Below are 57,150 nucleotides of genomic sequence, written 5' to 3' on the forward strand. Positions count from 1 at the left end.
CACGCGGCACCAAACTGGAGCGGTGGAGTGCTTGCTGCATGGCGCTGATTCTCCCCAATCAAAGCGCCAGACATCTCTCGAACTGCATCAAAAGTGAGTCAGAGCCAAATTTGAACGCCGATTGACAGTGCCGATCATCGCGCAGCGCGGCGAGGACGTCTTTACGCCTAGTCAAATGGCCGCGCTCGGCGCCGGCGCCAGCGGAGGCCGGCCGCCGCAAGTCACCATCAACAACTATGCGGATGCGACGTCGACCGTCGAGCAGTCGCTGAATGGCGACGTCAGCGTGACGTTGCGCAAGATGGTCGACGGCGCGGTCGGCGACTCGCTGTCGACCGGCACGGGCCGCCGCGTGCTCGGCGACCAGTACGGCGTCAAACCGTTCACGGGGCAGTAAGCCATGGCTTTGCCGGCATTCCCGTTCGCAAACGCCGTCATCCTCAAAGACGGTTTCAATTTGCAGCGGTCGCGCGATCCGATCGCGACCGATATGGAGCAGGGCAACACGCGGCAGCGTCCGCGGCCTGGCGACAATGTCGGCACGGTGACGCAGACGGTTCGCTTCTACGCTGACGATTATGACACTTTCGTCGAGTGGGTTAAGACCACGCTCAATCTCGGAACGGCGCGTTTCACCATCGACGTTTGGCTCGGAACGTCGCTGGCGAACAAGGTCTGCGAGTTTATCAAGCCGGGCTCGACGCTGATCGCCAACTGGCCCAGTCCGGGGCTGGTCGACGTCCGCATGACGCTGCGCGTTTACGACGTCTAGCCCATGCCGACGCACAATGAAGCGCTGCTCGAGGCCCATGCCTCCTGTCCGCCTAGCGCGCGGATCTATTACACGCTCGAGCTCTGGCAGTCGTCATTCGACCAGCCGGCGCGGGTTGTCGCCAATGTCGGCGACGATATGGCCTTTGGCCTCGAGGCCGGCGCGCCGCGCAACGCCGGCGAGACCGTGACATTCATCGCGTGCCCTTTCGAGGCCGGCTATCCGGAGCAAAAGGAAGGGCAGCCGCCGTCGACCACGATCAAGATCGACAACGTCAACGCGAGCTGGTGCCGAAGATCCGCGCGGCGCAGGGCACGCGCGAATATATCCAGGTGCTTTATCGCGAGTACCTCGGCAGCGACCTGACCGAGCCGACCTATGGGCCAATCGAATTCGAGCTGCGCAGCGTCCACATGGCCGCTGCGTCGCTGACCGGGACGGTCACGGTCAAAAACAAGCAGAACAAGCGGTTTCCGCGCCTGACCAAGAATTACGACTATATCCAGTTTCCGTCCCTGTTGCCATAACAGGCTGTTGCAGAACTCAGCCGCGTTCGCAAACGAAGACTGAATCGTCGCCATTGTTTAGTGACCGACGAGTCTGCTCGCGGCGCCGATCATAGCCATCCGCGACCGCGGGCGGGGTCATTCTCGTCGTGCCCTTCCATGAGAACTCCGGGCAGGCCGAATTGTCTCGCGCGCCTTAGCGGACACCGCGCCGGATTGCCAATGGACCGCGAATTAAGCTCCATTAAGTTTGATTAGGGAACGCGATGACTTGACAAGGAGCGATCGTGTCGTCCCACAGAGAATAAATCCCGCCTTTCACCATGCCGAGATCATCCAGTTGCTGTAGACTGAGTTCAGAAAAGGCCACCCCGCCGATACCGCCCCCCGATGAGAATCGGGCGGCGCCGACATCCAGTGAAGCCTTGATGGCTTCGGTGACCTTAGCCACCGCAACCAGGTACGTTACGTGCCGAAGTTGGCCTCTTTCTATGTTGCCAATTGAAACCATCCAACCTGCTGCCATGTGTGCAATCCGATATTGAGACTGCCCCAGCTTACTTTGCGCCACTCAGCGCAAAGCGCACCTACCAATATTAGGAGGCTGAAGGGCTCGCAATCTCAAGAGGAGTGACAGATTTGACGAGCGAGAAGCGGATCAGCGTTGAACGGCTGGTGATCCTGACGCGTCTCCGTCGGGTGCAGGCCTGGCGTAGGGCACGACTTCACCGGACGCTAGACTAGCTGATCCCACATCGCCAGAATGATCTCGCACGATATAAGCCCATCAAAGCCGCGCAGCAGAAGCCCGCCGGCGAACTCGCCGGAGCGTCCGCGAGCTCGTCGCGAGCGGCGCGGCGACGCCGCGCATCAGCCGGTGGCCCTTGCCGGTCTGGTACGGCCGCGTGAAAGACTGTCCGGATTTCGCCGCGACGCCCTGGGGCGAGTTCGTCGCCAACGACATGGGCAGCATGCAATACGAGACCGTCTATATCGACGATACCGTGTTCTGGGATCAGACCAACGGGATCGCGGCGGCGTTCACGGATGCGCAGATCGCCTTTTATGGCCCGGTGATCCGGTGACGCTGTTTCCGACCAACGTCGACCAATCGGCCGAGGTCAGCGGTCAACAGCTGCCATCGGGGACCGGCACGTCAGGCGGCCAGTTTGACGCGAACGGCAACCCGGCGGGGACGCTGGCGCAATCCCTGGCCCTCGATTTCGTGTTTGCGGCCGGCTGCTATACAGTGAACGGCAAGGATGGCTCGATCGGCTTTTCCAATGTCGGCCTGACGGCGGAATATGCGACCTGCGACAACGCCGGCGCGCAGACCGGGCCGTTCACCACGCTGTTTTCAATCGTGCGGCAGTATGCCTCGCAGGCGCCGGTCCGCGACAGCGTCAAGGTCGACGTCGCGCCTGGCCGCTACCTCGTCCGCTTTCGCCGCGAGGACGCCGAGCTTGCTGGGACCGGCGGCAGCAACTCGGTGCTCTCGGCGGGCCTCCGGTCGTTTCTGCAGGGGAACAATTCGTTTGCGGACGTCTCGACGATCGCGATCCGGACGGATCTGGCCTGTCGATCGGCAAGGTCGATTTCAATGCCATCGTGAGCCATGCCGCCGGCTGCGATGCGCGCGGCGACACGTTCGATTATCGCTTTACGACGGCCGTCGCCGTGCCGGATGCGCTGAACAAGATCCTGGCGCCGTCGCGCGCGCAGCATTTCTGGCTCGGCGACACCGTCTCGATCGTGCGCGACGAGTGGCGCGACGTGCCGACCATGCTGCTGATCGATCGCGAGATCGTGCGGGATTCGATGCAGGTCAGTTTGACCATGCTCGGCGCGCTGTCGTGGTCGAGTATGTCGACGAGAGCACATGGCGGCCGGCACAAGTGCAGTATCCGCCGGACAGCGACACGTTCAAGTCGGTCAACGCCGAGGCGAAGCGCGTCGACGACATCGTCAACCGGGACCAGGCGTTCCGGGAATGCGCGTTCTATTACCTGCAGTAGATCTATCGGCGCGAGAATGTCGCGCTCGGCTCGCACTGTCGTCAGGGTGCAATCGGACCTGGGAAAACTATGGTTACGCCGGCGCGGTCTGGGATAGCGGACCGTTCTATATCCGCTTGCGGAAACTCAACGGGAAAATTCTTTGGCCCAGTGCTGTGTGGACGCGGCGTCGACGATTGGCATGCCGTTCTCGACGCCGTCAGCCTGGCGGCTGCCGAGGCCGCGCAGGAGACCACGCTGCCGGCCGTCCTGGTGCGCGAGGATGGCGCGCAAGATCCGTCCGCAATTGCAGGCCCAATTCGCGATAGATGCGCCGCGTCTTGTTTTGCCCATGACGCCAACAGCGACTGGGTCAAGCAGGGCTTGCCTTATCTCGGCCACGGCTCTCAGTGCCCCGTCTGTCAGCAGGAGGTCAAGATCGAACTTGCGGCGCAGCCCAGACCATGTACAGAGCGCAGTCATAAACATCGCTCAAAAGCGATCCTCCGCAAATTGTCGTTTCAGCATCCGGGAGGACGAGTTCAACAGGATGGACAAATCCCACGCTCGGAGCATGGTACTACTTTGACGTGCCAAAGGACGCCGAACTGCTGTGGGAAGGCGAAAACCTGGCTCGTGTTTGGTCGGAATGAACGCGGCGGGCCGCACGGAAAAGCACTTCACCGGCTTGTCTCAAGTCCGAAGGCGCAATTCCGCGGCGCAATCCGGGCCGGTACCCAAAGTGCTGCTGAAATCCGCCGTGGTCGTTGGATGGACAACGTCTTCATCGAGCGGCTGTGGCGGTCGCTCAAACATGAGGACATCGTGTGCTGTGGAAGTCAGGCTTCGGCATGAAGCCTGACGAAGCTTTGTCAGAGATGGAGGATGGCCCTCCGAAGTCGACCTGCAGGGGTAGACGTCAAACCACTCCGAGCTGCGAGGGTAAAGAGCCCTGGTAGTGAGCGTTGGAGGAAAAGGCGGAGGAAACTCCGTCAGGTGAGATCCGAGGAGACGAACGTAAGTAAACCGCTGATGACGTGTCGTAACGTGTTCTATCGACGTCGAAACCGGGATCAGGATGTCTATCCCGCGAGCAAGGGTTGGGGGGAGCCTGCCGACTGCCCAACCGGCGTCCGGCATGAAGGCGGCGTGACCTCGGATCAGGCTTTGACAAGGAACATAGGAACCTGTCGCTCCGATGTGAAGGGAGGACTCCAAGCGGCTCGTCGCCGCAAGGAGCAGAGTACCGATGCGGAGCACAGGGGCGGAAACGCCCGTATTAGGGACGAAGGCGCTGTAATGGCACTGGACCGAAGGGGCGTTGTCATCGGGCTTTACGCGGTCGACAACCCGAAAGGGGATGATCGGCATGAGTAAGGCCAAGCCGTTTTGTATTGCCAAACGCGATGTGTGGGAGGCGTATAAGCAAGTGAAGGCTAACCAAGGGGCGGCTGGTGTTGACGGGCAGTCGATCGAAGACTTCGACCGAGATCTGAGTAAGAATCTCTATCGGATCTGGAATCGGATGAGTTCGGGCAGCTACTTTCCGCCTCCGGTGCGGCGCGTTGACATACCGAAAGGCGGAGCTGGCAGCACGCGACCGTTGGGAATACCAACGGTCTCGGACAGGATCGCCCAGATGGTGGTCAAGCGTTATCTTGAACCGATCCTGGAGCCCGTGTTCCACATGGATTCCTATGGGTATTGGCCAGGGAAATCAGCACATGATGCACTGGCTGTGGCTCGGCGTCGATGCTGGAGCCACGATTGGGTGCTCGACCTCGACATCAAGAGCTTCTTCGACGAAATCGATTGGAGCCTTCTGATGAAGGCCGTGCGCCGCCACACCGACTGCAAATGGGTCTTGCTCTACCTGCAAAGGTGGCTGGAAGCGCCCGCGAGCATGCCGGATGGAAGCTTGGTCAAGCGCACAAGAGGAACTCCGCAGGGGGCTGTCATCAGCCCGCTGTTGGCGAATCTCTTTCTTCATTATGCGTTCGATTTGTGGATGAGCCGAGAATATCCCGGTGTCCTATTTGAACGATATGCTGATGACGCCATCGGCCATTGCCGAAGCGAAGCGGAGGCGCGTGACTTGTGTCGGGCGCTGGAAGCGAGGTTTGCGGAATGCGGGCTACGGCTGCATCCGGAAAAGACCAAGATCGTGTATTGCAAAGATGCCAATCGCTCCGGCGCTTATCCGGAGCAGTCGTTTGACTTCCTCGGCTACAGCTTTCGGCCGAGGATGGCGAACAATTGACACGGTGAGCGGTTCGTCTCATTCAGCCCGGCCGTCAGCAAGAAGGCTGGGAAAAGGATGCGGCATACCGTGCGCAGGTGGCGGCTGCATCGGCGCAGCGATCTTGAGCTGGTGGAAATCGCCAAATGGGTCCGTCCAGTCCTGACGGGCTGGGTGCGCTACTACGGGCGGTTTTATCCCTCGAAGCTTCAAGAGGAGTTGCGCACGATCGATGCCTACATCGTTCGATGGGCAACACGAAAATACAAACGGTTCCGAGGACACACGTTGGCGGTATGGGAATGGTTGCGATCGCTGAAGCGACGCAATCCAGGCCTGTTCGCTCACTGGGTTGCCGGATCAACGGTTGGATGACGGGAGCCGGATGAATCGCGAGGTTCACGTCCGGTTCTGAGAGAGCGCGGGGCTGCAATGCCCCGCGCCACTCACCTATCTGCGGGCCTATGACAGCGTCAGCGCGGCGCGCACCTCGATCGGCCGATATCTCGACTTTTATAACAGCCGACGTCCCCATTCGAGTCTTGACGGCAGCACGCCGGATCAAGCCTACTTCACCCCGCTGCCACTCCGCCTGGCAGCCTAACCCCGGCAGACGCTCCACTTATCGACGCGGAGATCCTGTTCAGACAATCGGGACCAGCTCTAAGAAGCCCAACCCTAGATCAACTATCATGTGAGCGGTCACGTTCCAGCGGAGACGCCGATCTGCTTCTGCGGTACGAGTCGGACAAGTTGATCCAGGAGATGCGGACCCTGATCACCATCCCGATGTTTGTGCATCCAGATGGTCCGGCCAGATCGAGGATTCTGGTCAGAAAGTACAAGGAGGAGTGCGGTGGCGACGAGGCTATCGATCGAGCCAATCAATTTGTCGCAGTGCGCCGGGAGTTCATCTTCAACGAGATGGTGATCGGCCAATTCCACGCTGCCGTACTTGTAGACCGACACGGCGCGTGATCCGAACGGCTCCCATCGTCGCGTACATGCTCGGCCGGGATCGGCAGCGCGTGCTCTCTTATGCCGAGCCGAGAGATGGCACGCGACGTGGATCGATTGACCCGCGCGAGGCCTGCCAGGGCCATCGATTGCAAAGTTACTTTGGGAAAGCCGAGGCGGCGCGGGATCGCGGTACCGCTCATCTTGCGCATATAAGGCGCTTTCCGTTTCTGCCTTTGATTGCGCTGTGAACGGCTCAGAAATAAACTGGAGTGAATAAGACGGAGCAATGGAACGATATGAGCGAGCTGCATTGGCGTCCCGCGCGCGCGTCTGACCTTGCTGCGATCAGCGCGATCGCGGCGCGCATCCATCCCGCTCTGTTCGAGCGCTCCGAGGTGTTCGCAGAAAAGATGCGGCTTTGTCCTGATGGCTCCCGCGTGCTCGCCGCGGACGTAGCGATCGTCGGCTACGGGCTCGCCCATCCCTGGAAGCAGCATCGGATCCCGCCGCTCGACAGCTTGCTCGAACGATTGCCTGACGATGCAGATTGCCTTTACGTGCATGACGTGGCCGTGCTGCCGACGCCCGCGGTGGTACGGCACGCGCTTATGTCGCGGCGATCGAGAAACTCGCGCGCCTCTCAGGCATTGCGGCTCTCGCGCTGGTCTCGGTTTACGCCACGCGACCGCTATGGGAACGTTTCGGCTTTCGGCCCGTCACGACGAATGCGGAATTGAGCGCAAAGCTCGCGTCCTACGACAAAGGCGCGACCTACATGCTCCGCGATCTCGGTGCGACGTAATGTCCCTCACGCTCGCGGCTCATGCGGCGTTAAGCCACGCGCTCGAACCGGTCTCGGACAGCCTCCGTCGAACAACCGCGTGTACCGTTCCGGTCGCACCTTCGGCCTCACCGAAGAAACGAACCTCTCCCTCCCGCCCTGCGTCCGCAATCGCGACCGCGTTCCTCAGCTTGGCCACATCGATTCCGACAAATACTTCCCTATAATCTGCCACGCTCGTCCTCCTGTGATGAGGATCGGCTTGGTCCGTCCGAGCAACCCTCGGACGCGCAGTGTAGGGCGAGCCACCTCCTCGACAGAGGCGGACATACGGTCTTACCCTTGATCGACGCTGCAGCTATGTATTTAGCGTTGACGCAGAGTTGTCGGTGGATTTGGAGCCGTCGTACACGAGCGCCGACGCCCCTTTATCAGAGTGCACGCAACGAATATCGGAGCTTTCGCGAACAGTTGAGCCGATTCCGCGCGGAAGACTATCGCGGACGCAAAAAAAACGGGCGAGTTCGCGGCCTCGATCGGCTTACCTCTCGCTCGGCGTGCGGCGGGCAACGCCTGAGGTCTATCGTCAGCTCTATGCCGATGGCACGCCAGAGAAGATATGGCATCAGTTTGGATGCGAGCGATTTCGAAAATGCGGAATATGCTGATTTCTTAATTGGTACAGGAGATATTTCGCCGCAACGACTATGGATACGCTCAGCGCGCCTAACTCAGCAGCGCAGCATGTATGCAGGGTAAGACCAATTCCAATGGTTAAGCAGCTGGACCTAGCTAAAAATGGCTGGGGCAAAGAGCGATCATCGTCGTAGACCAAGGGTACTCCGCTGATGGCCGTGCTGGCATCGTAAATCCTGCTCTTCGAGATCACCTCATGCACAAGCCGATCCCGCGGGAGAGGTCGTCTCAGATCGTCTTCGTGGAGTCTTGAGTTGTGCACGCGAACACCTCGGGCGCGATAAGCGGCTCGTCGTTTACTCCAACAAGGACCCGTCGCATCGCTCGAAGAGATGGAGGATCTCGCCCAAATGATCGCGAGGGGTTGGGTAACGAAACGTGTTCGGAGACGCCCTCAAGGGTCTACGTGGTTAACTTAACGATAAAGCCGTGATCCGAGCTGCTATTTTGCATTGGTAATGCCTATTGATAGAAGAGGACGCCATGGCGACCTGCGACGCAAACGTCTCGGGGTCCTTGAAACGCAGCGCGGCGAGACCCTTTCCCGGGTGCAGGGCGAGGCAGGCGCGGTTGCCGCCGTCATTGGTGCAGGTAACCCGTATCCTCAGCTTTGCAAAGCAGTTCCGTGATGCCGTTCTGGAATATGCGACTGGTGCGCCGGCGCTCAAGGCGAAGCAGGACAAGCTCAATCTGCTGGACCGGTGGAAGACGTTTATCCCGCGCGCCGGCCAGAGCTTCGCCGACGCCGAGGTGGCGCTGGCTAACGAGCGGATTGCTGAGATTCAGACCGCCTGCCAGGATCTGTTCGCTCGCTTCGTGCGCGGCTGGCCTGATGTGAAGCCGCCCCTGAGCCGGGCTCAAAACAGCGAAAACGTTGATCTAAAGCTCGCGGATTTTTTCGGCCTTCAGGATCTCAGTGCCCGGGCTCTCCTATCGGAAAGCTATCGCAACCCTGTTGCGGCCGCGATTTTCCTGGCGGCTGCGACCAAGCATAGTGGCGTTCCGCGCTTTACGGTGCTTGATGACGTGACGTCCAGCTTCGACGCTGGTGACCAGTTTGCGCTGATGGATGCTGTTCGGACATTGCTGCGCTATAGCGCCGTGCCGAACGGGCTTCAGTTCATTTTCCTAAGCCATGACACCAGTCTGGAGAAATACTTCGACAAGCTGAATGGCACCGCGGATTGGCATCATCAGAAGTTACAAGGCCTCGGAAATCACCACGTTGATTCTGGCTACCATTGGCGATTTGCACACGGCACCAGTACCAGCGTTGTAGGACGTGGTAAGGAACTGGCCGACTACAGAGAACATGTGCGGCTGAATATCTGAGCAAGGACTCGATGACAAAAATCACGGCAGCCATCAATAGGCTGGGCGATCGACTTGACGGGTTCTTTCTTCAGTTTGTTAAAAGGCCAGATTGAGTCGGCTCTCATCGCCACAGCAAGGGCCCGGTAAATCTTCGTAGACTATCAATCCTGGTAGGTGCGTCGCAATTCGCCTTTCACGATAGTGCCTTATGCAGACTCATTGCGCGATATCGTCACTCATAAGGAAGCAGAATCATGTCCAGACTTCAGGGGACTTATGTGAACGACAACATCGGAGCGAAGCTGGTAATCTCACAGGCCAATGATGCAAACGGCCAGATTACTGCTGCTTCGATCAGCTATAATGGCCATAACTATCCTGCAACCGGCCACTACCACTTCAAGAACAGCGCTGGCCCAACCACGGTAGCGGTTCTAACCGGTTTGAATGATGATATTGGCTATGTCGCCTTGTCCTTAACCGCCGAAAACCAGGAATTCAAACGGCTCAAGAGCTTCGATGGTCTCGTTGATTTCAATGCCGAAAACCATCGGCATCGGTGGCGCCTTCATTCGCCAATAGTGCAATGACTGGGTGTGATCTTAGGATTCGCGCTGCGTTTGGGCTGTGGGGGGCTACTGCCGCGGAACGGATGATCTCGGCTAAACCCTACAGGCGCCGCTCTCTTTCGTCTTTGTCGAAATCACCCGCGAACGTAGAATCGCCAGGTTCGCGGGCATCGTCGCAGCCGATTGTTCAACGAGCTTATTATTTGGTGATGAGCGAAACCTCAGACGGCTGGACGCAAGAGCAGGATGAGATCTTCTGGCATTTGGTAAGGAAGCAAACTCCAGAGGAAGTCATCGCGGCGGAACTGAACAAAAACTGTCAGGATCTCAGACGTCGCGGTTACGCGCTGGGTCTACCAACGAAATGGTTTAAATCCGCTAAGAGAACGACTGCCCCCCCGGTGCCAGAGAACGGGGAGGGTCGCCAGCCCCGTATAGCGGAGAGATTTCCCAAAGCCGACCGCCCCGTTGAACCGATCCAGTTTTCGCGGCCCAATGATGCAATGACCGTTGGGTCTCGCGTGATAGTGGCGTACTCGACAGGTTCAAAGTTAAAATGGCGGCGCGGCCTCATCGTCGGTCTTGGTACGACCAGGACAAGGGTGCGCGTCCTCTTGGACGGAAACATGCGCCCGATGACACTCCACGTTTGCCTTTTGGAGGTGGAGGAGGCGCAACGTTCATAGCCAGCGCCGCGCAGCCAGATGATGTCGGTACCCGGATAGTAACGCCGCCCGCGCCTAAAATATATGTGGACGGCGCTGTCTCTATCCGCAGGAGGGATGACAAAATCCTGACCTGCGTGAAGTATGGAGCGGAGCTTCCGTCTTCGCTATCCGTATGATTCCGGAAAGAACCCCAATGAGCTGTGGAGGCGGCTCGGCGCGCGGGCTGGGTCGGCGGCCGGCTGCCTAGCCGTGCGGGCTGGCGGCCAGGGTGACCCACCCAACTACGAACAAAACCAACGAACTCACAATCGCGATGAGTCCGGCCCGCATATACAGATCTGATGTTCGAATATGGCGTGACTGTAGAGTGTTCTCCCGTTCGCTCTTGTCAACGTATCTTGTGGAAATGAAGGCCAGAACCCACGTGCTAACAGCGGCGACTGTCCCTAGCGCCCAAAGAAGTATCGAGCACCTGGCGCCGGCTGTGATTGCGGGCTTGTTCATCTCAACTAGTTTTGCTGACTGCGTCAGGAGAGCAGCAGCCGCGCCAGCGTTTATGAGAATGCAGGCTTTGATAGCTCCTTGTGCATATTCTTGGGAGATTTCCCGATAGTCGGCCATTGTATATCGCTGTCAATTCTCTACCGCGTCCACCCGCATGTCGCCGTAATCTTCTTGCATCGGCCGCTCGCCGTCGAAATCCGGATGAGCGAGGAGGGCGCCAATGCCAAATAGCACCATGCCGCCAATCCAGACGAGGCAGGTTGCAGTCAAATGAGCTGACGTTTCGACGCCAATATTGCCGGTGAGGCCGAACAACGTGCTCGCGTTGAACAGTAGGCCGGCGATTCCCCAGAGCCAGAATAGCACTGCTAGGATTCCCCTGAAAGCGCCGTAGCGGCTCGTGAGCGGGAAGGTGTGTTCCCAACTCTCGTTGCGTTTAAATAGCCCCATTGAAATCCCCTAAAACCAACCGCAACGTTAGATCGTGGGTACCGTGCGTGACGACTGTTCTTTGGGCTCGTGCATGTTTTCGCCCCAGCATTCCAAGTTCCGTACGGTCCGCGCCGGGACCTGAAACAGGACCTCCGATACACTGTCGCAGGAAGTATGGAGTGCAGTGATCGCGAATGAGCTTGATGATTTGGGTGGTCGGATCGCTGAGATTGAAATCGACGAGTCGGTTGCGATCATAGTTGATCAAGTCGACGACGAGATCACAGTCCGGATCGCGAGCTTTGTGGGCGTTGATTTTCAGGTGACGGGCCGTTGCCGTAGAGAACGCGGCGAAGTTCGGGGCGTCAGTCGCGACGTAGTGGCGGATAGGTGCGAGCCTATTCCTTAGTGTGAAGCTCCTGCATAACACATGCAGCTCGAATACGAGCCCGCTCTAGTGTGGCCTCTTTCTTCTTCAGAATCTCAAGCTCAGATTCTAGCCGTTCGAAGATCGGCAAATAAGCTCTCCCTCTCTGCCCGCGCGGTGCATGTTCCACGCGCCTGCTGCGGACTGGCGCGAGCTAAGCAGGAAAGCTCTGCTGCTACTCGATGAGCTGCCGTACGAGCCTGAATGGCTCGATAGGATCTATGATCGCCTATTCGAGGACAGCGCGCGCCTGAAGCCCTGAAGCTGGCCGAGACTGCAGACGGCCAGACTTTCGAAACGTTGAAGGAGGCGGAAGACTTCCTGGCTGACATCGGATTCCACCTGGTGCCTGACAGCTGCGATTGGTGGATTGCAGCTGGTGATGACGCGGATTGCTACGCTGTCGAAGGTGGTGGATACAGCGTCAAGATCGGGGCGGCCGAATCTACAGCGCGCGCCTGTCGTGCTGAGGCGCTCGCGCAGGCGGCTGAATAGCCGGAAGCTGATCAAGAAAAACGGGGCCTGTGCATATCGTGCAGGCCCCCGTTTTCGACTTTAGGCGCGGCATCGCCGGCCAGTAACAAGGCTGGTTTCCAAGCCTCGGATTATATATCGTGATGCGTGGTGATATCTAGTGCCTGCCGTAGCCGTATATGGTACCAGCGCCGTTGGATCACCGTCCGATGCTGCCAAGGTCGTAGCAAGACCAGGCCCGAGACCTGGCGCTGGGAGTAGCTTTGCTCGCGGCTGCTGCCATACCGGCAACATTGCAGTCTGACATCGTCGCCATGTGACCTTCAAGGATTGTTATTTTGCTATCCTCTTGCTGCAAGTAGGCAACGACACCTAATACGCGCGATGAACCCCGTTTTCGGGTAGTGTCGTGGCAGACATAGGGACGCAGAATAACCGGGCTTCAACGTCGCGGCCTTGATTGCCGACTCTCCAATCCTCCGACACTCATCTAAGGTCTCTGACGGCCGAGCGACGATGTGGATGGTGGCTAAAATGCTGAGGTGCGTCGAAGCGACAATGATGATGAGCGGTGACATGTCGGCTGACCTCGAAATCGTTACTGGGTAATTCCATTAAGCGCATCAAGCCATCGAAGATTGTTGGAGCCGGCCATTGCGCTGGCCCTTCGTTCTTGGCCGATCTCTTTGCCGTTCTGACCCGATCACTCGCGCCTTCTCTGTCGGTCCGCACATACAGCCGCCGCCATGATGCGCAAGCCGTAATAACGACAGACACAGCCGCCTCTGCGATGAGAATGCTATGGCCTCGAGAAGCTGGGGTGACGCTCATGAGCGTCTTTCCTTATGTGCCGCGTCGGAGATGATCTTAAGCAACCTAAAGGGCGTAAGCGGGTGTTTGCGGATGAGTTCTGTGCTCGTCACTGTAAACTCTTCGGGGCCCCGCGCTCGCCGATGGCCACGCGAAGTGTGGCGAGCTTCTCGGGGTCGGCGGAGCGAATAGCTGCTTCGAAGGCAGGCATGAATTTTAGCCTGTCCATTGCAACAGCCTCGTTAGCGATCGTGAGCGGGCGGCCTCGAAGTGCCCTTCCGCTTTGGAGGCCGTCTGGGTGGAGGCCTAGTCACTTCGAGTTTTGCAATCGCGGCAAGCACGACGCTCGTTGCGACCTTTCCTTGAGACCACTGTGTGAGGGCCTCAATCGCGTTCTCCGATGCCTCTTCACGGGTCATGGCATGACTTCCGCGGCATTATGCCAAAAAAAACCGCGCGGGCAGCTGCAGCCACCCGCGCGAGTTGCGCCAACAAAGAGGCTCGGCCATCTCAGGGGGGCGCGAAGTTATGAGTAGCCAAGCCGATAAGCCTCTCAGCAACTTGCGTGCCATTCACAATGCAAGACACGCGGAACAGTGCACGGCACATAAAAGGGGTGCGGGCGGCTGCTGACGGACCGCCCGCACGAGTTGCGATGCGAGTGGCTTGGCCCTCCAGAGGGTCAATCATAAGCGACCAAGCGTATTGCGACATTTCCCCGGGCTCTTGGTTTGATCACATCGAGCCGGATGAACGGGACGCGCTAGAAAGGGCGCGCAAGGCCTCGGCAAATGAACGCAGAGAACAATTTCGCGGCACGGCTGATTGACGCCGGTCGTCTCGCGGCAATAGCACGTACATGCGGTCTGAAAGCTGACGTCTCATATTACGTCAATGAGGCGCTCAAGGAGCTTTGGCGAAGCAGGTCTCCCGAAGAGGCAAAGAAGATCGCCGAGCGCTGGGTCTTGTGGGACGCAGAGGGGAGGCCGTGGCCGCGCATGCCACCGCTGGAAAACGTGGTCCAGTTCCATCGCGCCGGCACGGCGCAGGTACCGGTTCTGAATCGGCCGGTGACGCCGTTGCATGCAATCCGGGCTTGGTTCGAAAAACAGGACGACGGGGTGCAATGCGAGATCGCTGGCATGGCGGCGCTTTTGGTCTTCGAAGGTGCGGACCTTCTCGACCTCAGCAGCCGAGTGTGGTGTGACGACTGTCTTCGGACGTGGCTGAGTGAGGCGGGCTTGCCAGCCCATACGATCATCGGCCGCGCTTTGACGTTCCGGACCTGTTTTGAGTATTTCGCGGAGAGCAGGTTCACCGAGTCGGGGTGGAGGCGGTCCGAAACGACCGCTCTTAAAATTCTCGAAGATGCCAAGTGCGACCCGAACTCGGAAGCCGCGCGCCTTGCACCGATTGCCGAGAAAATGCTCGACACCCTGCCCGCTCGAAAGGGCCGTTGGATGGAGGTGCGGAAGTCCTGGAGAGAACTGGCCAGTGCCAGCCTCACAGCCCGAAGTCTTAGAGTTTGGAGCACCTTGCAGACGAAATGAAGGCTCACGGGCTCTAGGCGAAGAGTGCCTCGCCATCCCGAAAGACTTTAGCGAGGCGGCAAGGACCGCTAGTGCTTGCGCTCGAACTCGACCCGGTCGCTGGCCAAGCACCTTGTAACGTCACCTTGGCATCGTCGTGCTGCAATATGGTCGGGTTCGGCAAAAGCGGCAACCGGAACCAACTCAATTTTCGTCTTGTCCAGTTGCTTTCTTTCTTGTCTGGTTGGCGACGGGTCGGTTGGAAACCCGACATGACGACGCTTGCATTCCGTCTTCAAGAAGGGCCCGCAACTAGCTCCTTGCGCAGCGCACAGCCGCTGCTGGTATGACTTGATCGATCCCGATCAACGCGGCGCTATTGCTGCTTATGGTCAGGCGCCCGACGGCGTCTGCATATGGCTAGTGTACGTCGAAGAGCTTCGGCGCTTGCTGATTATGCAGTCCCGGGAACGGTGGTTCGCGATCATATTTTTAGCACGCGCCGCCATCGGCGCGCCGATTGCATGGAATCTATATTTCCAACCGCTGCATGCCGGAGAACTTTATGTGCTCTGCTTCTCTCGTTTCCCGCCCTGATCCACCGAAGCAGGTAGCTCCTCGCAACGCCTATTTGGTCGGAACAGGCATCGCTGCCTTGGCCGCAGCGGCCTACCTCGTCAAGGAGGGCGGGCTCTCGGGCCCGAATATCGTTCTGTTCGAGCAGATGGAGCAGTTCGGCGGAAGCCTCGACGCGCACGGCAATCCGAAGGATGGATACGTCATGCGCGGCGGCCGCATGTTCGAGGAAAGGTTCAATTGCACCTACGACTTGTTGTCCTTCATCCCCTCAATTGGCGACCCCATGAAATCGGCCAAGGACGAGCTGATGGAGTTCCATCAGGAGTTCTTCTGGAACGACAGGGCGCGTCTGGTTTCGGGCGGTCAGATCGTCGACGTCTCCGATCTGGGTTTCAGGGAGAGGGATCGGCTCGACCTGATCGCGCTTTGCGCGACTCCAGAATCTGTGCTCGACATCAGGACGATCCAGGACTGGTTCGAACCCCACTTTTTCCGCAGCAACTTCTGGTTCATCTGGTCCACGACCTTTGCTTTTGCGCCTTGGCACAGTGCGATCGAGTTCAAGCGCTACTGTCTACGCTTCCTGCATCTGTTCTCGACGATCGACACCATGGCAGGCATTTACCGCACGCAGTTCAACCAGTTCGACGCCATGGTCCGCCCGATCGTTGCATGGTTGAAGGCCCGGGGCGTGCGGCTCGAGATGGGGGCGGAAGTGACCGATATTGATGTTGTGATCGAAGGCGGGCAGAAGACCGCGACGCGTTTGCACTATCGGCAGGGCGGTGAAGATCGCGTCATCGATCTGGCTGAACAGGATTTAGTGTTCGTGACCAACGGATCAATGACATCCGATACCAGCTACGGTTCGATGGACACGGTTCCTGCGCTGAATACGACGCGAAACGGAGGTTCGTGGGAACTGTGGGAACGTCTGGCTGCCAAGAGTCCAGACTTCGGGTGCCCCGCCGTCTTCGTTTCCAGGATCGACCAGTCCAAATGGGAATCGTTCACGGTCACGACGGACGACTCGAGCTTCTTCGACCGGCTAGAAGCCTTCTCTGGCAATAAGGCCGGCAAGGGCGGACTGGTAACAATCAAAGATTCCAGTTGGCTCCTGACCGTTGTCCTTAATCGTCAACCGCACTTTTACGAACAGCCCAAGAATGTCTGGGTGTGGTGGGGCTATGGGCTCTTCCCGGACCGGCCGAGTAACTTCGTGCATAAGCCCATGTCGGAATGCACGGGGCGTGAAATTCTCATCGAATTGCTTTCGCACCTGCGATTCACAGAGAGTATTCCGCACATCCTCGACACTTCGCGCGTCGTAACGGCGATGATGCCTTACATTACCGCCCAGTTCATGCCGCGCGTGAGGACCGACCGGCCGAAGGTCATCCCGAAGGGCTCGCGCAACCTCGCCTTCATCGGCCAGTTCTGCGAGATTCCCGACGACGTTGTCTTTACCGTCGAATATTCCGTGCGCGCGGCGCAGACCGCCGTTTTCGGCTTGCTCGACATCCAGCGTCCGGTTTCGCCCTTTTATAAGGGCCAGCATGATCCCCGCGTCCTCTTCGACGCCTGGAAGACGCTGCACCGCCATTGACCAACGGCACGAGGCAAGGATCATGGGACGTTTGAAGAACAAGGTTATTCTGGTGACCGGCGGGGCTCGCGGGATGGGTGCGGCTCACGCGCGTCTGCTGGTGGCTGAGGGGGCCAGGGTCGTAATCACTGATATTCTTCATATAGAAGGAGAGGCTCTCGCCGCTAAACTGGGCGAATCCACGGTTTATGTCCCTCAGGACGTTACCCAGCCGAAGGAGTGGGCCGAGGCGGTCGCAAGCGCCGAGCGGCGCTTCGGCGCGCTGCATGGGCTGGTCAACAACGCCGGGATCGCCAACATGGCCCCTATCGAGCAGTTCCCGCTCGATCAATGGAACAAGACCCTCGCCGTCAATCTGACCGGTGTATTCCTCGGAATGCAGGCGGCCCTGCCGGCCATCAGGCGCGCCGGCGGAGGTTCGGTCGTCAACATCTCCTCGGTCGAGGGGCTGCGGGGCAGTGCCGGGCTCCACGCCTATGTCGCTTCCAAGTTCGGCGTTCGGGGCATAACAAAATCCGCTGCGCTGGAAGCCGCAGCCTCGGGAGTCCGCATCAACTCGATCCATCCCGGCTTCATTGCCACCCCGATGACCGAGAGCTTCGAGTCCTCCCTTTTCCCCGTTCCACTCGGGCGGGCAGCCGAGCCGCAGGAAGTGTCGCAGGCAGTCTTGTTCCTACTCAGCGACGAGTCCAGCTACCTTACCGGTTCCGAGATCGTGATCGATGGCGGTCTAACGATCGGCGTCCCGCGCAAATGCCTGGCGCCCGAGAACACCTTTTAATGAGCCCAAGGATTGTCGATCCAATCGGACGGAATGTTCCATGTATTACGGTAGCGGAAATTACGAAGCCTTTGCCCGCCCCCGCAAACCCGAAGGTGCGGACAACAAGACGGCGTGGCTGGTCGGTGCGGGCCTGGCGGCGCTTTCCGGTGCGGCCTTCCTGATCCGCGATGGCCATATGCGTGGCGACCGGATCACCATCCTCGAACGGCTGAAGATCCCCGGTGGAGCGCTCGACGGTAACCAAGACCTGGGAAGGGGCTTCGTGATCCGGGGCGGCCGCGAGATGGAGGATCATTTCGAGTGCCTATGGGACTTGTTCCGTTCGATCCCGTCGCTGGAAATCGAAGGTGCCAGCGTGCTCGACGAATTCTACTGGTTGAACAAGGATGATCCGAACTACTCGCTGCAGCGGGCGACGGTGAACCAGGGACAGGATGCGCGTACCGACGGCCTTTTCACTCTGAGCGAAGAAGCGCAGAAGGAATTGATTGCCGTCTTTCTTGCCTCCCGTGAGGAGATGGAGAACAAGCGCATCGACGAAGTGTTTGGGAAAGAGTTTTTCGGCAGCAATTTTTGGCTTTATTGGCGGACGATGTTCGCCTTTGAGGAATGGCATTCCGCCCTGGAGATGAAGCTTTATCTGCATCGGTTCATCCACCATATCGGAGGCCTGCCGGATTTCAGTGCGCTGAAGTTTACCAGGTACAATCAGTATGAATCGCTGGTTCTACCGTTGTGCAAATGGCTGTTGGAGCAGGGCGTCAACTTCCGCTACGACGTCGAAGTCACCGATGTCGATTTCGACTTAAAGGCCGGATGCAAGCAGGCCACGGCCATCCACTGGCTGGAGGATGGCGTCGCCGGCGGTATCGGCCTTGGCGCCGACGATCTTGTACTCATAACGATCGGGTCGCTCACTGAAAACTCGGACAAGGGAGACCATCACACGCCCTCCAGGCTTGACGAAGGCCCGGCGCCAGCTTGGGATCTGTGGCGGCGTATTGCGGTCAAGGACGCGGCTTTCGGCCGCCCGGACGTCTTCGGCGGCAATATCCCTGCAACCAAATGGGAATCGGCGACGATCACGACTCTTGACGCGCGCATTCCGGCCTATATCCGCAAGATCGCCAAACGCGATCCGTTCAGCGGCAAGGTCGTCACGGGAGGGGTCGTCACGGCGAAGGATTCGAACTGGCTGCTCAGTTGGACTGTAAACCGTCAACCGCATTTCAAGCACCAGCCCAGTGATCAGATCGTCGTCTGGCTCTATTCACTTTTCGTCGACAAGCCCGGCGATTACGTGAACAAGCCGATGCAAGATTGCACGGGCGAGGAAATTACGCAGGAATGGTTGTATCACCTCGGCGTGCCGATCGATGAAATACCGGGACTGGCCGCGACGGCCGCAAAAACAGTGCCGGTGATGATGCCCTACGTCACATCTTTCTTCATGCCGCGGCGGGCGGGTGATCGACCAAATGTTGTGCCCGAAGGCGCTGTCAATTTTGCCTTCATCGGCCAGTTTGCTGAGTCGGCGGAGCGCGATTGCATCTTCACGACCGAAAACTCGGTTCGCACTGCGATGGAAGCCGCCTACACGCTCCTCAACGTTGAACGCGGTGTGCCGGAGGTGTTCAATTCGACCTATGATATCCGCAAGCTGCTCGCGGCAATCGGCAGACTGCGCGACGGCAAGGAAGTCCAAATCCCCGGATCGACGCTCTTGCGCGAGCTAATGCTGAAGAATATCGACGCTATGGAGCCCGGCGAAACGGCTCAATGAATATCATCGATCTCCGGGTGAGGGGGCCTTGTGCGGTCCCGCCTGTCTTGTGCAACTGGAGAGCTCTGTTCTTCACTGCTCGTACGAGGGTGAATTGCAAGGGGCGAGTGCTTCGTCGAGGGCCGAAAGCGGCGCACTCATAATATTGCGCATGACGGCGCACGCGAGGCTACCATCCTGTCAAATCGGACATGAAAACCGGTTCTTGAGGCGTCACAGATCGGACGCATGGGCCTCGCTCGGATTGCGCAAACTCGGACATCTAGGCGTCCAGCCAATTTTGAGGAGCCGCTGCCATGGTAGTGACCAAATTCGGCATGACGCTCGGTTCTGAGCGGGAGTGCAGGGACTTTGATTTCTGAGAAGTTTGAGGTTTTTCAGACACCAGCCGATGAGATCGGGAGGACGGAAACGTCCTCCTTCGGGCGCGATGCATAACATGGCGTGGTAATGGAAGCCGCAACCATCGCGCCTTCACATAATGCTGACGCCCGACCGTTGCTTGATAGTCGCGTTCGATGCGCCATCTGAGCTCCATATCGAGCAGGAGGCGGACGGAGGTGCTCTCAGGTCGAGCCGAATGCAGTATCCACAACGTCGCCGACCGCCGACGTGTGGCCCCGGATGAAGCAGAGTACGGTCGGGCCGTTGCTTCAAGCTCGGTGGATTGCTTGGCTTGCCGCAGATGATGGCTGTGGTTTGAGATGATCCAATATCTTCGAGCCTTGGCTGAACGACTTCGACCAGAACTTCTCCGCAAAGTCCAGGTGGCACTTCAGGAGCTCCGAGGGAGTCTTGGAGTCGGAAAGATTTCTCAGAAAGTTGGCCTGGTCGTGCAGAGAGGAAGCGGCGAAACTTAATCCGTCCTTTAGTGCCGTCGCGAACAGGTGCCTTGTCGCTTCGATCGATTTTTCCCATTCCGGAAAAATTAATTGAATGCGTGATGCCGGTGCCGCTGTTGCCGCAGCTTCGGGGCCGCCGCCCGATGCCTGGGCCAGTCCGGGCTCTGGACGTGCCCGCCGTTCGCGTTTCTCGTCTTCGGTTATATTCGCGGTCATTCGACGTCTCCTAGCCTAAAGGGGATTGTAACGAGCTGAGTTGTTCGCTGCTCAGCTTCGATCATCAACCTTGAGAAGCTACCACAACCGCCAACACGTCATACCTACCTCATTTGGTAGCGCGTGATTACACTGCAAATTGCGCACTCTGCGCGCCACTTGCCGGAATGCTCACTCGTCTCCGGCTCAGAGGCTGAGAACCGCGGTAACCTCTGATGGGCGCCGGCTATGCGTAGATCGCTGGCGCTGCCGGAGGCGGTAAGGTCGCACGTCGATACAGGCCAATCAGGCCTTCAATAACGGCTCGCGAGTTCGAAGTCGGCCCTGACGGCGGACAAGATCGCGTCGATAGCGTCCTCGTCGTCCCTCCTAGAATGATCCGATCATCGAACCCAAGAAAATGGCGAGGGCCAAGGCGATGATCGGCCCAACGATGTTGGCCATCACCATATCGAAGTAGCTCTTGCCATGGGTCGAACCGCAGACCGCAAGCAGCGTCACGACGGCACCGTTATGCGGTAGGCTATCGAGGGTGCCGGAACCGATCACGGCAATGCGATGCATGAGCGCCGGGTCAATGTGAGACGTCTGGGCAATCTGCAAATAAGTGTCACCAAGGGCATCGAGCGCAATGGTCAATCCGCCGGAGGCCGATCCGGTCAAGGCAGCAAGAACGTTTATCGCGATGGCGAGAGAGACGATAGGACCGCCGGAGATCGACAGTACCCAGTCGCGCACCGACACAAAGGCCGGTAGCGCAGCGACGACGGCTCCAAAGCCGACGAGGCTCGCCACGCTGAAAATGGGGAGCACCGAGGCGTTTGCGCCGGCGTCCATGCTCGCCCTTAGATCCGTCAGACGGGCTCGATTGAGCGCGATGAGCGTCGCCGCGGCGGCGGCGAGAGCGACTGCGACCGACCACAGCCCGGCGACGCCGGCAAGGGATGTCCCGCCCCAGCGCTCCTGCGCGAGGAACGAGAAATCGAGCCGTGGCAGGATCAGGAGCGACATCAGCAGATTCACGCCCACGACCACGAGAAGCGGGATGATCGCCGTGCCGATCGGTGGCGGCACGTCGCCGCGCTTGCCATGCGTTATTTCGGCCGGATCGAACTCGTGGGACGATGTCGCGCGCTCGCGGATGAACTGATCGTCAGCGACCGCTCCGCTGACGAGCTCTGCGTCTCCGCCATAGCCTTCACCGGTCTTGCGTGCCGATCCCTCGGCGCGGCGGAGCCACCAGAGCCCGAATGCAAGCATGATCGCCGCAGCGACGATGCCCAATCCGGGCGCGGCAAACGGCGTGGTTCCGAAGAACGGCATCGGAATCGTATTTTGAATCGCGGGCGTTCCGGGCATTGCCGACATCGTGAATGTAGAGGTGCCCAGAGCGATGGTGGCCGGCATGAGCCTATGTGGGATGTTCGCGACGCGAAACATTTCCCGTGCCATCGGCGCCAAAACGAAAAAGGCGACGAAAAGGCTTACCCCGCCGTAGGTGACGACCGCGCCGGCAAGCACCACGGCAAGGATCGCGCGACGCGCCCCGAGCTTGGTGCTCATGAAATGGGCGATCGCGTGGACCGATCCGGTGTCGTCCATCAGCTTGCCGAACAGCGCACCGAGCAGAAATATTGGGAAGAATTGCGCGATGAACTGCGCAGCGCCGCCCATGAAAGTCTGCGTCCAATGGGCAAGCAAGGGCTCTTCGGCGAAAGCCGCAGCGACGATCGCGGCAGCCGGCGCCAGCAGGAGCACGCTCCATCCGCGGAACGAGAGCCAGATGAGCAGGCCAAGGGCAACCAGGATCCCGACGAGGCCCATGGTGTCAAACCTGCTGCAAGAGCAAATTCAAATCCATCGAGGAACGCCTGCCGATATTCTGGTCGTTCGCGACGAGGAATGCCTCCGCGGCACGGCGGCCTTCGTCGCGCGGCATGCAGAGAAAGTCCCACTCGGCATTGAGCTTTGACGAGACGCCGAGCCCGGCCAGAACCTTGCTCGCGATCAGATGGATGCGCATCTCGGCCCATTTGCGCCCCTCGGAACTGCCGGCGTCCGCGACCTGCCGCAGCAGCGCGATCATGCGCAACTCCTTGAGCAGCGTGGCGTTGAACGCAATCTCGTTCAACCGATCGAGGATCTCGCGCGCGGAGCGCGGTGTCCCGGGTCGCTCGACCGGATTGACCGCGACGAGAAGCGTGTCATGCGAGTTACACTCGCGTACGAGCGGCGTGATCGTCGGGTTCCCGGAGTAGCCGCCATCCCAATAGGGCTCGCCATCGATCTCTATCGCGCGGAACAGGGTCGGCAAGCAGGCCGAAGCGAGCAGAACGTCGGGCGAAAGCTCGGCGTTGCGAAACACACGCCCGCGGCCGGTATGAACGTTGGTCGCCGTCACGAACAAGCGGATCGGGGAGTTCGCGATTTGTCGAAAATCGACCGACTCGGCGAGGACCTGGTGCAAAGGGTTTGTGCCGGCAAGATTGAGGTCGTACGGCGAGAACACGCGGCGAGAACACGCGGCTCGCCAGATCAAAGGCGAGATAGAAGGGCGACGTATCAAGGGTCCAGCGACCGAGGATGACGTCCAGCGGACTTCGCCGAATGAGACTGAACCGCGCTGAGTCAGCGACCCGCCGCCAGAAGGCCTCCAATGCAGACTTGGCGCCGGCCCGGCCGTTGGTCATAAAACCGCCCGCCAGCACGACGGCGTTCATCGCGCCGGCCGAGGTGCCCGATATCGCCTCGATGCGCAGCCACGGCTCATCCATGAGCCGATCGAGCACCCCCCAGGTAAAAGCGCCGTGCGATCCACCGCCCTGCAGCGCGAGATCGACCAGCACGGCATTGCGCGCTTGGCGCGCGCGTTTTTGCGGCTCCTTCAAGGCCATGGCGGGCTCCGACTGGCGTGCCACGTCGCGGCCGGCGAACGACATACAAAGATGTCGTCAGCTCTGCCAGGGAACGGTTGCGGGAGTGGTCGCGGACGCTCGATTCCTGGCCCACAAGGTCTCGGAGGCCGAGTGACCGGGCGGTGGCCTGGCCGTCGCCGTCCGTGCCATCCCGCTGGACCACCCCAGCCCATGCCGCGCCTCGAAGCAAATCCACACCGATACCAGCCGCCACCGCGCCATCCCCTATTGTACCAACAATAGCGATGGCCCCTCCACGTGAACTGGACAGTCTCCGCGAGACGAAGCTCGTCGGCGGCCTGACGCACGCCCAGCGGCGCCATAAGGCCGGCTTGCGAGCGACCGCTGGTCGCCGTAATCCCTGCCGAAGCAATCCCAAGTGCGAGCCCCCATAGAAGCAATCTTCGCATGATTTTCTCCCGGCTTTTGATAGCGCGGAAGAGAGCCGGCTGAGCGGCCGCGGAGCCGCATGGCTGCAGCCGGCCTCCTTCGCGGGCGATCCCGCCCAGGGACCGATGCCGTTGCGCACCGATCCCTACGCAAAACTGTAGCGTATTCCGCTGCCACAGCGACTGCGGTGACAGCGCAGCGACTACCGTTCTCGGCGACGCTTTGACGCTGGCGCCAGGTTTTGGCTCACTGGCTAGGCAGGCTTGGCCTGAGTTGCGGCTGCGAGAGCATCGCGCAGGTGCTGCTCTCTCTTTTCATCGAGCGAGGTTGTCAGGACAATCCCTCCCGCATCCTTAATCGCATTGAGAACCTTGTCTGACGTCATAGACTGGATCAGCAGGAAGAGGACGGCATCGCCCGATTTTACCTTCGACGCGAGATCCTTCATGAACTGGTCTCTGATCCCGAAATCGATCAGCGCACCGCTCAGTGCGCCTGCGCCGGCTCCGAGAGCCACGCCCAGAAGCGGATTCAGGAAGACCATCCCCAATAGCAATCCCCAGAAGCTGCCACTTGCGGCGCCAGTCATCGTGGTATTCACAAGTTGACTGAGTTTTACAGAGTCCCCAGTTTTGACGGCGATCACGGCATCGCTGATCGTGATCAGATACTCGCTCTGGAGCTTGAATATTTTTTGCCGAACTTCCTCTGCTTTAGCTTCGGATGGGTACACGATCGCAACAAGGTCTGACATTAAAAGCTCCCCTGATGACTTCTAGTGCTCCCCAATTGCCTGCTTGATGCACGGCCGAAGCTTACCCCCCGAAGATCTCTTGTCGACTGGTCAGACAAAGCAGGTTGACAATCTCAAGATGCTTTGATCTGGGGCCGCGCCTAATGGAAGTCCAACCCTCAACGGTCAACGTAACGGAACTCAAACAAACAGTCGCAGCCGAAACCGACCCGTCAAAGCCGGGCCTGATCCCGACGCCAGACGATCCGCTGGCCGGGAGGCGAAAACAAAATTGAGGCCGATCAGCTCCGCGAGTGTCGGCTCGCTCGCCATCGCTGTCGGACTGCTTTGGGCGGAAATGAAGTCGCGATGACCTTCAAGCCAGGCGCTCGCAAATACACTGACCGAGGTTGGTGACGTGAACCGTTTTGAGAGCCCACGTCAGCTTATGGGTTACCTCGGCCTAGTGCCAAGCGAACGATCGACGGGAGAGTCTGTCAGGCGTGTTAGAATCACCAAGGCCGGCAGCGGCCGTGTTCGCCACATGTTGGTCGAAAGCGTCTGGACATATAGACATCCGCCGAAGATCGGCAAGACAAAGCTATACCGGCTTGAGCAGGTGTCGCCGGCAGTGCGAGAGATTGGTTGGAAGGCGCAGAGCTGCTTGACGGCCCGCTACCGGAAGCTGGCTGCGCGCGGCAAGCGAACGACGGTAGTCTGCACCGCTATCGCCCGTGAACTGGTGTGCTCCGGCGGCGCCGGCGCCCTGCGCAAGATCAGCCAAGAGGACGTGATCCGCTACGTTGAGCGCCACGCCCAGGATTGGGGCCCGGGAACAGGCAAGGCGATGTGCTGGTCGTTGCGTGCCTTTCTCCGTTACCTCCACCATCGGGGGCTGAACGCGCGCCCGTTGGCGGATTGCGTTCCATCGATGCGCCGATGGAAGCTCGCAACTCTACCGACCTATCTGCCTGCTGCTCAGGTGCGGAAGGCTCTCGACGGTTGCGACCGAGAGACGGTGACGGGACGGCGCGACTACGCCATTCTGTTGTTGCTGGCCAAGCTCGGCCTGCGGGCCAACGAGGTTGCGACGCTCACCGTCGACGATATCGACTGGCGCGCCAGCGAGATACTCGTTCGCGCCAAGGGCCGACAGCGTGCACGAATGCCGATATACCGCCAGACATTGGCGCGGCTATCGTTGCATATCTGCGCAATGGCCGCCCAAAGTCGTCGTTGCCGGCGGCTATTCGTCCGCACACTCGCGCCACACGTCGGCTTTGCTTCCGGATGCGCGATCACCATGATCGCCAAGGCCGCTCTCGATCGCGTTGGAATCGAAGGTTGCGCCCACCGCGGCGTCCATATCTTCCGACACAGTCTCGCTACCGATGACCTTGTCCCCAAGTTTTATCCGGTCTTGAGTTCGCCCCGGCTGTTGGATTTGCCCGGTTGGGCGGTGGTAGCGACGGGAGCTGGCGCGGAGCCCTCGGCATTCTTACAAATCGCTGGCGACCGCGCTGGGCGTGCCCGAAATTCTGTCCAGCGTTTTGCTAGGCCACGCCGTGCCCGGCATCAGCGGGCGCTAGATCGGCGAATTGGCCGTGCTGCGGTCGGTGGAGCTACGCGAGGCGCAAGAATCCATCTCGCGCCGGGTGTTCGAATTGCTCGGGCTCAAACTTACTCGGGATGCGAAACGTCCGAGAAAGGCGAGGGCCGCATAATGAGCCGCAACACACCACGTACCACGGGCAAGCCGCAGGCCCTACGGAAAGCCGGACGTGCTCCGCACATCCGGAAAGTCGCACGGGATACGGATTGCCGATAGCGTGCTCGCGTTGGTCGCGACGTTCCGACAACTCCTGAAGGTGATGCAGCGCGTACGCTACACGCGCGAAGATTAGAAACGCTCATCGCATCATTGTTCAAAGATGCCGAGATCGTAGCAAGCCCAAGCCCGGGTTCTAACGCCGGGAACAGCCTTGCTCGCGGTTGCCGCCATTCCGGCAACTTTGCAGTCAGACATCGTCGCCATGTAGCCCTCAAGGATCGTTATTTTACCGTCCTCTTGCGAAACGTAGGCAACCACGCCTAGTACACCCGTTAAACTCTGTTCTCGCGTAGTGTCATGGCAGATATAGGACGCGGAGCGGCTGGGCTTCGCGGTCGCGACTTCTATCGCTAGCTCACCAATCCTTCGACACTCATCTAAAGTCTTTGATGGCCGAGCAGCGATGTTGACGGTGGCTAAGATGCTGAGGTGCGTCGAAGCCACAATGAGGATGAGCGGTGACATGTCGGCTGACCTCGTAATTCCGTTGAAACCATCAAGCGATCGGAGATTGATGGGGCCGGCCATCGCGCTGGCCTCGCGTTTCTGGCCGATCTCTTTGCCTTCATCCCAGTCCAATTGCTTGGGCCTTCTCTGTCGGCTCGCACGTACAGCCGCCATGCTGTGCAAGCCACCTTAACGACCGATACGGCCGCGTCTGCAATGAGAATGGTGTGACTTCCGGAGGCTGGGTGGATGCTCATTAGCGCTTCTCCTCATGTGCCGCGTCGGAGATGATCCTAGCAGTCTAAAGAGCGTAAGTCGGATGTTTGCGATTGAGTTCTGTGCTCGCCAGTATGAACTCGTCAGGGCTTCCGCGCTCACGGATGGTCTTGCGAAGTGCGGCGAGCTTGTCAGGATCGGCAGAGCGAATAGCGGCCACGAATGCAGGGACGAATTTGAGCCTGTTCATTGCAACAGTTTCCTTAGCCTCTTCACGGGTCATGGTATGACCTTACGGCTTTTCGCGCGAAAAACGCGCGGGCGGCTGGAGGAACCACCCGCGCGAGTTGCGCCAACAAAGAGGCTCGGCTATCTCATGGGGTTGCGTGAAGTATGAGGAGCCAAGCCGCAGCGTCTCTCAGCAACTCGCGTGCCATTCACAAAGCAGCGCGTAGCGCTATGAAAAAGCGTGCGGGCGGCTGCTGACGACCGCCCGCACGAGTTACGATGCGTAGACTTGGCCCTCACTCAATCAATAAGCGACCAAGCAATCATGGTTCAGCAATCAGCGTGCCAGGCGGCCACATTGCGGAGACAAGCAAACGGCGCGCTTTCATACCTTGTGCAGATTGACTGCTCGTGCGAGCGGCGGCTTCCGAACGACAATGTCATGAACTCGACGCAACTGATCAAGATCGGACGTGGAGCGCTTAGTGACGACGATGGCGCGAGATGATCGGATCGAACTCGCCATCGTGTATAACGAGAAGCTCGCCGGGCTTCACGCCAAGTCTTAGCAATTGCTCCTCCTCGATGGGGCAGTTGAGGATTGCGGCCTTCGCGCCGCTGTCTTTTACGGTCAGCTTCACTGCTTCCGCCGGGTCAGCGGCAGCAACGACGTAAGTTATGTGCCTGAATTCTTCGTCATCGTCGCCGTCTTCCTTGAAGACAGCGACCGTCACCAACCAACCATCCATCTTGCTGTGCTCCCGTAAGTTGTCAGCTATGAGCTGCTGAGCCTTGCAAATCCGGACCCATCGAACGCTCGTGAGGTCAGCTGGCGTCCGTAGCATTCCGGGAGCCCTTCCCTCCGCACCGCACATTGAGCTAGGCTCGCAACCTCATGAGGAGCGGACGTGTGACGAGTGAGAAGCGGATCAGGGTCGAAGGACGGCTTTCTGTGCTGTCGCGGCTTCGCCGGGTGCAGGCATGGCGCCGGAAGCGGGCTCCAGCGCCTTCTATCTGATCCCTACATCGCGGAAACCGATCCGGGGCTGTATAGTCCATCAAGGCCGCACAGCACTACACGGCCGTCTCTATCCGCGCGGAAGCCATCTTGAAGGGCCTGATCCCGCGCTAGGTCGGAAAGCCTGCATGTGACTCCCGGAAGGGCGTCCTTGCCCTTTGAACGGGCTGAACGCTACATCGGCCCCGGGCCTTATTGCATAAGCATGGCGATCGCTATGATCGCGAGGGCCTAGTCCCATCAAAATGACGCATACAACGTACGCTAGGTCGCTGCGCATTACCCAGCTCCAAGCCTCCTAAAGGACATCGAAACGTGCGGGCGACTGCCGCCGCTGACGGACCGCCCGCACGGTCCCATAGGACGAGGCTTGGTGCTCAGGAGGGTCATTCAAAAGCGACCAAGCTCTGCCAACCTGACACAGCAATCCGAGCCCTACACCTACTTATATGCGTAGGTGCCGGTCGCGTATTCCGGACGCCGAGTTCACGCTCGGCCATTCGAAAGCGACGATCACTGCGATCTGGACGGGCGCCGTTACCGTCCCCGGGACGGCCGTCAGTTGCGGGGCGATCTGAACTTCAACGATTCTGGTTGGGGATTGCACAGGGAATGACCAGCGAGGATGCTGCGCTAACAGCTGGTATGTCGCAGCCTGTGGGAACCAGATTGTTCCGAAAGGCAGGGGGAATGCCACCAGCGACGTTCAGATCTTCAGCCAAGCCGCCGTCCGGGCGGTATCTCTCTTTTGCAGAACGCGAGGAGATCGCATTCTTCGCGTTCAGGGCCTCTCGAGGCGTGAGATTGGGCGCCGTCTTGGTCGATCTGCCTCGACCATCTCGCGTGAGTTACGACGTAACGCCGCGACGCGCAGCGGCGGCTTGGAGTATCGTGCATCGACAGCCTAATGGCACGCCGAGCGATCGGCCCGTCGGCCCAAACCCACCAAGCTTGCACTCAACACAACCTAGCGCACTTATGTGGAGCAGAGACTGGCCGGAGTCGTCATGACGTCTAGCGGCGCTCCCGTTCCTGGCCCCCGCCGTTCCGTGGAAGGGCCGTCGACACGGCCCGCGAAAGGATCGACAATGGGCCAGGGCCTGGAGTCCGGAGCAGATTGCTCGACGCTTGCCGATCGACTTCCCGGACGACAAGGCGATGCGCGTCAGCCACGAAGTCATCTATCAGGCCCTCTTGTTCAGAGCCGGGGCGCGTTGCGCCGTGAACTGACGGCCTGCTTGCGAACTGGGCGCGTGTTAAGAGTGCCCAGAGCGCGCGTGCGCCGACGAGGCCAAGGCTTTGTCTCACCAGAGATTATGATCAGCGAACGCCCCGCCGAAACAGCCGATCGCGCGGTGCCAGGTCACTGGGAGGGGGATCTCATCCTTGGGCTTGGCAGTTCGGCCATCGGTACGTTGGTGGAGTGTTCCACGCGCTTCACGATGCTGCTTCATCTTCCTCGGCTCGCAGGGCATGGCGAGAAGCCGCGCATGAAGAACGGCCCGGCGCTCGCCGGACACGGGGCCGAAGCCGTACGCGACGCGATTACGCGCACCATCATTACTTTGCCCGAAGAGCTTCGCCGTTCGCTGACCTGGGACCAGGGTGCGGAAATGGCCCCGTGGCATCAGCCCTCAATGCTCGACCGAGAAAGGCCTTACGCTGGAAGACGCCGGCAGAGGCGCTTGACGAGTTGCTGCCATGAAGTCCGCCAGCAAGCTGGTTCGAATCCCATTGGCCGGCTTCCTGCGTGAGGAGGCACAACTCCCGGGTGAAGGGATTTTGGCGCCGCTCCGAATTTTCACCCGGAGCAGCAACCGCAGGCCGGAAGAAGGGATGAAGCGGGGAATAGCCGATGCGCAGCTGCATCGTTTCTGACTGGCCTTGGATCGGCCAGTCCGCTTCCACGATCAGCCCCCCGTTCCGCTTGAGAATGGTGCGCGGAGCGACCCCACGACGTGCGAGGGCCGCCAACTCGTCAGCAAGAAGGATGGGCCAAGCTGTCCACCAATTCTGGTGTGCCCCGAGCTCTCTATGGCTTGTCAATGCTTAAACTGATACGCAGGTGTATCATTGGGGCGATATCGATGCCGGCGGGTTGAGGAGCCGCGCACCTCGAGGATGCTTTCGGGACTCGTATCGACTGCATCAGATGAATGCGGAACTCGCCTTGGCCGTTGGATCGCCGCTGCAGTAGCAGAAGAGGCTTGAAAGGCTATCAATGCGTTCAGACGAAATTGGACAGCGGCGCGCTGGCTCCGCAGCGAAGCCGCAAGGGTGTTGGAGCAGGAGGAGCTCGACCCCTAGGTGCCAAGTTTTGCGGCCAACGCAAATGCGACGTGATGAGCGGGATTAGCTACCGCTCGAGCCGTGCGACGAATCCCCAGCTTCGGCCGGTCCAGTGATGCGACCAGTAAGTCATTGATTTTTCTCAACCTGCGGCTGACTCTTAATCAGCGGCCGGGTCCGAATCAGTTATGCAGCAAGCTTAGGAAGCTCCTGTTCAATCAATCGCAATAATCGGGTGTTGCGCCTCCCCGCAACCAAGTCCGGACCAACCGGTTCCGACAAAATGGCCCGCATTTCGCGGGCCATTTTTGCTTTGGGAGGACAATCGGGCCTCGTGTCGTCGACCGATTGGGCGCAGATCACGGCGTTTCCGCAACGCGGGCCGCTCCCTAGACGATGAAATGGAATTCGTGCCACGCACTCCAGCTGATGCCATCGCTGGCGCGAACCCAGAGGTCGTCAGGCACGGTACCGCCCTGGAATGTCGTACTCGCAATTTGGGCCGCGCTGACGTTGATGGCGGTGCCGGTGGGCTGCGTATTCCCGCCAATGCTCCAGTGGCCGCTGCTTGCCGACGGCGTCGAATCCCAGAGTTGATATTGTGCGATACTGTCGCCGTCGGCATCCGCGACTGAAAACAGGCTCAAGGCGGCCACGCTCTGATTGGCCGTCGCATGGAAGTCGGACGCGGTCACGAACGGAGCGCTGTCAACCGGCGCGGTGACGTGAAATTCCTTCCACGCCCCCCAGACAAAGCCGTCGTAAGCCCTCACCCAGAGATCGTCCGAACCCGAGCCGCTTTGAAAGCTTGTGCTCGAAAGTTGAGCTGCCGTGACATTGATGGCGGCATTGGTGCCTTGGGCGACTCCCCCGACCACCCAGTGCCCGCTGCTCGCATCCGCCGTCGAATCCCACACCTGATAGTTTGTGATGGTGTCGGCAACGATACGATCACCCAGTACGCGTTCTGGGACACCGGCGGAAACGGCCACTGGGTGGTGAACGGTGTCGCCCAGGCCGCCAACACCGAGATCGATGTGAGCGCGGCGAACCTGTCACAGGTGAGCTACGTGTTCGGCCCCGGAGGCTCGCCATCGGATACGCTCTGGGTGCGGGCCAATGACGGCAGCATGTGGAGTTCCTGGAAGAGCTTCACGGCCACTGCAACGAATCAGGCGCCGACGGTCGCGGTCTCGAACGTCACGACGGTCTCGGGGCAGGTCTTCGCGGCTTCGAGCCTGGTCAGCGCGACGGACGCGGATGGCGATACCATAACGAAATATGCGTTATGGGATTCCAACACGAACGGGCGTTGGAACGTCAACGGCGTGAACCAGTCTGCGAATACGGAGATCGACGTCACTTCGGCACAACTTGCCCAGACGACCTATCAGGCCGGCTCCGGCACCGACCAACTCTGGATCCGGGCGTATGATGGCAGTGCGTGGGGTGTCTGGCAGCCTTTCAACGTAACGGGAGAGAGCCCCAGCAGCGCCACCATCGCAGCGGGCACCACCCTGGAATTGACGGGCGCTTCGAACGCGGCCGTTACGTTCCTGGGCAGCACGGGGACGCTGAAGCTCGACAATTCCGGTAGCTTCACCGGAACTGTCGCCGGGATGTCCGGTTCAGACACGATCGATTTCGCGAATATCAATTTCGCGAACGTTCAAACGCCGACCTTCACCGGAAACGCCTCGGGCGGAACGCTCACGGTGACGGACGGCACTGTCACCGCCAGCATTGCGCTGCTGGGCAACTACATGGCTTCCACATTCACGGCCTCGAGCGACGGCCATGGCGGTACCTCGGTCGTCGATCCGCCGGCGATGCAAGTCAGTCAGCTTGCGCAGCCACAGCATGCGTAAGGGCTTGAGATAGGGCGGCTGTGGAGGGCCCATTGCGGGCCCTCCGCAACCAAAATCGATCAACCGGCAAAGATGAAAGGCCCGCCTCCTGGCGGGCCTTTTTCTTGTCTTGCAGCGCTTCCGCGACGCCGCGCGACATCTAACGCCTGGTTGCTCAGTACCTGATCACAGCGACGAGCCGTTACAGGCTGCTTCCGCCGCCTGGTCGTCCACATTCGGGTCGGCCGCGGCCGTGGCCCAGGCGAGCTCGACGAGGGTCACGATCCGCCGGCCGGCACCATCGAGCTGGCAGACGATCAGGCCTTGTTCCTCGATGTAGGTCAGAAGATGCCGGGCGCGGCGCAGCGAATGCGTGCCGTAGGCGCGAGCGATCGCGGCATCGCTCGGGCAAGGCCAGCCCTCTTTCGCGGCGCGCGCGATCATCATGAAGACGCCCTGCATGTCCTCGGGCAGCAGCGCGGCGCGCAGCGAGACGTCCTGCCAGGCGTCGTCGTCCGCGACATCGGCGCCGAGCCCGGCGCGGGCGCGCGTCAGCATCCGGCGGAAATCGGTCAGCTCCGGCACAACGGCACCAAGACCCTCGATCCGGCAGCGGACCACGAACTCCTGATAGAGCACGCCGATGGCGCGGAAGCCGGCGTCGGGCTCGGCGAGGATGGCGCGCAGGATACGGTCCAGCCGTTCCCGCCGCTCGGCCAATTGCTCGGCGCTCGGCGGCGGCTCCGCGGCTTCGGGATCTGGCTCCGCTGCCGGCTGCTTGGCGGCCATCAACTGGCTGAGCAGGTCCGGCGACGGCACCCGGCGCTGCGGCCGCGCCGTTTCCGGCGGGGGAGCGGCGAGGATGATCGCGCGCGCGTCCTCCAGTGCGGCTTCAGGCAGCGGCATCAACCGCGGCGCCGCATTGCGCGGTTGGGTGTCGGTCGGACCGATGCGCAAGCCCAGCGGACGGCGGGAGAGTGCAGGTCCCAGCGCCATGAACTGCCCGCGCTCGAGGTCGCGGAAGGCTTCCGCCTGCCGCCGTTCCATGCCGAGCAGGTCGGCGGCGCGCGCCATGTCGATATCGAGGAAGGTGCGGCCCATCAGGAAGTTCGACGCTTCGGCCGCGACATTCTTGGCGAGCTTCGCCAGCCGCTGGGTTGCGATGATCCCGGCAAGCCCGCGCTTGCGGCCGCGGCACATCAGATTGGTCATCGCGCCGAGCGAAAGCTTGCGCGCCTCGTCGGACACCTCGCCAGCGACCGCCGGCGCGAACAGCTGCGCCTCGTCCACCACCACCAGCATCGGATACCAGTGGTCGCGGGCGACGTCGAACAGCCCGCCGAGGAAGGCTGCGGCGCGCCGCATCTGGTTCTCGGCGTCGAGCCCTTCGAGATTGAGCACCGTGGAGACGCGATGGATACGCACGCGCTCGCCGGCGACCTGCAGGCTGCGTTCGGTGTGGTCCTCCGCGTCGATGACGAGGTGGCCGAATCGCTCGGCCAGGGTGACGAAATCACCTTCGGGATCGATGATGGTCTGCTGCACCCAGGGGGCGCTCTGTTCCAATAGCCGGCGCAGCAGATGGGATTTGCCGGAACCCGAATTGCCCTGCACCAGGAGGCGTGTCGCCAATAGCTCCTCGAGGTCGATGGCCGCCGAAGCGCCGGCCGTCGTTTGTCCCATCTCGATCGCTACGGTCATGTCCCGACTCAAATTGCCCTTGCGGAGAGGCGGCTTAACAAGCTGATCGCGCCGCGTCGAGCGAACCGCACCATCATCCCCAGGCACGGCCGGGAGGTGGACAATGCTGATGCTCGCCATGCGAGATGAAGATTGATCAGGCCACTACAACGTGTTTAGCTCGCGTGTCTGATGTAGATTTTTTCGAACCAGCTCCCGTTCAGCTGCGCGATCCGGCCCGGTTCGGACCCGCTCTTATTCAATCAGCCCGTCGAACTCTCAGCCCGTCGAACTCGATGTCTGAGTTCAACTACGACGCATTCATTTCCTACATTCTTCGCGATCCAAACGGGAGTGATCCCTGCTTGCAAGGCTCGCGTTGTCGAAGGCATCCGCCAAAAATCGAAGGTTTCACGGATTTTATCCCCGCTCACGCGCATGCCGCGGAGCGATCCTGATGTCGGCAGCGAGGCGTTGATCGCGCAAATCTTCCTGGCGCCGGCATTGATCTTTGCCGTTATCGCGCTCGGGCTGGTCTCGGCGCTGCTCGGCGACGGCATCTGGGACCAGGCCTCCTGGCTCGCACTTGTCGTGCCGCTTGTCGTCATCGCTTTCTACATATTCCGGCGTTCCGCGCGTCCTTCGTAGAAGGAGCGAGCGTTCGCGGTGACGCCGATGTGATCGGCGTCGCTATTCTTGTGCCGGATACCTCCGTCCCGTTTGCCGGTGGTGTCTCGACGCGCAAACCTCGGCATAGTCCGCCGCACAAAAAACGTGCGAGGAAACATGACTGAGAGCATCGTTGATGCCGTAGCGCCGTCGGTCGCGGCGCCTGGCGCAGTGTCGCCGCGAAAAGTGTTTTGGGCGACCTGGTTCGGCTGGATGCTCGATGGCTTCGATTCGTCGATGTACGCCTACATCCTGGTCGGCGCGTTGAGCGAATTGCTGCCGGCCAGCGGCATCGAGCCGAGCAAGGCCAATATCGGCATCTATGGCGGGCTGTTGTTCTCGATCTTCATGCTGGGCTGGGCCTGCTCGATGGTCTGGGGCTGGGCCGCAGACCGTTACGGGCGGGTCCGGATCATGTGCTGGACGGTGCTGGTCTACTCGCTGTTCACGGCGCTGTGCGGACTTGCGACCGGTATCGTGATGTTCGGATTGTTTCGCTTTGTTGCCGGCTTCGGCATCGGCGGCGAATGGGCCGCGGGCACGCCGCTGCTGCAGGAATCCGTGCCGGAGAATACGCGGGTGCGGCTCGCCGGATGGCTGCACACGGCGACGCCGACCGGGCTGTTCCTCGCCGCCGCCGTGACGCTTGCGATCGGCAGCACGCTGGGCTGGCGCGGCATGTTCCTGCTCGGCATTCTGCCCGCGCTGTTGATCGCGTATCTGCGCAGCAACATTCCCGAACCCGAGCGCAGCGCTGCGCGCGAGCAGCCGTCGGTCGCGGCCTTGTTTGCCGGCGACCAGGCGCGCGCCACCTGGGCCGCGGCGCTGATGATGGCCTGCATCATCTTCGGCCTGTGGTCGTCGAACTTCTGGGCCCCCACCGTGATTTCGACCAAGCTGGTCGCCGCGGGCGCGACGCCGGCGCATGCGCAGGAGATGGGTGCGGTGGCCGGCCTGATCACCAATGTCGGCACGCTGATCGGCTGCCTCCTTGTACCATGGCTAACTACCTGGCTCGGCAGCCGGCGCCGCACCGCGGTGCTGTTCTTCGTAGGCGGGCTGATCTCCGTCGTGGTCTCCTATGAGGTCGCGATCGAATGGCTCGACAGCCTGACGCTGTTCATGGTGCTGCTGCCGGTGCTCGGCTTCTTCACCAACGGCGTGTTCGGCCTGTTCACGATCTGGCTGCCGGAGATGTTTCCTTCAGCGCTGCGCGGCTCGGGCTCCGGCTTTGCCTTCAGCATGGGCCGCGTGCTCGGCGCCGCCGGCCCGACCCTGATCGGCGCGCTCGCCGCCCGCACCGGCAGCTTCCCGCTGGCGATTTCGATGCTGTCGCTGATCTATGTGGTCGGCCTGCCGCTGATCGCCCTGGCGCCGGAGACGGCCGGCAAGCCGCTGGCGAGATAGCAGGCTACTTTGCGCGTTGCGCGCGGCTTCGGCCGCGCGCCGTCATGCATCAAGCGGGGCCTTACTCCGCCGGCTTGGCGGTGGCTGGCGTCTGCGCGGCCACGGGCGTTTGCGCAGCTACGGGTGCCTTCGCCGGCGCCTTGTCGACCTTCTTCGACCAGGAGCGGTAATAGGCGAGTGCGGTCATCAGCACGATGCCGACGATGCTGACCGCGATCTGCATCCAGATGCTGCCGGAGACCTCGACCAGCAGCACATGCGCGATGACCGCGAGGAAAACGCCGGTGCAGAACACTTCGAGCGACTGCTGGCCGCATTTGATGATCGGCTGGAAGATCGGCCATTCATATCCGGGCCATTCGCGCGGCAGGAAGCGGGTGACGAAGAAGGCGAGGACGATGAAGTGCAGCACGCGATAAGGCGCAAGGTTGGTCTTGTCGTTCGGATTGAAGGCGTCATAGAGCCAGGCCGGCATCGCCTGTCCGAGCTCCGGGAAGCGGCCCGCCAAGGTCATGACCAGCGCGAACAGCAGATAGGCGCCGCCGAGCCAAAGGAAGGCGCGCGAGCGGATGAATGTGATCGATTCGCTCGCGCCGCCGAGCGCGAACCAGCCGCCGAACACGAACAGGAACTGCCAGCAGAACGGATTGAAATACCATGAGCCGGACGGATAGGCCGGCAGGTTCCAGCCGAATTGCCGCGCCGCGAGATAGAGCAGGAACGAGGCCAGCAGCGTCAGATTGAGCTTGCGCAGCATCGCCCACAGCACCAGCGGATAGCACAGCATCAGCGCGATATAGAGCGGCAGCACATCCATGTTGGCCGGTTTGAACGCCAGGATCAGGCCCTGATAGAGCGTCTCGGCCGGATTGTGCATGAAGCCCGCGACGTTGAATTCGTCCTGCAGGTTCGGGTCGTGGTAGCGCTGGGAGAGATAGCCGATCTCGGCGATATAGATCACGAACAGCAGGACGTGGGCGACATAGATCTGCCAGGCGCGCTTGATCAGGCGGGTGGCGCCGATCACGGTGCCGCGCTCGAGCATCATGCGCGCATAGACGAAGGATGCGGTGTAGCCGGAGATGAACACGAACAGATCGGCAGCGTCGCTGAAGCCGAAATTCTTCTGCGTGATCCAGTTCACCGCGTTGTTCGGGATGTGATCGAGATAGATCGCCCAGTTGGCAAAGCCGCGCAGCAGATCGAGGCGATAGTCGCGGCCACGCGGCGGCAGAACAGCCTTGACGTCCATCGGTACGCTCCCATCCCGAGTGCCCGCGTGTCCGGTCGCGGGTCGCCCACGACGTCATACTAGAGCAGGATTTCGACGGTTGTGTATTGGTTTCCGGAAAGGTGGCAGTCAACGCTGCCGAACCACGATGAATTTGGATCAAATCGTTCAAGCCGCGAACCACGCGGTGCGTAGGATGGGTAGAGCGAAGCGAAACCCATCACTCCGTGCCGGCCTGACGAATGATGGGTTTCGCTTGCGCTCTACCCATCCTACGAGAGCCTGCGAGAACCGGCCGCGCACCGGCGCAGCTAACGCTGCACAAATCCGTTGTGCAGCGCGGTGAACAGCGCCTTGCCCTTCTTCACCAGATCGTATTTGCGGCCGTAAAGCAGCCAGACCGCGGTGAGGTGGCACATTCCGCCCATCATCAGCGACATCGCGGTGTAGGGATCGAGATTGCGGCGATAGGTGCCGGCGCGGCTCGCCTGCTTGATCAGCTGCACATAGCGCAGCGCGTATCTGTCGACCGCCTTCTTGATCCGCGGCTCGGCGGCAAGCACGCTCGGCCATATCTCTAGGAAGAATACCCGGCCCCAGCTCGGGTTGTCCTTGATGTACTGGAAGTTGGTCAGGAAGATGATGCGGAGCTGCTCGACGGGATCGCCACCCTTGACCAGCAGCGGCTCGGTCTTCTGATACAGCGCCTCGAAATTGCCTTCGGGCACATCGAGCACCAGCGCGCGCTTGTCCTCGAAATAATCATAGATGCTGGAGAGCGGTACTTTCGCCGCGGCGGCGATCTCGGTGAGCGAGGTGCCGTCGATGCCTTTTTGGCCGAACAGCTTGGTGGCCGCCGTGAGGATCTGCTCGCGCCGGTCGCGGCTGCGTTGCTGCTTGAGCTTGAGTGTCGTCCCCGAAGCCACGGTGGTCTCCAAGAGCGTTTTCGCGCGAACTGGATACCGGTTCGCGCAAGGAAGACGCGTCAAAGCAGGAATCTCATCCCCGTAAAAACAGTAAGGCAGCGGGATCGGAACACAAGTGCTATTGCGACGGGATACAGCGGTAAAGCCTGTGGGTCAGACCGGCGCGTTTCGCCGCTCATGTGTGCGGAACGCGTTGCGGGCGATGATCTGACGCATGATCTCGGAGGTGCCGTCCAGAATGCGGACCACCCGCGTTTCCCGCCAGATGCGCTCGATCGGCAGGTCTCTTGAATAACCGGCACCGCCGAACAGCTGCATGGTCGTGTCGGCGACGCGCTGCACCATGTCGGCGCCGGTATATTTGGAGAGCGCTGCCGCGGCGGTGCGGGCGGCGGCATCGCCCTGGTCGTAACGCCAGGCTGCCTCATAGGCGACAAGCCGCGCGGCATGCAGCGAACTCGCCATGTCGGCGATCTGCCACTCGAGGCCCTGATGGTCGCGCAGCTTGCGTCCGAACGTCTCGCGCTCCGAGACATGGTCGAGAGCGTAGTCCAGCAGCTGGCTCGCCGCGCCGACGCAATAGGCGCCCCAATGGGTGCGCCCGGCATCCAGGCACCGCATCGCGATGGCGAATCCTTCGCCCTCCTGTCCCAGCAGATTCTCGCGCGGAACACGGCAATCCTCGAAGATCACTTCGGCGTGCTCCGAGCCGCGTCCGGCAGCCATCTCGACCAGGCGGCCGATGGCAAGGCCCGGCGTCTTTGCGTCGACGACAAAGGCCGCGATGCCCTTGGCGCCGGCGGACGGATCGAGCGTGGCGAACACCGTGAAGACGCCGGCTGCGGGCGCATTGGTGATGTAGGTCTTGCGGCCGTCGAGCACGTAATGATCGCCGTCCCGCCGCGCCCGGGTCTGGATCCGGGCGGCATCGGATCCGGCATTCGGCTCGGTCAGCGCGAACGCGCCGATCACCCGTCCGCTGGCGAGCTCCGGCAGCCATCGGTCGCGAACCGCCGGCTGGGCGTAGAACTCGATCGCCTTCGAGCCGATGTGAACGTTGACCCCGCTCAGATAGTAGAAGGCGGTGTGGGCCTTCGCGAGCTCCTCGATCGCGATGCAGCTGCCCAGCATCGAGAGGCCGAGGCCGCCGAATTGCTTCGGCGTGTTGGTGCCGAACAATCCCATCCTGCGCAGGCCGGCGATGGCGCTGTCCGGCACCTTGCCGGTTGCCTCGATGGCGACATCGTGCGGCTGCAGCTCGCTGCGCACGAATTCACGCACCCGGCCTTGCAGAACGCGGAGGTCGTCGGGAAGCTCAAAATGCATGGCGCACCAAAAGTCGAATAATCTTCGAAAAATGTTGCGCCGCCTCCCGGCAGATGTCAAGGTTTTGCGGAAGTTCCGGAGAACACGGCATGCTCGCAGGCTTGATGCAGCAGGTCCCGCTCACCCTCAATCTGGTGAGGGAGCGGGTCGCGGATCTCTATCCGAACAAGACGGTGACGACGCGGTATTGCAATCGCATCCACGTCATCAGCTATGCGGAGCTGCTCGGCCGCGCGGGCCAGCTCGCCAACTTCCTCGCCGAGATCGGCGTCGAGCACGGCATGCGCGTTGCCACGCTGGCCTGGAACTCGCACCGTCACCTCGAGCTTTATCTCGCCGTGCCCCGCATGGGCGCGGTGCTGCACACCATCAATGCACGCCTGCATGCGCTGGATATCGCAAGACTGCTCGCCCACGCCGAGGATCGGGTGCTGTTCGTCGATCGTTCGATCTGGCGAACCGTCGGGACAGAGATCGAGCTGCGCAACGCGTTTGGAGTTCACTAAACGCTTCAACCCGGCTTCCGACCATCGCATCTTCCGCCGCAACTTTGTCCACTTGTTGCGGGACAAAACCACGAGTTGTGGACTGGCGACCTGTCGCTTTGGGGAGAAGATCATGCCACGTTCGTTTCAATCCAATTATTCCGTTCGGCTCTTCCTCGGCCTTGCCGTCGCCCTCACGATCGGGCTTGCCTCGCCGGTATCAGCACAACAGGCCACCGGCACCGCGCTGGCCCGCGTGCTCGTGCTCGGCACCGGCGGCACCATCGCGGGGCAGGCCAGCGCACGCGCCGGCAACGCCTATGACTCAGGCAAGGTCAGTGCGGCCAACCTGATCGCGGCGATCCCGGGCATCGACAAGCTCGCCCAGATGTCGGCCGAGCAGATCTCGTCGATCGGCTCGCAGGACATGAACGACGTGGTGTGGTTCGACCTCGTCAAGCGCATCCGCACGGCCGTCGACAACAAGGAGGTCGACGGCGTCGTCATCACGCATGGCACCGACACGATGGAGGAGACCGCGTTCTTCCTGCAAAACGTGCTCGACACCGACGTCCCGATCGTGCTGGTCGGATCGATGCGGCCCTCGACCGCGATCGGCGCCGACGGTCCGGCCAATCTCTACGAGGCGATGCGGGTCGCCTCGGCCCCGGAATCCCGCGGCCGCGGCGTGCTCGTGGTGCTCAACGACACCATCCATGCCGCGCGCTGGGTGCAGAAGACCAATACCACCAGCGTCGAGACCTTCCGCTCGCCCGACGCCGGGCCGGTCGGCTATGTCGACACCGGCGCGCTGCGCTTCCTGCAGCCGGCTGTTCCGGCCAAGGGTGCGAAGCTGAAATTGCCGGATGCGCCGCCCTTGCCGCGGGTCGACATCATCTATTCGCACGCCAACATGGACGCCGCTGAGGTCGAGGATGCGGTCAAGCGCGGCGCCAAGGGCATCGTGCTGGCCGGCGTCGGCGACGGCAATTCATCGAAGGGCGCGATCGATGCGCTGGCCGCCGCGGCGAAGCAGGGCGTCGTGGTGGTGCGCTCGACCCGGGTCGGCTCGGGCTTCGTGAACCGCAATGTCGAGGTCGAGGACGACAAGCTCGGCTTCGCGGTCTCGCTCGATCTCAACCCGCAGAAGGCGCGCGTGTTGCTCGAGCTCCTGATCGCGAACGGCATCACCGAGCCGTCGGCGGTTCAACAGGCGTTCGCGCGGTAGACCGCCAGTTTGAGGCGCCTGCCGGCTTCACCTGCGCGGTCTTGTTCGCCGCGCGCCGCGTCGCGAGCAGCAGGGCGCGGGACTCCGCGATGCGCGACATCACGGTAGTGACGGGAATGCCGGTGACTTCGGCGATCTCCTTGTAGGAGAGATCGATCATTTCGCGCAGGGCGATGACTTCGCGGAGCGGCGCGGGCAGGTCAGCGACCAGTTGCCGGATTGTTGCGCTGTCGCGCCGTTCTGGCGCTGCATTCTCGCCGGCCAGTTCTTGGCCGAGTTTCTCCTGGCAGACGGCTTTGAGGATCGCGAGCAGCCACGGCCTGATGGCCGGGCCGCGAACGCCGTCGAACCGGCGCAGTGCGCGCCGATAGCATTCCTGCACGGCCAGGTCGGCGTCCGCCTCGGTTCGCATCAGGACCTGGGCGAACGCGTAGGCATCGTCGAGACACGGCAGCGCCGCGTCGCGAAACTGCTGCGCCGTTTTATTCCCGGCCTTCGCACTTCGCATCATAGGGTTGCATCTCGTGAATAGCTTTACCGGCAATCGGCGCAGTGGTATCAGGCTCCGCGCCGGAGTCGTGGACCGTCGCGCCAAGCGTAGGGACAGGAACGACGTGCGCACACGACATGCGCGTGTCGGGCAGCAAGCGAGCGATCGTGTCAGCCTTGATCGATCGGGCGTTCGGAGCACGGATCATGTCCGAGACACAGGTGCCCAACCGGTTCTCGATCTTCCATCATGGGCTGGCGAAAGGGCCGGCCTATGAGGCCTGGCGCGAAGGGATTTGCCGCGGCTTCTGCCGGCTCGACGTCGGACCGACCGACGACAACCGCATCGATTGCCACAACGAGTTCACGCTGCTGCATACGGTCGCTATCGCGACGCCGCGCGGCGGCTCGGCCCGCTTCGCCCGCACCCGCGCGCTTCTGAATGACGGCTGCGACGATCTTGTCCTGATCTTCGCGACGCGCGGCACGGTGCAGGTCACGCAGGCAGGCAAGGCGATCGAGCTTCAGCGCGGCCAGATGTGCCTCACCGAAATGAATATCGTCGGCACTGCCGATCTCACCCGGTCGGGCAGCTTTACGACGACGCGGTTTCCGCGGCGCCTGCTGCTCCAGATCGCGCCCTCGGCGGAGACGCAGCTGGCGCGGGTGCTCGGGCGCGAGCCGGCCCTGGGCGCGATGATCGAGCGCTATTCCACGCTCTGCACCGAGCTTGCCGGCGATCTCGACCTGCCAGGCCAGCAGGCGGCGGCGCATCATCTCGCCGACCTGGTGGGACTCGCTCTCGGTAGCAGCGCCGAGACAAAGCAGCTGTCGGCACGCGACGGCGTGGCGAAGGCGCGGCTCGATCTGATGAAGGCCGATGTCCTGAAGAATCTCGACAACGGCAAGCTCACGATCGAGGCCATAGCAAAGGCGAATGCGCTCAGCACCCGCCAGGCGCAACGCCTGTTCGCGTCCGCAGGAACGACATTCTCGGAGTTCGTCCTCGAGCAGCGACTGCTGCTGGCGCGCCGGCTGCTGCTGCACGAAGAGGGCGCCGGCCGCAAAGTCAGCGACATCGCCTACACGGCCGGCTTCAACGACCTCTCTTATTTCCACCGCGCGTTCCGCCGGAAGTTCGGCGTAGCACCGGCGGAGATGCAGATGGAACTGGGTCGCAAGCATTGAACACCTGCTGCCGCGGCGCTAGATCAGCAGACCAGCTTCATCGCAACGAGGGCGCTGCCCATGCCTCTGTGGACCTGCGAACAATGCGGCGCGCAATTTCCTGAAACCGCGGCGCCACCGCCGGCTTGCCCGATCTGCGAGGACGAGCGGCAATATGTGAACTGGAAAGGGCAGGCGTGGCTGACGCGCGAGGAGCTCGCAGAGCGGCACAGACTGGTCTGGCGCGACGATCTCGGCCTCGTCGGGATCGCGCTCGAGCCGTCTTTTGCGATCGGGCAGCGCGCGCTGCTGGTGCCGGACCGCGGCGGCTGCGTGATGTGGGACTGCGTGCCGCTGGCAACCGCCGAGGCGATCGCGCATGTCAGATCGCTCGGCGGGCTGAAGGCGCTTGCGATCTCGCATCCGCATTATTATGGCGCGGTCGCCGACTGGAGCGCGGCGTTCGACAATGCCCCGGTCTATCTGCACGGTGACGATGCACAATGGGTGACGCGGCCTTATCCGTCGATCGTGCCGTGGCAGGGGGACAGCCATCGCATCTCCGACGACATCCTGCTGGTGCGCGGCGGCGGGCATTTTGCCGGCGCCACCATGCTGCATTGGCGCAAGGGCGCCGACGGGCGCGGCGCGCTCTTGACCGGCGATATCGCGATGGTGGCGATGGACCGCCGCTCGGTCAGCTTCATGTATTCCTACCCGAACTATATCCCGCTCAATGCATCAGCGGTCCGCCGCCTCGCGCGCGCGGTCGAGCCGCTGGCCTATGATCGGATCTACGGCGCCTGGTGGGGCAAGAACATTGCCTCCGACGCCAAAGTGGCGTTCGACCGCTCGGTCCAGCGCTATCTCGCGGCGATCTCGGACTGACGGTTCCGGCCGCTTTTGGCAACCTTGCCACGCGGCGCGATCGCGCTATATCAGGGCTTTCCCGCCCCTTACCGATTGTCCGAGTTTCCGCATGACCACAACTGCCGCTGCCGAATCCCAGCCGTTCCAGGCCGAGGTTGCCGAATTGCTGCACCTGATGGTGCATTCGGTCTATTCCGAGACCGATATCTTCCTGCGCGAGTTGATCTCGAACGCGTCGGACGCATGCGACAAGCTGCGCTACGAGGCGATCGCCAATCCGTCCCTGATCACCGACGGCACGCCGCCGGAGATCAGGATCGTCCCGAACAAGGCGGCCAACACGCTTGCCGTGGTCGATACCGGCATCGGCATGGAGCGCCAGGAGCTGATCGACAATCTCGGCACCATTGCGCGCTCCGGCACCAGATCGTTCCTGTCGAAGCTCACCGAGGCCAAGGACGGCGCCAACCTGATCGGCCAGTTCGGCGTCGGCTTCTATGCCGCCTTCATGGTCGCCGAGAAGATCGTCGTCACCAGCCGCCGCGCCGGCTCGGACGAGGTGTGGGTGTGGACGTCGGAAGGCGGCAGCGGCTTCGAGATCGCGCCGGCGGGCGAAGAGGCCGCCCAGCGTGTCGCGCGCGGCACCGAGATCGTGCTGCATCTGAAGAAGGACGCTGCCAAATATCTCGAGGCCTACGAGATCGAGCGCATCGTCCGCGAATATTCCGACAACATCCAGTTTCCGATCCTGCTGGTGCCGGAAGAGGGCGAGCCGCGCCAGATCAACTCGGCGAGCGCGCTGTGGCAGCGCTCGAAATCCGAGCTCACGCCGGAGGACTACGCGCAGGCCTACAAGCAGATCGCCGGCGCGTTCGACGAGCCGGCGATGACGCTGCATTACCGTGCCGAGGGCCGGCAGTCCTACGCCGTGCTGCTGTTTGCGCCGTCGCAAAAGCCGTTCGACCTGTTCCAGGTCGAGCGCAAGGGCAAGGTCAAGCTCTATGTCCGCCGCGTCTTCATCGCCGACGATGCCGAACTGCTGCCGGCTTACTTGCGCTTCATTCGCGGCGTGATCGACAGTGAGGATCTGCCGCTCAACATCTCGCGCGAGATGCTGCAGAACAATCCGCAGCTCGTGCAGATCCGCAAGGCGGTCACCGGCCGCGTGATCGGTGAATTGGAGACGCTCGGCGAGAAGGAGCCGGAGACCTTTGCAAAGATCTGGGACGCGTTCGGCCCGGTGATCAAGGAAGGCCTGTGGGAGGATTTCGAGCGCCGCGACAAGCTGCTGGCGCTGGCGCGCTTCACCACGACGTCGGGCGAGAACCGCTCGCTGAAGCAGGTTGTCGACGACTTCAAGCCGAACCAGACCGAGATCTATTATCTGGTCGGCGACAGCGTCGAGCGGCTGAAGTCGAATCCGAAGCTGGAATCGGCGCGCGCCCGCGGCATCGAGGTGCTGCTCCTGACCGATCCGGTCGATGCGTTCTGGACCTCGGCGCCGCTCGATTTCGGCGGCAAGCCGCTGAAGTCGCTGAGCCAGGGCGATGTCGATTTCGGCCTGATCCCGCTTGCCGACGACAAGGACGACAAGAAGGACGAACCCGCGGCCGACGCGGCGACCACGATCGCCGTGATCAAGGACGCGCTCGGCGAGCGCGTCTCCGACGTCCGAGCTTCGCAGCGGCTGACCGCGAGCGCGTCGTGCCTCGTTGCCGGCGGCGATGCGCGCGACCGCGCGCTGGAGCGGCTGCTCGCCCAGCAGAACCGCGGCGCGATCACAAAGCCGGTGCTCGAGATCAACCTGCGCCACCCGCTGGTCGCGGCGCTCGCGACCGATACCGCGCAGGCGAAGGACCTGTCGCTGCTGCTGTTCGAGCAGGCGCAGATCCTTGACGGCGAGATGCCCGACGACCCCGCCGCGTTCGCTGGCCGCATGAACCAGCTCGTGCTGCGCGGATTGGGGAAGTAGAGCGCGAACTCTGAACCCGTCATCCTGAGCCCGTAGCCCGGATGGAGCGAAGCGCAATCCGGGACAGGTGCATCCGTGGATAGCGCGGCCCCGGATTTCGCTGCGCTCCATCCGGGCTACGCATTCCTAAAACTGGCAGGCTGACTGCGCCGCCTAGGCGCTTGACAGGCCGCGCCTCATTGATGTTATGTTATAACATAACATCAAGCGAATGCCCGATGTCCCGCCGCCGCCGATCCCTCCAGCAACTGTTTGATCTCGATGCAAAAACCCCCCGTCACCATCTTGTCCGGCTTCCTCGGGGCTGGAAAGACCACTTTGCTGAACCACGTCCTGAACAACCGCCGCGGCCTGAAGGTTGCGGTGATTGTGAACGACATGAGCGAGGTGAACATCGACGCCGACCTCGTGCGCGATGGCGGTGCGAAGCTGTCCCGGACTGACGAGAAACTGGTCGAGATGAGCAATGGCTGCATCTGCTGCACCCTGCGCGACGATCTGCTGAAGGAGGTGCGCGCGCTCGCCGAGAGCGGCCGCTTCGATTATCTCCTGATCGAATCGACCGGCATTTCCGAGCCGCTGCCGGTCGCCGCGACCTTCGAGTTTCGCGGTGAAGACGGCCAGAGTCTCTCCGACATCGCGCGGCTCGACACCATGGTCACGGTGGTCGACGCCGCCAATCTCCTGAAAGACTACGCCTCGACCGATTTCCTCAGCCAGCGCGGCGAAGCGCTCGACGGCGACAAGCGCACGCTGGTCGACCTGCTGGTCGAGCAGATCGAGTTCGCCGACGTCGTGGTGCTGAACAAGATCGACGCCGCGACGCAGGCCGCGCGCGAGGCCGCCCGCACCATCGTGCGCGCGCTCAATCCCGAGGCCGACATCGTCGAGGCGAATTTCGCAAAAGTCCCGTTCGACCGCGTGCTCGACACCGGCCGCTTCGCCTATGAGCGCGCGCAGCAGCATCCGCTCTGGCACAAGGAGCTCTACGGCTCTGCCGGGCATGTGCCGGAGACCGAGGAATACGGCATCACGAGCTTCGTCTACCGCGCGCGGCGCCCGTTCGATCCGCTGCGCTTCCACGGATTTCTGCGCGAGAGCTGGCAAGGGGTGATCCGCGCCAAGGGCCATTTCTGGATCGCAACGCGGCCTGACTGGTGCGGCGAGCTGAGCCAGGCCGGCGCGATCGTCCGCACCGAAGGGCTCGGTTCGTGGTGGGCCGCGATCCCGCGCGAGCGCTGGCCGGATCATCCGGACTGGCGGCTGATGATGCAGCGGAGCTGGAACGATCTCTACGGCGATCGCCGGCAGGAACTGGTCTTCATCGGCTCCGGCATGAACGAGGACGACATCCGCCGCAGGCTCGATGCCTGCCTCGTCACCGGCAGACCGGGCATGGACCCGCAGGCCTGGGCCGGGCTGCGCGATCCGTTTCCGCCGTGGAGCAGGGCAGGCGAGGCGGCGTGAGACAGTCACCGTAGCCCGGATGGAGCGGAGCGCAATCCGGGGTCTCCCGCCGCTTGAGAGGTTCCCGGATTTCGCTGCGCTCCATCCGGGCTACGCTTCTAAAACCGGTCCCAACCCGCGCCGTATCTGCTAGAGAATCCCGCATCAGGGCGGAAACGGCGCGGCGTTGCGATGGCTGGCGGCAGCGATATCTTCTACGGCGGCATTCCGGTGTTTCGCGGCTTCGCGCGGCTGATGGACCCCGCGCTGTATGCGCCGTTGCCGGATGACTGGACGGTCGGCGTCGCCGATATCGTGGAATCGACCAAGGCGATCGCGGCGCAGCGCTACAAGGCGGTCAACATGGCCGGCGCCGCGGTGGTCGCCGCCGTCACCAATGCGCTGGAGGGCCGCGAATTCCCCTTCGTGTTCGGCGGCGACGGTGCGAGTTTTGCGGTCGCGCCCGCAGATCTCGACAAGGCGCGCGAGGCGCTTGCGGCGACCGCGCGCTGGGTGCACGACGACCTCGATCTGGTGCTGCGGGTGGCGCTGGTGCCGATGGCGGCGATCCGTGCCGCGCGCGCCGATGTCCGCGTCGCGCGCTTCGGGCCGTCGGCCAATCTCTCCTATGCGATGTTCTCCGGCGGCGGTCTTGCTTACGCCGATGCTGCGATGAAGCGCGGCGCGTTCGCGGTCGATCCGGCGCCTCAGGGCACGCAGCCCGATTTGTCCGGCCTGTCCTGCCGCTTCGAGGTGATGCCGTCCGCGCGCGGCGTCATCCTCGCGGTGCTGGTGCTGCCGGCGAAGAACGCCGATCCCGCGTCCTTCCGCAAGGTGATCGAGGATATCGTCGTCCGCGTCGAGAAGAGTCCCGATGCCGGCCGGCCGGTGCCCGCCAGCGGCCCGCCGCTGCACTGGCCGCCGCAGGGAATGGAGTACGAGGCGCGCGCACGGCGCGGCGGCCCGCTCGCGCTGCGGCGCGCCGTGGTGCTCACATTCACGCTGTGGGCCTATACGCTGATGCGGTTCAACATCCCGGTCGGCAAGTTCGCGCCGAAACGTTATCTGCAGCAGGTCGTCGAGAATTCAGACTTTCGCAAGTTCGACGACGGCCTGCGCATGATCCTGGATTGCACGCCGGAGCTCGCTTCCGACATCGAGCAGCGCCTCGCCGCCGCAGCCGCGCAGGGCATCGTGCGTTATGGCCTGCACGAGCAGGATGCCGCGATGATGACCTGTTTCACTCCGTCGGTGATGCGCGCCGACCACGTCCACTTCATTGACGGCGCCCGCGGCGGCTACGCCTCGGCCGCGACGGTGCTGAAGGCGCGCGCGGTGTAGCAATTTTTCTAACCTCTCCCCGCTCTTTTGCGGGGAGAGGTCGGAAGCCACGCCTCGCGTGGCTTCCGGGTGAGGGCAGGGCAATGCGTGGCCGCAAGGAGATATTCATCCGACTCGCGAGATCGACGGTGAGCTGACTACAATTCAGATATGGCTACGCGGATAGAGCCCCTCACCCCAACCCTCTCCCCGCAAGAGCGGGGCGAGGGAGCACGGTCCCGTCGCGGTTGCCGCTCGGCTCAGAATTACCGCCCCACCCGCGTCCAGGTCTCGCCGCCGCACAGCGCGCCGACGCAGCCTTCGACGCGCAGCGTGCTCTCGCCGGTCACCGAGATGCTGCTCGCATAGGTGCCGCCGTCGTCGGCGTTGTAGATCTGGCCCGACCATTTGCCCGCGGCGACCGGATGCATGCCGGAAAACAGCGGCAGCCCGACGATCGGCCGGCTGGACAGCGACGGATTCGGATTCTTGTTGTCGATCTGGGGCTTGCCGGTCATCGGATCGATCGGGTCGCGCAGGCTCACCACCACGCCGCAGATGCCGCCGCCGCATTTGCTGATCTTGACGCGGGCATCGCCGGCCTGGGTCTGCCAGACGCCGACCGGCTCAGGCGCGCCTTGCGCATGCGCGACGGGCACGGCAAGCACCGTCGCAATGATTGCGATCATGAATTCGAATCTGCAGGCCATGGCTCATTCCCCTAGAGCATGATGCGGAAAAGTGCGAAGCGGTTTTCTGAAAAGATCATGATCAAACAAAGAGCTAAAGCGCGATGACGATTCGACCCAATCTCATCGCGCTTTAGAGGTCGGCCTGCATAACAAGTCGAAGAATTTCTGCAATGTCATATTCGCGCGATCAGGTGAGCGCGGTCCCGAAAAAAATCTGGTGCCTGTTTCCGGAGCAGTCATGCTCAGGCAACGCTCCGGTGCGAGGGCGCTGTGTCGTATTTATCCCCAGCGGGTCAGCCGGATCGAAATGATGCTGGCAAGGCCGAATGCCACCATTGCACCGCCGACCAGCGCAAACAGCGTCCACGCCGGGGCGCTCACGGTAGCGAGCCACCAGCCGCCGATGCCGACCAGCAGCAGGCGGATGGTGCCGGCCAGCACCGGTCCGCCGACCTTGGCCGCGCCCTGCGAGGAGAAATAGAGACAGACGCCGACGCCGAAGAAGCCGAAGCCCGGGCCGGCCAGCGCGAAATAGGACGAAGCCGCGGCGGTCACGCCGGGATCGGTGGTGAACAGCGCAATCCACAGCGTCGGCTTGAGCGCGACCACAAGTCCGACGAAGCCAACGACAAGTCCGGCGACGGTGCCGGCGGTCCACGCCACCTTGCGGGCGCGCGTCACGAATCCCGCGCCGATCGCCATGCCGACCATCGGCACCGAGGCGACGCCGACCGCGAACGCGATCGGGATCAGCAAAAACTCCAACCGCGAGCCCATGCCGTAACCGGCCAGCGTCTCGGTGCCGAAGCTGGCCAGGATCTTGGTGAAGATCAGGATGGTCAGCACGCTCTGCAGCGGCGACAGGCAGGAGATCGCGCCGACCTTGAGGATGTCGAGGAACATCGCGCGCTGGAAGCTGAAGGCGGCGAAGTCGAGCTTCAACCGGCTGCGGCCAGAGGCGAGATACCAGGCGAGGAAGATCGCACCACACGTGAAGGCCGTGAGCTGTCCGGCGGCGACGCCGCGCATGCCGAGACCGGGCATGCCGAACAACCCGAGACCAAGCACGCCGCCGACCGCGATCTGGATCATCGAGACCGTGATCAGAGTCATCGAGGGAATCCGCATGTCACCGGTGCCGCGCACCACGGAGGCGAGCGTGTTGACCAGCCAGATCGAGATCGCGCCGGAGAACAGCACCTGCGAGTAATGCATCGACTGCTCGAGCACGCCGCCATGTCCGCCGAGCAGCGCATAGAAGTTGCGGCCGAAGCCCAGCATCATCACGGTGAAGAACAGTCCGGCGCATCCGCCGATGATAGCCGCATGCAGCGCCAGATCGGCGGCGCGGTCGCGGTCGCCGGCGCCGAGCGCGCGGCTGATCGCCGACGAGACGCCGCCGCCCATCGCGCCGGCCGACATCATCTGCGTCAGCATCGCGAACGGAAACACCAGCGCAATGCCGGCCAGCGGCTCGGTGCCGAGCCGGCCGATGTAAGAGGTCTCGGCCACCGCGACCAGCGTCGAGCCGAACATGGCGATGGTGTTCGGGATCGCGAGGCGAAGCAGCGTCGGCAGGATCGGCGCGGTCAGCAGGTCATTGACCGGCGTGGCGGGCGCGGCCGTGGCCGGCTGCACGTCGTCGATCGAGGCATCAATGGTCATGCGTCACGGCTCACTTCGCAAGCGGGAGAGGGGCGCACTGCAATCCAACGCCAGTGAACCGGGCTCGCAATCAATAAATGATGATCGACATGTTACGAGGTTGCACCGTCCATCGCCACCGCCGCCGATGCAGGGGTCACCACGGCAGGCCGCATAGGTCGATCTTGCCCTGGCGCGGCGCGCGGACGATGTCGTTGACGAACGGCGCCATCGCTTCGAAGCGGATCTGCCCGGAAGGCTGCTCGCAATAAACTTCGCCGCTGAAGGGATGCCAGCCGCGCGCCTGGTAGAACGCAAAATTGTGCGGCTCGCAGAATAAGATTGCAAATTTCACCGCGTCGTTGGCACGAATGGTGTGCACGGCGGCATCTAACGCCAGCGACGCATAGCCGCGCCGCCGGCAGTCCGCGCGGGTCGAGACTCCGCCGATGCCGCCGACATGCACCTTGTGGCCATTCCAGGTGACGGTCCGGAAATAGATACCGACATGGCAGGCGAGCCCGCTGTCGTCGGGCGCATCGAGCAGTACGCGCAAATCCGCATGGGCCCATTTGATATCGGCCCAGGCTGGTTTCTCGACCGCATCCGGGCTCCAGACCGCCTGGAGCAGCGGCTCGGCGCGCTTCCACGATGCATCTCCGTTGAGAATGTCGATTTCGATGCTCATCGTCTGGGTCCTTGGTCTTGGTTCGGGCTGTGCCGATCTGTCATGGGCGATCCGAAAATGCGGTGTTTCTCCGCCATGGAACCTTCTATAAGGGGGACCCGTTAAGTGTAGTCTCCCACCCTCTGTTGGACATTACCCCATGACCTTCACGCTACCCGATCTGCCCTACGCCCACGACGCCCTTGCTCCCTACATGTCCAAGGAAACGCTGGAGTTTCACCACGACAAGCATCACCAAGCCTACGTCACCAACGGCAACAACGCGATCAAGGGGACCGAATTCGAAGGCAAGTCCCTCGAGGAGATCGTGAAGGGTTCGTTCGGCAAGAACGCGGCCGTCTTCAACAATGCCGGTCAGCACTACAACCACATCCATTTCTGGAAGTGGATGAAGCCGAACGGCGGCGGCAGCAAGCTGCCCGGCCGGCTCGAGAAGAAAATCAACGAGGACCTCGGCGGCTTCGACAAGTTCAAGGCCGACTTCGCCGCTGCCGGCGCCGGTCAGTTCGGCTCCGGCTGGGCCTGGCTGCAGGTCAAGGGCGGCAAGCTCGAAGTCGCCAAGACTCCGAACGGCGAGAACCCGCTGGTCCACGGCGCGGTGCCGATCCTCGGCGTCGACGTCTGGGAGCACTCCTACTACATCGACTACCGCAACCGTCGTCCGGACTATCTGAAGGCGTTCGTCGAAAACCTCGTCAACTGGGACTATGTCGACGAGCTGTTCGGCAAGGCCGGCTAAGCGCGGCTTCGACCGTCGCATATTTCTTCACCCTCCCCTGAAAGGGGAGGGTCGTTTCGCATGCAGCGAAGCGAAATGCGAAACGGGGAGGGGTCATCTCTCAGCACGAGCAGTCTCTCAATGGAGAGACTGTGACCCCGCCCCGCCGCTCATTTCATTCGCGTCGACCCTCCCCTTTCAGGGTTGGGTGATTTGAGTGTGCGGCAAGATGCGCCCTCACTCGACACACACCAGCGGGGGCATTGGTGGGTAACGCGGCAAGCTATCTCCTCGTCTTCTTCGGCGGCGGTCTCGGTGCGACGTTGCGCCAGCTGATCAACGTCACCTGCGCGCGCTGCATCGGCACCGCGTTTCCCTACGGCACCTTCATCATCAACATCACGGGCTCGACCGTGATGGGCCTGATCGCCGGCTATCTCGCCTTCAAGGGCGACGCCTCGCAGCCCTGGCGGCTATTTTTGATGACCGGCATCCTCGGCGGCTACACCACCTTCTCCGCCTTCTCGCTCGACACAGCGCTGCTCTATGAGCGCGGCGAGCTCGGCCTTGCGGTGTTGTATGTCGCGGGCTCGGTGGCGCTCTCGATCGCCGGCCTGTTCGCCGGCCTCGCGATCGTGCGGCACTTGACGTGAGATATGCTCGGCACCGCCGTCTCTGGAATACTGGATCACCCGCATGCGCATGCGCGGGTGATGACACCGCGTGGTGTGGCAACTTGAATCGAGAACAATCCTTCCCGTCGTCCCGGCGAAGGCCGGGACCCATTACCCCAAGTCTCAAACGTTGCGCGCGCTGGGACCGCGATCCCGTTCATGATTGAGTGCGGTGGTTATGGGTCCCGGCCCCCCGTGCGCAATTGCGCACAGGCCGGGACGACGTGGGGAGGGGTCTCATCACCTTCCATCCCGCGGAAACTGTTCATCTCCGGAACCCGCCAACCTCCCTCGCCGGCGGCATTTCCCGCCTCCAAATTTCCCTTTGGTAACCTCGCCTTAACCATGATTAGCGTTTGGTTAGGGTCGGAATGACGCGTGAAAAGCCCTCGTTTTGACATGTTGGCAGGGGAAGCAGGGCCCGGCTTTGGACGGGCCCCCCATGCGACAGATGTAAGAGGCTCTCGCGCAGTTTTGCCGCGCCGGGCGCGCGGCCGTGGAAGGGGTGCCGATTGGCGGCCCGCCGAATTGGGACACTTGCGTTGAGAGGATATTGCCGATGAATCCCGCCGACGTGGCTCAGTCAACTCTGCCACTGGCATCGAGCGACGTGTCGCTGATCGCGCTGTTCTGGCAGGCCCATTGGGTCGTCAAATGCGTGATGTTGGGACTTCTGTCCTGCTCGGTGTGGGTCTGGGCGATCGCAATCGACAAGATCCTGCTCTACGCCCGCACCAAACGGGCCATGGACAAGTTCGAGCAGGCTTTCTGGTCCGGCCAGTCGATCGAGGAACTCTACCGGGCCCTCTCTGCGAAGCCGACCCAGTCGATGGCGGCCTGTTTCGTCGCGGCGATGCGGGAGTGGAAGCGCTCCTTCGAAAGCCAGTCGCGGTCCTTTGCCGGCCTGCAGGCGCGGATCGAGAAGGTCATGAACGTCTCGATCGCCCGGGAGGTGGAGCGGCTGGAACGCCGGCTGCTGGTGCTCGCCACCGTGGGCTCGGCCGGTCCCTTTGTCGGCCTGTTCGGCACCGTTTGGGGCATCATGTCGAGCTTCCAGTCGATCGCGGCCTCCAAAAACACCTCTTTGGCGGTGGTGGCGCCCGGTATCGCGGAAGCGCTGTTTGCCACCGCGATCGGCCTGATTGCCGCAATTCCGGCGACTATTTTCTACAATAAGTTCACTTCGGAGGTGAACCGGCAGGCCGCGCGCCTGGAGGGGTTCGCCGACGAGTTCTCCGCCATCCTGTCCCGTCAGATCGACGAGCGGGGTTGAGTTAGATGATGGTCACTTTTGCGGGTGTGCGATCATGGCGATGAGCATGGCAGGGTCCGGCGGTGGCAGACGCCGCCGCGGCGGGCGCAAGCCGGTCATGGCCGAGATCAACGTCACGCCGATGGTCGACGTGATGCTGGTGCTGCTGATCATCTTCATGGTGGCGGCGCCGCTGATGACGTCGAACATCGACATCGACCTGCCGGTGGCGAGCGGCGGCAAGTCGATCTCGTCGAACCAGCCGCCGCTGACACTGTCGGTCAAGCGCACCGGCGGCGGCTGCAACTCGAATGTCGAGCTCTATCTGGGTGACGCGCCGGTCACGGCCGCCGATTTTCCGGCCAAGATCAAGGCGATCGGTGACGCCCGGTCGGATGCCGAAAAAGTGGTCTATCTGCGTGGCGACAAGGACGTCTGTTACACGGATATGATGAAACTGCTCGGGGAGGTCCGGGCCGCGGGATTCAAGGCGAATATCGTCATCATCCCGGAAGGCGGATAACCACCATGCCAAGGCACGGGGAAGCCTGATTTGAAGGTCAAGGTCGACAAGACTCTGGCGGCATCGATTGTCCTGCACGTCCTCGTGATCGGGTGGGGCCTCGTGTCGTGGTCGACCAAGGCGTACGTGATGCCCGAAGAGGAATCGGTTGCCGTCGACGTGATCTCGCCCGACCAGCTCTCGCATGTCATGGCCGGTCAGAAGGACGGCAAGAAGGAAAATCCCAAGCCGCTGGTCGACAAGGTCGCTGAAGCCAAGCCGGTCGACGACACCGTCGGCAAGGTCGAGGAGAAAAAGCCCCCTGTCGTGACCGACACCGCGCCGCAGCCGGCGCCGAAGGTGGAGAAGCCGGAAGACAAGAAGCCGGATCCGCCGAAGAAGGTCGAGAACAAGCCGAAGGAAGAGCCGAAGCCGGTCGAGAAGAAACCCGATCCGGTGAAACCCGACCCGATCGCGGAAGCGATCAAGAAGGAAGAGAAGAAGCCGCCGCCGAAGCCGGTGCAGCAGGCCGCCAAGCCGCCGCCGGAGCAGAAGCCGAAGGATCGCGTGTTCGACCAGAGCAAGATCGCAGCCCTGCTCGACAAGCGTGACCCGACGCGCGCCGCGGCGACCGGCGATACGCTCAATGCCAATGCGGCGCTCGGCACCGCGAAGGGCAAGGCTGCTGACAATTCCGCGACCTGGGGCGCGATGTTCCGGCAGCAGGTCGAGCGCTGCTGGAAGAAGCCTTACGGTGGAATAGAGGCACAGATGGCAGAAGCCGTGTTCTCCATCCATTTGAAGCGCGACGGCACGCTGGAAGGCATGCCGGTCGTGGTAGGAAACGCGAAGACGCCTTATCTTCGGGTGTATCAGGAGAGTGGCCTGCGCGCGATCATCGAGTGCCAGCCCTATCGATTGCCTCCTGCATTCTTTGAGGAGTGGCAGTTCTTCGAGCCGGCCTTCACCGAGAGGCAGAGCTGAAATTGCACGCTACCGTTTACGAGCATGAGTTCGAACGATGATTGACAAGACCCGCTTGCCTCACACGCTATTCCGTCCGAGCCGCCGGCAGATCCTGGCCGGAATGGCGTCCGCCGGCGCGATGCTGGGTGGCCTCACCGGCCCCGCATCCGCCCAGAAGCGGATCACCATCACCGAGGGCGAGTTCGCGCCGGTGCCGATCGCGATCCCGAACTTCGCCGCCGGCACGCCTGGCGATGCTGAAGTCGGCGTCGGCGTCACGCAGGTGATCACCAACAACCTGAAGCGCAGCGGCTTGTTCGCGCCGATCGATCAGGCCGCCTATCTCGAGAAGCAGATCAACATCGACGCGGCGCCGAACTTCAACAACTGGAAGAGCATCAACGCGCAGGCGCTGGTGACCGGCCGCATGACGCGCCAGGGCAACGGGCGAGTGAAGGCGGAATTCCGGCTCTGGGACGTCAACACCGGCCAGCAGCTCGCCGGTCAGCAGTACGATACCTCGGCCGAATACTGGCGGCGCATCGCGCACATCATCTCCGATCAGATCTACGAGCGGATGACCGGCGAGAAGGGTTATTTCGATACCCGCGTCGTGTTCGTCGACGAGAGCGGCTCGGCGGATCGCCGCGTCAAGCGTCTCGCGCTGATGGACCAGGACGGCGCCAATGTGCGCTACCTGACCCGCGGTTCGGATCTCGTGCTGACGCCGCGCTTCTCGCCGTCGACCCAGGAAATCACCTATATGGAGTTCGGGCAGGGCGACCCGCGCGTCTATCTGCTCAACATCGAGACCGGCCAGCGCGAGATCGTCGGCAACTTCCCGGGCATGTCGTTCTCGCCGCGCTTCTCGCCCGACGGCCAGCGCGTCATCATGAGCCTGCAGCAGGGCGGCAACTCCAACCTGTTCGTGATGGATCTGCGCTCGAAGTCGATGACGCGGCTGACCGACACGCCGGCGATCGACACCTCGCCGTCCTATGCGCCCGACGGCACGCGGCTCTGCTTCGAATCCGATCGCGGCGGCAAGCCGCAGATCTACGTGATGCCGGCAACCGGCGGCGGCGCACAGCGCATCTCGTTCGGCGACGGCACCTATTCGACGCCGGTGTGGTCGCCGCGCGGCGACTATATCGCCTTCACCAAGCAGGGCGGCGGGCAGTTCGCGATCGGCATCATGAAACCCGACGGCTCGGGCGAGCGCATCCTGACCTCGGGTTTCCACAATGAAGGCCCGACGTTTGCGCCGAACGGACGCGTCGTGATGTTCTTCCGCGATCCCGGCGGCAACAGCGGCCCGTCGCTGTTCACCATCGACGTCTCCGGCCGCAACGAGCTGCGGGTGCCGACCCCGGGCTTTGCCTCCGACCCGGCCTGGTCA

The 57,150-nt window shown here is 61.9% G+C and carries 53 protein-coding genes and 6 pseudogenes (1 of these 59 only partly in view); 40 read left to right on the plus strand and 19 right to left on the minus strand.

The annotated features are described in order from the left end of the window. The first annotated feature begins 121 nt into the window (after window positions 1-121). From I6F38_RS28980 to I6F38_RS44085, 4 genes are read left to right on the plus strand one after another with little or no spacing between them, the layout of a single operon-like run. Entirely contained in the window at window positions 122-397 is a 276-nt protein-coding gene (locus I6F38_RS28980; RefSeq protein WP_225162783.1) for a hypothetical protein, read from the plus strand. Window positions 398-400: 3 nt separating this feature from the next. Beyond that, window positions 401-772: a hypothetical protein gene (locus I6F38_RS28985; RefSeq protein ID WP_225162784.1), complete on the plus strand. Its 372-nt coding sequence runs from the start codon at window positions 401-403 to the stop codon at window positions 770-772. A gap of 3 nt (window positions 773-775) precedes the next feature. Next, a complete protein-coding gene (locus I6F38_RS28990) occupies window positions 776-1,138 on the plus strand; it encodes a DUF1833 family protein (RefSeq protein WP_276573521.1) in 363 nt (120 codons plus the stop codon). Continuing rightward, window positions 1,105-1,299, plus strand: coding sequence for a hypothetical protein (locus tag I6F38_RS44085; protein WP_346657138.1), 195 nt, complete (start codon window positions 1,105-1,107; stop codon window positions 1,297-1,299). The genes I6F38_RS28990 and I6F38_RS44085 overlap by 34 nt, the downstream gene beginning before the upstream one ends. 223 nt (window positions 1,300-1,522) lie before the next feature. Here I6F38_RS44085 and I6F38_RS28995 read toward each other — a convergent pair whose 3' ends face one another. Continuing rightward, window positions 1,523-1,804, minus strand: coding sequence for a hypothetical protein (locus I6F38_RS28995; RefSeq protein ID WP_225162785.1), 282 nt, complete (start codon window positions 1,802-1,804; stop codon window positions 1,523-1,525). Window positions 1,805-2,183: 379 nt separating this feature from the next. Between I6F38_RS28995 and I6F38_RS29000 the strand changes: the two genes are divergently transcribed. Together I6F38_RS29000 and I6F38_RS29005 are read left to right on the plus strand one after the other, a co-directional pair. Next, window positions 2,184-2,363, plus strand: coding sequence for a hypothetical protein (locus I6F38_RS29000; RefSeq protein WP_225162786.1), 180 nt, complete (start codon window positions 2,184-2,186; stop codon window positions 2,361-2,363). After that, the gene (locus tag I6F38_RS29005; RefSeq protein WP_225162787.1) at window positions 2,360-2,890 is read left to right on the plus strand and encodes a hypothetical protein; all 531 of its coding nucleotides are present in this window, start codon (window positions 2,360-2,362) and stop codon (window positions 2,888-2,890) included. The genes I6F38_RS29000 and I6F38_RS29005 overlap by 4 nt, the downstream gene beginning before the upstream one ends. 40 nt (window positions 2,891-2,930) lie before the next feature. Here I6F38_RS29005 and I6F38_RS29010 read toward each other — a convergent pair whose 3' ends face one another. Beyond that, a complete protein-coding gene (locus I6F38_RS29010; protein WP_225162788.1) occupies window positions 2,931-3,116 on the minus strand; it encodes a hypothetical protein in 186 nt (61 codons plus the stop codon). A 15-nt stretch (window positions 3,117-3,131) separates the two neighbouring features. Here I6F38_RS29010 and I6F38_RS29015 point away from each other — a divergent pair, with 15 nt between their 5' ends. The 9 genes and pseudogenes from I6F38_RS29015 (at window position 3,132) to I6F38_RS29050 (ending at window position 9,852) form a co-directional block, all read left to right on the plus strand. Further along, window positions 3,132-3,293: a hypothetical protein gene (locus tag I6F38_RS29015; protein WP_225162789.1), complete on the plus strand. Its 162-nt coding sequence runs from the start codon at window positions 3,132-3,134 to the stop codon at window positions 3,291-3,293. A gap of 150 nt (window positions 3,294-3,443) precedes the next feature. Continuing rightward, a complete protein-coding gene (locus tag I6F38_RS29020; protein ID WP_225162790.1) occupies window positions 3,444-4,127 on the plus strand; it encodes a hypothetical protein in 684 nt (227 codons plus the stop codon). 514 nt (window positions 4,128-4,641) lie between these two features. Further along, window positions 4,642-5,532 (plus strand): group II intron reverse transcriptase/maturase, encoded by an 891-nt coding sequence (ltrA, locus tag I6F38_RS29025; RefSeq protein ID WP_346657140.1) that lies wholly within the window; start codon window positions 4,642-4,644, stop codon window positions 5,530-5,532. Between the two features lie 57 nt (window positions 5,533-5,589). Further along, a complete protein-coding gene (locus I6F38_RS44275; RefSeq protein WP_346657141.1) occupies window positions 5,590-5,886 on the plus strand; it encodes a group II intron maturase-specific domain-containing protein in 297 nt (98 codons plus the stop codon). Window positions 5,887-5,962: 76 nt separating this feature from the next. Next, window positions 5,963-6,115: pseudogene (locus I6F38_RS29030) on the plus strand (integrase core domain-containing protein); the annotation flags it as partial. A gap of 161 nt (window positions 6,116-6,276) precedes the next feature. Then, window positions 6,277-6,489, plus strand: coding sequence for a hypothetical protein (locus I6F38_RS29035; RefSeq protein WP_225162791.1), 213 nt, complete (start codon window positions 6,277-6,279; stop codon window positions 6,487-6,489). Window positions 6,490-6,767: 278 nt separating this feature from the next. Continuing rightward, window positions 6,768-7,273: pseudogene (locus I6F38_RS29040) on the plus strand (GNAT family N-acetyltransferase). A 1,245-nt stretch (window positions 7,274-8,518) separates the two neighbouring features. Continuing rightward, window positions 8,519-9,280 (plus strand): hypothetical protein, encoded by a 762-nt coding sequence (locus I6F38_RS29045; protein WP_225162792.1) that lies wholly within the window; start codon window positions 8,519-8,521, stop codon window positions 9,278-9,280. A 236-nt stretch (window positions 9,281-9,516) separates the two neighbouring features. Further along, window positions 9,517-9,852 carry a hypothetical protein gene (locus I6F38_RS29050; protein WP_225162793.1) on the plus strand — a complete coding sequence of 112 codons (336 nt, stop codon included), beginning with the start codon at window positions 9,517-9,519 and terminating at the stop codon, window positions 9,850-9,852. Between the two features lie 1,280 nt (window positions 9,853-11,132). Here the strand turns inward: I6F38_RS29050 and I6F38_RS29055 are convergent. Beyond that, a complete protein-coding gene (locus tag I6F38_RS29055; protein WP_225162794.1) occupies window positions 11,133-11,453 on the minus strand; it encodes a hypothetical protein in 321 nt (106 codons plus the stop codon). Between the two features lie 2,484 nt (window positions 11,454-13,937). On the opposite strand from I6F38_RS29055, the gene I6F38_RS29060 reads away from it, so the two are divergent. The 5 genes from I6F38_RS29060 to I6F38_RS29080 all read left to right on the plus strand — a co-directional run bounded on the left by I6F38_RS29060 (window position 13,938) and on the right by I6F38_RS29080 (window position 19,427). Then, a complete protein-coding gene (locus I6F38_RS29060; protein WP_225162795.1) occupies window positions 13,938-14,696 on the plus strand; it encodes a hypothetical protein in 759 nt (252 codons plus the stop codon). A 330-nt stretch (window positions 14,697-15,026) separates the two neighbouring features. Then, window positions 15,027-15,272, plus strand: coding sequence for a hypothetical protein (locus I6F38_RS29065; protein WP_225162796.1), 246 nt, complete (start codon window positions 15,027-15,029; stop codon window positions 15,270-15,272). Beyond that, window positions 15,241-16,860, plus strand: a complete 1,620-nt coding sequence (locus I6F38_RS29070; protein WP_225162797.1) for an oleate hydratase — start codon at window positions 15,241-15,243, stop codon at window positions 16,858-16,860. The genes I6F38_RS29065 and I6F38_RS29070 overlap by 32 nt, the downstream gene beginning before the upstream one ends. A 22-nt stretch (window positions 16,861-16,882) precedes the next feature. Next, window positions 16,883-17,641: a glucose 1-dehydrogenase gene (locus tag I6F38_RS29075; RefSeq protein ID WP_018268828.1), complete on the plus strand. Its 759-nt coding sequence runs from the start codon at window positions 16,883-16,885 to the stop codon at window positions 17,639-17,641. A gap of 40 nt (window positions 17,642-17,681) precedes the next feature. Next, a complete protein-coding gene (locus I6F38_RS29080; protein ID WP_225162798.1) occupies window positions 17,682-19,427 on the plus strand; it encodes an oleate hydratase in 1,746 nt (581 codons plus the stop codon). A gap of 653 nt (window positions 19,428-20,080) precedes the next feature. On the opposite strand, the gene I6F38_RS29085 is transcribed toward I6F38_RS29080, so the two are convergent. From I6F38_RS29085 to I6F38_RS29100, 4 genes and pseudogenes are all read right to left on the minus strand, one after another. Continuing rightward, window positions 20,081-20,485 carry a hypothetical protein gene (locus I6F38_RS29085; RefSeq protein WP_225162799.1) on the minus strand — a complete coding sequence of 135 codons (405 nt, stop codon included), beginning with the start codon at window positions 20,483-20,485 and terminating at the stop codon, window positions 20,081-20,083. Between the two features lie 369 nt (window positions 20,486-20,854). Then, window positions 20,855-22,309: a GntP family permease gene (locus I6F38_RS29090; RefSeq protein WP_225162800.1), complete on the minus strand. Its 1,455-nt coding sequence runs from the start codon at window positions 22,307-22,309 to the stop codon at window positions 20,855-20,857. A 4-nt stretch (window positions 22,310-22,313) separates the two neighbouring features. Next, a pseudogene (locus I6F38_RS29095) lies at window positions 22,314-23,379 on the minus strand (patatin-like phospholipase family protein). A gap of 664 nt (window positions 23,380-24,043) precedes the next feature. Further along, window positions 24,044-24,544: a DUF1269 domain-containing protein gene (locus I6F38_RS29100; protein WP_225162801.1), complete on the minus strand. Its 501-nt coding sequence runs from the start codon at window positions 24,542-24,544 to the stop codon at window positions 24,044-24,046. Between the two features lie 373 nt (window positions 24,545-24,917). Here I6F38_RS29100 and I6F38_RS29105 point away from each other — a divergent pair. Both I6F38_RS29105 and I6F38_RS29110 read left to right on the plus strand, forming a co-directional pair. Next, a pseudogene (locus I6F38_RS29105) lies at window positions 24,918-25,268 on the plus strand (transposase); the annotation flags it as partial. Between the two features lie 231 nt (window positions 25,269-25,499). Continuing rightward, window positions 25,500-26,351: pseudogene (locus I6F38_RS29110) on the plus strand (tyrosine-type recombinase/integrase); the annotation flags it as partial. Between the two features lie 90 nt (window positions 26,352-26,441). Here I6F38_RS29110 and I6F38_RS29115 read toward each other — a convergent pair. The 3 genes from I6F38_RS29115 to I6F38_RS29125 all read right to left on the minus strand — a co-directional run bounded on the left by I6F38_RS29115 (window position 26,442) and on the right by I6F38_RS29125 (window position 27,994). Beyond that, window positions 26,442-26,933, minus strand: a complete 492-nt coding sequence (locus I6F38_RS29115; protein WP_225162802.1) for a hypothetical protein — start codon at window positions 26,931-26,933, stop codon at window positions 26,442-26,444. Window positions 26,934-27,102: 169 nt separating this feature from the next. Continuing rightward, window positions 27,103-27,300, minus strand: coding sequence for a hypothetical protein (locus tag I6F38_RS29120; RefSeq protein WP_225162803.1), 198 nt, complete (start codon window positions 27,298-27,300; stop codon window positions 27,103-27,105). Between the two features lie 427 nt (window positions 27,301-27,727). Continuing rightward, complete coding sequence (locus I6F38_RS29125) at window positions 27,728-27,994, minus strand: hypothetical protein (RefSeq protein WP_225162804.1); 267 nt, start codon at window positions 27,992-27,994, stop codon at window positions 27,728-27,730. A gap of 959 nt (window positions 27,995-28,953) precedes the next feature. Between I6F38_RS29125 and I6F38_RS29130 the strand changes: the two are divergent. Together I6F38_RS29130 and I6F38_RS29135 are read left to right on the plus strand one after the other, a co-directional pair. Continuing rightward, window positions 28,954-29,968, plus strand: a pseudogene (locus I6F38_RS29130) (IS30 family transposase). Beyond that, complete coding sequence (locus tag I6F38_RS29135; protein WP_225162805.1) at window positions 29,965-30,141, plus strand: hypothetical protein; 177 nt, start codon at window positions 29,965-29,967, stop codon at window positions 30,139-30,141. Before I6F38_RS29130 ends, I6F38_RS29135 begins: the two are co-directional and overlap by 4 nt. 800 nt (window positions 30,142-30,941) lie before the next feature. Here I6F38_RS29135 and I6F38_RS29140 read toward each other — a convergent pair. Then, complete coding sequence (locus tag I6F38_RS29140) at window positions 30,942-31,544, minus strand: hypothetical protein (RefSeq protein WP_225162806.1); 603 nt, start codon at window positions 31,542-31,544, stop codon at window positions 30,942-30,944. A gap of 3 nt (window positions 31,545-31,547) precedes the next feature. Here I6F38_RS29140 and I6F38_RS29145 point away from each other — a divergent pair, with 3 nt between their 5' ends. Next, on the plus strand, window positions 31,548-32,420 hold the full coding sequence (locus I6F38_RS29145; RefSeq protein ID WP_225162807.1) for a hypothetical protein: 873 nt from the start codon (window positions 31,548-31,550) through the stop codon (window positions 32,418-32,420). Between the two features lie 165 nt (window positions 32,421-32,585). On the opposite strand, the gene I6F38_RS29150 is transcribed toward I6F38_RS29145, so the two are convergent. Beyond that, entirely contained in the window at window positions 32,586-34,100 is a 1,515-nt protein-coding gene (locus I6F38_RS29150; RefSeq protein ID WP_225162808.1) for an ATP-binding protein, read from the minus strand. A 417-nt stretch (window positions 34,101-34,517) separates the two neighbouring features. Here I6F38_RS29150 and I6F38_RS29155 point away from each other — a divergent pair, with 417 nt between their 5' ends. Both I6F38_RS29155 and I6F38_RS29160 read left to right on the plus strand, forming a co-directional pair. Beyond that, the gene (locus I6F38_RS29155) at window positions 34,518-34,727 is read left to right on the plus strand and encodes a hypothetical protein (protein ID WP_225162809.1); all 210 of its coding nucleotides are present in this window, start codon (window positions 34,518-34,520) and stop codon (window positions 34,725-34,727) included. A gap of 138 nt (window positions 34,728-34,865) precedes the next feature. Then, window positions 34,866-36,155, plus strand: a complete 1,290-nt coding sequence (locus I6F38_RS29160) for an MFS transporter (RefSeq protein ID WP_225162810.1) — start codon at window positions 34,866-34,868, stop codon at window positions 36,153-36,155. A 61-nt stretch (window positions 36,156-36,216) separates the two neighbouring features. Here the strand turns inward: I6F38_RS29160 and I6F38_RS29165 are convergent, their stop codons facing one another. The 3 genes from I6F38_RS29165 to I6F38_RS29175 all read right to left on the minus strand — a co-directional run bounded on the left by I6F38_RS29165 (window position 36,217) and on the right by I6F38_RS29175 (window position 39,638). Further along, entirely contained in the window at window positions 36,217-37,407 is a 1,191-nt protein-coding gene (locus tag I6F38_RS29165; protein WP_225162811.1) for an OpgC domain-containing protein, read from the minus strand. A 290-nt stretch (window positions 37,408-37,697) separates the two neighbouring features. Beyond that, complete coding sequence (locus I6F38_RS29170; protein WP_225162812.1) at window positions 37,698-38,312, minus strand: TetR/AcrR family transcriptional regulator; 615 nt, start codon at window positions 38,310-38,312, stop codon at window positions 37,698-37,700. A gap of 153 nt (window positions 38,313-38,465) precedes the next feature. After that, window positions 38,466-39,638: an acyl-CoA dehydrogenase family protein gene (locus tag I6F38_RS29175; protein ID WP_225162813.1), complete on the minus strand. Its 1,173-nt coding sequence runs from the start codon at window positions 39,636-39,638 to the stop codon at window positions 38,466-38,468. Window positions 39,639-39,727: 89 nt separating this feature from the next. Here I6F38_RS29175 and I6F38_RS29180 point away from each other — a divergent pair, with 89 nt between their 5' ends. Both I6F38_RS29180 and I6F38_RS29185 read left to right on the plus strand, forming a co-directional pair. Then, the gene (locus I6F38_RS29180) at window positions 39,728-40,144 is read left to right on the plus strand and encodes an AMP-binding protein (protein WP_225162814.1); all 417 of its coding nucleotides are present in this window, start codon (window positions 39,728-39,730) and stop codon (window positions 40,142-40,144) included. Window positions 40,145-40,256: 112 nt separating this feature from the next. Then, window positions 40,257-41,351, plus strand: a complete 1,095-nt coding sequence (locus I6F38_RS29185; protein ID WP_225162815.1) for an asparaginase — start codon at window positions 40,257-40,259, stop codon at window positions 41,349-41,351. Here I6F38_RS29185 and I6F38_RS29190 read toward each other — a convergent pair. Then, entirely contained in the window at window positions 41,311-41,862 is a 552-nt protein-coding gene (locus tag I6F38_RS29190; protein WP_346657142.1) for a sigma factor-like helix-turn-helix DNA-binding protein, read from the minus strand. The genes I6F38_RS29185 and I6F38_RS29190 overlap by 41 nt on opposite strands. Before the next feature lie 185 nt (window positions 41,863-42,047). Here I6F38_RS29190 and I6F38_RS29195 point away from each other — a divergent pair, with 185 nt between their 5' ends. The 5 genes from I6F38_RS29195 to I6F38_RS29215 all read left to right on the plus strand — a co-directional run bounded on the left by I6F38_RS29195 (window position 42,048) and on the right by I6F38_RS29215 (window position 48,636). Beyond that, window positions 42,048-43,028, plus strand: a complete 981-nt coding sequence (locus I6F38_RS29195; protein ID WP_225162816.1) for an AraC family transcriptional regulator — start codon at window positions 42,048-42,050, stop codon at window positions 43,026-43,028. A 60-nt stretch (window positions 43,029-43,088) separates the two neighbouring features. Continuing rightward, window positions 43,089-43,895: an MBL fold metallo-hydrolase gene (locus I6F38_RS29200; protein WP_225162817.1), complete on the plus strand. Its 807-nt coding sequence runs from the start codon at window positions 43,089-43,091 to the stop codon at window positions 43,893-43,895. 91 nt (window positions 43,896-43,986) lie between these two features. After that, on the plus strand, window positions 43,987-45,849 hold the full coding sequence (gene htpG, locus I6F38_RS29205) for a molecular chaperone HtpG (protein ID WP_225162818.1): 1,863 nt from the start codon (window positions 43,987-43,989) through the stop codon (window positions 45,847-45,849). A gap of 261 nt (window positions 45,850-46,110) precedes the next feature. After that, window positions 46,111-47,316, plus strand: coding sequence for a zinc metallochaperone GTPase ZigA (gene zigA, locus I6F38_RS29210; RefSeq protein ID WP_225162819.1), 1,206 nt, complete (start codon window positions 46,111-46,113; stop codon window positions 47,314-47,316). Between the two features lie 171 nt (window positions 47,317-47,487). Beyond that, on the plus strand, window positions 47,488-48,636 hold the full coding sequence (locus I6F38_RS29215) for a DUF3095 domain-containing protein (protein WP_225162820.1): 1,149 nt from the start codon (window positions 47,488-47,490) through the stop codon (window positions 48,634-48,636). Between the two features lie 245 nt (window positions 48,637-48,881). Here the strand turns inward: I6F38_RS29215 and I6F38_RS29220 are convergent, their stop codons facing one another. From I6F38_RS29220 to I6F38_RS29230, 3 genes are all read right to left on the minus strand, one after another. After that, window positions 48,882-49,325, minus strand: a complete 444-nt coding sequence (locus tag I6F38_RS29220; protein WP_225162821.1) for a DUF2147 domain-containing protein — start codon at window positions 49,323-49,325, stop codon at window positions 48,882-48,884. A gap of 261 nt (window positions 49,326-49,586) precedes the next feature. Further along, window positions 49,587-50,972, minus strand: coding sequence for an MATE family efflux transporter (locus I6F38_RS29225; protein ID WP_225162822.1), 1,386 nt, complete (start codon window positions 50,970-50,972; stop codon window positions 49,587-49,589). Window positions 50,973-51,108: 136 nt separating this feature from the next. Then, complete coding sequence (locus I6F38_RS29230; protein WP_092080730.1) at window positions 51,109-51,639, minus strand: GNAT family N-acetyltransferase; 531 nt, start codon at window positions 51,637-51,639, stop codon at window positions 51,109-51,111. Window positions 51,640-51,778: 139 nt separating this feature from the next. On the opposite strand from I6F38_RS29230, the gene I6F38_RS29235 reads away from it, so the two are divergent. From I6F38_RS29235 to tolB, 6 genes are all read left to right on the plus strand, one after another. Next, complete coding sequence (locus I6F38_RS29235; protein ID WP_016846956.1) at window positions 51,779-52,378, plus strand: superoxide dismutase; 600 nt, start codon at window positions 51,779-51,781, stop codon at window positions 52,376-52,378. A gap of 245 nt (window positions 52,379-52,623) precedes the next feature. Beyond that, entirely contained in the window at window positions 52,624-53,010 is a 387-nt protein-coding gene (gene crcB / locus I6F38_RS29240; RefSeq protein ID WP_028338252.1) for a fluoride efflux transporter CrcB, read from the plus strand. A 580-nt stretch (window positions 53,011-53,590) separates the two neighbouring features. Next, a complete protein-coding gene (gene tolQ / locus I6F38_RS29245) occupies window positions 53,591-54,304 on the plus strand; it encodes a protein TolQ (RefSeq protein WP_016846954.1) in 714 nt (237 codons plus the stop codon). Window positions 54,305-54,338: 34 nt separating this feature from the next. Beyond that, the gene (locus I6F38_RS29250; protein WP_016846953.1) at window positions 54,339-54,806 is read left to right on the plus strand and encodes a biopolymer transporter ExbD; all 468 of its coding nucleotides are present in this window, start codon (window positions 54,339-54,341) and stop codon (window positions 54,804-54,806) included. 30 nt (window positions 54,807-54,836) lie between these two features. Continuing rightward, window positions 54,837-55,769: a cell envelope integrity protein TolA gene (locus I6F38_RS29255; protein ID WP_092080736.1), complete on the plus strand. Its 933-nt coding sequence runs from the start codon at window positions 54,837-54,839 to the stop codon at window positions 55,767-55,769. 37 nt (window positions 55,770-55,806) lie between these two features. Continuing rightward, window positions 55,807-57,150 carry the 5' portion of a Tol-Pal system beta propeller repeat protein TolB gene (gene tolB, locus I6F38_RS29260; RefSeq protein WP_092080739.1) on the plus strand. Its footprint extends 15 nt past the window's final position, so the window shows 1,344 of its 1,359 coding nt (coding positions 1-1,344); its start codon is at window positions 55,807-55,809; its stop codon lies off the right edge, out of view.

This window comes from Bradyrhizobium sp. BRP56 (assembly GCF_020194035.1).
Classification (GTDB): domain Bacteria; phylum Pseudomonadota; class Alphaproteobacteria; order Rhizobiales; family Xanthobacteraceae; genus Bradyrhizobium; species Bradyrhizobium australafricanum.

Bases quoted from the DNA above. Each gene is read 5' to 3' on its own strand.
- I6F38_RS29035 (WP_225162791.1), top strand. From the start codon at position 6,277: ATGCGGACCCTGATCACCATCCCGATGTTTGTGCATCCAGATGGTCCG.
- I6F38_RS28995 (WP_225162785.1), bottom strand. From the start codon at position 1,804: ATGGCAGCAGGTTGGATGGTTTCAATTGGCAACATAGAAAGAGGCCAA.
- I6F38_RS29080 (WP_225162798.1), top strand. From the start codon at position 17,682: ATGTATTACGGTAGCGGAAATTACGAAGCCTTTGCCCGCCCCCGCAAA.
- I6F38_RS29155 (WP_225162809.1), top strand. From the start codon at position 34,518: ATGCCGCGGAGCGATCCTGATGTCGGCAGCGAGGCGTTGATCGCGCAA.
- I6F38_RS28990 (WP_276573521.1), top strand. From the start codon at position 776: ATGCCGACGCACAATGAAGCGCTGCTCGAGGCCCATGCCTCCTGTCCG.
- tolQ (WP_016846954.1), top strand. From the start codon at position 53,591: ATGAATCCCGCCGACGTGGCTCAGTCAACTCTGCCACTGGCATCGAGC.
- ltrA (WP_346657140.1), top strand. From the start codon at position 4,642: ATGAGTAAGGCCAAGCCGTTTTGTATTGCCAAACGCGATGTGTGGGAG.
- I6F38_RS29160 (WP_225162810.1), top strand. From the start codon at position 34,866: ATGACTGAGAGCATCGTTGATGCCGTAGCGCCGTCGGTCGCGGCGCCT.
- I6F38_RS29185 (WP_225162815.1), top strand. From the start codon at position 40,257: ATGCCACGTTCGTTTCAATCCAATTATTCCGTTCGGCTCTTCCTCGGC.
- I6F38_RS29010 (WP_225162788.1), bottom strand. From the start codon at position 3,116: ATGGTCAAACTGACCTGCATCGAATCCCGCACGATCTCGCGATCGATC.
- I6F38_RS44275 (WP_346657141.1), top strand. From the start codon at position 5,590: ATGCGGCATACCGTGCGCAGGTGGCGGCTGCATCGGCGCAGCGATCTT.
- I6F38_RS29220 (WP_225162821.1), bottom strand. From the start codon at position 49,325: ATGGCCTGCAGATTCGAATTCATGATCGCAATCATTGCGACGGTGCTT.
- I6F38_RS29150 (WP_225162808.1), bottom strand. From the start codon at position 34,100: ATGACCGTAGCGATCGAGATGGGACAAACGACGGCCGGCGCTTCGGCG.
- I6F38_RS29200 (WP_225162817.1), top strand. From the start codon at position 43,089: ATGCCTCTGTGGACCTGCGAACAATGCGGCGCGCAATTTCCTGAAACC.
- I6F38_RS29050 (WP_225162793.1), top strand. From the start codon at position 9,517: ATGTCCAGACTTCAGGGGACTTATGTGAACGACAACATCGGAGCGAAG.
- I6F38_RS29180 (WP_225162814.1), top strand. From the start codon at position 39,728: ATGCTCGCAGGCTTGATGCAGCAGGTCCCGCTCACCCTCAATCTGGTG.
- I6F38_RS29125 (WP_225162804.1), bottom strand. From the start codon at position 27,994: ATGGATGGTTGGTTGGTGACGGTCGCTGTCTTCAAGGAAGACGGCGAC.
- I6F38_RS29195 (WP_225162816.1), top strand. From the start codon at position 42,048: ATGTCCGAGACACAGGTGCCCAACCGGTTCTCGATCTTCCATCATGGG.
- zigA (WP_225162819.1), top strand. From the start codon at position 46,111: ATGCAAAAACCCCCCGTCACCATCTTGTCCGGCTTCCTCGGGGCTGGA.
- I6F38_RS29070 (WP_225162797.1), top strand. From the start codon at position 15,241: ATGTGCTCTGCTTCTCTCGTTTCCCGCCCTGATCCACCGAAGCAGGTA.
- I6F38_RS29230 (WP_092080730.1), bottom strand. From the start codon at position 51,639: ATGAGCATCGAAATCGACATTCTCAACGGAGATGCATCGTGGAAGCGC.
- I6F38_RS29165 (WP_225162811.1), bottom strand. From the start codon at position 37,407: ATGGACGTCAAGGCTGTTCTGCCGCCGCGTGGCCGCGACTATCGCCTC.
- I6F38_RS29215 (WP_225162820.1), top strand. From the start codon at position 47,488: ATGGCTGGCGGCAGCGATATCTTCTACGGCGGCATTCCGGTGTTTCGC.
- I6F38_RS29055 (WP_225162794.1), bottom strand. From the start codon at position 11,453: ATGGGGCTATTTAAACGCAACGAGAGTTGGGAACACACCTTCCCGCTC.
- I6F38_RS29060 (WP_225162795.1), top strand. From the start codon at position 13,938: ATGAACGCAGAGAACAATTTCGCGGCACGGCTGATTGACGCCGGTCGT.
- I6F38_RS29225 (WP_225162822.1), bottom strand. From the start codon at position 50,972: ATGACCATTGATGCCTCGATCGACGACGTGCAGCCGGCCACGGCCGCG.
- I6F38_RS29135 (WP_225162805.1), top strand. From the start codon at position 29,965: ATGAAGTCCGCCAGCAAGCTGGTTCGAATCCCATTGGCCGGCTTCCTG.
- I6F38_RS28985 (WP_225162784.1), top strand. From the start codon at position 401: ATGGCTTTGCCGGCATTCCCGTTCGCAAACGCCGTCATCCTCAAAGAC.
- I6F38_RS29100 (WP_225162801.1), bottom strand. From the start codon at position 24,544: ATGTCAGACCTTGTTGCGATCGTGTACCCATCCGAAGCTAAAGCAGAG.
- htpG (WP_225162818.1), top strand. From the start codon at position 43,987: ATGACCACAACTGCCGCTGCCGAATCCCAGCCGTTCCAGGCCGAGGTT.
- I6F38_RS29250 (WP_016846953.1), top strand. From the start codon at position 54,339: ATGGCGATGAGCATGGCAGGGTCCGGCGGTGGCAGACGCCGCCGCGGC.
- I6F38_RS29235 (WP_016846956.1), top strand. From the start codon at position 51,779: ATGACCTTCACGCTACCCGATCTGCCCTACGCCCACGACGCCCTTGCT.
- I6F38_RS29090 (WP_225162800.1), bottom strand. From the start codon at position 22,309: ATGGGCCTCGTCGGGATCCTGGTTGCCCTTGGCCTGCTCATCTGGCTC.
- I6F38_RS29085 (WP_225162799.1), bottom strand. From the start codon at position 20,485: ATGACCGCGAATATAACCGAAGACGAGAAACGCGAACGGCGGGCACGT.
- I6F38_RS29075 (WP_018268828.1), top strand. From the start codon at position 16,883: ATGGGACGTTTGAAGAACAAGGTTATTCTGGTGACCGGCGGGGCTCGC.
- I6F38_RS29120 (WP_225162803.1), bottom strand. From the start codon at position 27,300: ATGACCCGTGAAGAGGCTAAGGAAACTGTTGCAATGAACAGGCTCAAA.
- I6F38_RS29190 (WP_346657142.1), bottom strand. From the start codon at position 41,862: ATGATGCGAAGTGCGAAGGCCGGGAATAAAACGGCGCAGCAGTTTCGC.
- I6F38_RS29175 (WP_225162813.1), bottom strand. From the start codon at position 39,638: ATGCATTTTGAGCTTCCCGACGACCTCCGCGTTCTGCAAGGCCGGGTG.